Source organism: Pseudomonas sp. GW821-FHT02A11 (assembly GCF_059421985.1).
The window spans coordinates 57672-114831 of sequence record NZ_JBWKWB010000005.1 but is presented as its reverse complement, the minus strand read 5'-3'; the positions used below and the strand labels follow the sequence as shown (position 1 = coordinate 114831).

54 protein-coding genes (1 of these 54 running past the window's edge) are annotated in these 57160 nt (G+C 60.7%); 20 read left to right on the top strand and 34 right to left on the bottom strand.

Annotated features, from left to right (window positions below):
- Nucleotides 1-37: 37 nt before the first annotated feature.
- Complete coding sequence (locus AC07V9_RS09845) at nt 38-781, bottom strand: SDR family oxidoreductase (RefSeq protein WP_495015531.1); 744 nt, start codon at nt 779-781, stop codon at nt 38-40.
- Between the two features lie 135 nt (nt 782-916).
- On the opposite strand from AC07V9_RS09845, the gene AC07V9_RS09840 reads away from it, so the two are divergent.
- The 5 genes from AC07V9_RS09840 (at nt 917) to AC07V9_RS09820 (ending at nt 5264) form a co-directional block, all read left to right on the top strand.
- Entirely contained in the window at nt 917-1834 is a 918-nt protein-coding gene (locus AC07V9_RS09840; RefSeq protein ID WP_495015530.1) for a LysR family transcriptional regulator, read from the top strand.
- A gap of 124 nt (nt 1835-1958) precedes the next feature.
- Complete coding sequence (locus AC07V9_RS09835; protein WP_495015529.1) at nt 1959-2621, top strand: hypothetical protein; 663 nt, start codon at nt 1959-1961, stop codon at nt 2619-2621.
- Between the two features lie 117 nt (nt 2622-2738).
- Nucleotides 2739-3329, top strand: coding sequence for a DedA family protein (locus AC07V9_RS09830; RefSeq protein ID WP_495015528.1), 591 nt, complete (start codon nt 2739-2741; stop codon nt 3327-3329).
- A 92-nt stretch (nt 3330-3421) separates the two neighbouring features.
- Complete coding sequence (locus AC07V9_RS09825; RefSeq protein WP_495015527.1) at nt 3422-4207, top strand: transporter substrate-binding domain-containing protein; 786 nt, start codon at nt 3422-3424, stop codon at nt 4205-4207.
- An 82-nt stretch (nt 4208-4289) separates the two neighbouring features.
- A complete protein-coding gene (locus AC07V9_RS09820; RefSeq protein WP_495015526.1) occupies nt 4290-5264 on the top strand; it encodes an ATPase in 975 nt (324 codons plus the stop codon).
- Between the two features lie 14 nt (nt 5265-5278).
- Here the strand turns inward: AC07V9_RS09820 and AC07V9_RS09815 are convergent, their stop codons facing one another.
- The 9 genes from AC07V9_RS09815 to hmpA form a co-directional block, all read right to left on the bottom strand.
- Nucleotides 5279-5902, bottom strand: coding sequence for a CatB-related O-acetyltransferase (locus AC07V9_RS09815; RefSeq protein ID WP_495015525.1), 624 nt, complete (start codon nt 5900-5902; stop codon nt 5279-5281).
- A 40-nt stretch (nt 5903-5942) separates the two neighbouring features.
- Nucleotides 5943-6845, bottom strand: coding sequence for a glycosyltransferase family 2 protein (locus AC07V9_RS09810; protein ID WP_495015524.1), 903 nt, complete (start codon nt 6843-6845; stop codon nt 5943-5945).
- Between the two features lie 243 nt (nt 6846-7088).
- A complete protein-coding gene (gene cyoE, locus AC07V9_RS09805; RefSeq protein ID WP_495015523.1) occupies nt 7089-7979 on the bottom strand; it encodes a heme o synthase in 891 nt (296 codons plus the stop codon).
- Nucleotides 7980-7989: 10 nt separating this feature from the next.
- Entirely contained in the window at nt 7990-8322 is a 333-nt protein-coding gene (cyoD, locus tag AC07V9_RS09800) for a cytochrome o ubiquinol oxidase subunit IV (RefSeq protein ID WP_495015522.1), read from the bottom strand.
- Nucleotides 8323-8949, bottom strand: a complete 627-nt coding sequence (locus AC07V9_RS09795) for a cytochrome o ubiquinol oxidase subunit III (protein WP_495015521.1) — start codon at nt 8947-8949, stop codon at nt 8323-8325. It abuts the gene before it with no gap.
- Nucleotides 8950-8952: 3 nt separating this feature from the next.
- Entirely contained in the window at nt 8953-10971 is a 2019-nt protein-coding gene (gene cyoB, locus AC07V9_RS09790; RefSeq protein WP_495015520.1) for a cytochrome o ubiquinol oxidase subunit I, read from the bottom strand.
- 3 nt (nt 10972-10974) lie between these two features.
- Nucleotides 10975-11910, bottom strand: a complete 936-nt coding sequence (gene cyoA, locus AC07V9_RS09785; protein ID WP_495015519.1) for a ubiquinol oxidase subunit II — start codon at nt 11908-11910, stop codon at nt 10975-10977.
- A gap of 468 nt (nt 11911-12378) precedes the next feature.
- A complete protein-coding gene (locus AC07V9_RS09780; protein WP_495015518.1) occupies nt 12379-12888 on the bottom strand; it encodes a disulfide bond formation protein B in 510 nt (169 codons plus the stop codon).
- Between the two features lie 284 nt (nt 12889-13172).
- The gene (gene hmpA / locus AC07V9_RS09775) at nt 13173-14354 is read right to left on the bottom strand and encodes an NO-inducible flavohemoprotein (protein WP_495015517.1); all 1182 of its coding nucleotides are present in this window, start codon (nt 14352-14354) and stop codon (nt 13173-13175) included.
- A 290-nt stretch (nt 14355-14644) separates the two neighbouring features.
- Between hmpA and AC07V9_RS09770 the strand changes: the two genes are divergently transcribed.
- The 5 genes from AC07V9_RS09770 to AC07V9_RS09750 all read left to right on the top strand — a co-directional run bounded on the left by AC07V9_RS09770 (nt 14645) and on the right by AC07V9_RS09750 (nt 18276).
- Nucleotides 14645-15541, top strand: a complete 897-nt coding sequence (locus AC07V9_RS09770) for a chemotaxis protein CheV (RefSeq protein ID WP_495015516.1) — start codon at nt 14645-14647, stop codon at nt 15539-15541.
- 41 nt (nt 15542-15582) lie between these two features.
- The gene (locus tag AC07V9_RS09765; RefSeq protein WP_495015515.1) at nt 15583-16044 is read left to right on the top strand and encodes a GNAT family N-acetyltransferase; all 462 of its coding nucleotides are present in this window, start codon (nt 15583-15585) and stop codon (nt 16042-16044) included.
- A gap of 51 nt (nt 16045-16095) precedes the next feature.
- Complete coding sequence (locus tag AC07V9_RS09760; RefSeq protein WP_495015514.1) at nt 16096-16419, top strand: hypothetical protein; 324 nt, start codon at nt 16096-16098, stop codon at nt 16417-16419.
- Nucleotides 16420-16551: 132 nt separating this feature from the next.
- Nucleotides 16552-17304, top strand: coding sequence for a YkgJ family cysteine cluster protein (locus AC07V9_RS09755; protein WP_495015513.1), 753 nt, complete (start codon nt 16552-16554; stop codon nt 17302-17304).
- Between the two features lie 9 nt (nt 17305-17313).
- The gene (locus AC07V9_RS09750; RefSeq protein WP_495015512.1) at nt 17314-18276 is read left to right on the top strand and encodes a GlxA family transcriptional regulator; all 963 of its coding nucleotides are present in this window, start codon (nt 17314-17316) and stop codon (nt 18274-18276) included.
- A 166-nt stretch (nt 18277-18442) separates the two neighbouring features.
- Here the strand turns inward: AC07V9_RS09750 and AC07V9_RS09745 are convergent, their stop codons facing one another.
- From AC07V9_RS09745 to AC07V9_RS09715, 7 genes are all read right to left on the bottom strand, one after another.
- Nucleotides 18443-18679: a hypothetical protein gene (locus AC07V9_RS09745; RefSeq protein ID WP_495015511.1), complete on the bottom strand. Its 237-nt coding sequence runs from the start codon at nt 18677-18679 to the stop codon at nt 18443-18445.
- A gap of 107 nt (nt 18680-18786) precedes the next feature.
- Nucleotides 18787-19779 (bottom strand): fimbrial protein, encoded by a 993-nt coding sequence (locus AC07V9_RS09740; RefSeq protein ID WP_495015510.1) that lies wholly within the window; start codon nt 19777-19779, stop codon nt 18787-18789.
- Between the two features lie 2 nt (nt 19780-19781).
- Nucleotides 19782-20507 (bottom strand): fimbrial biogenesis chaperone, encoded by a 726-nt coding sequence (locus AC07V9_RS09735; protein WP_495015509.1) that lies wholly within the window; start codon nt 20505-20507, stop codon nt 19782-19784.
- Complete coding sequence (locus AC07V9_RS09730; RefSeq protein ID WP_495015508.1) at nt 20504-23065, bottom strand: fimbria/pilus outer membrane usher protein; 2562 nt, start codon at nt 23063-23065, stop codon at nt 20504-20506. Before AC07V9_RS09730 ends, AC07V9_RS09735 begins: the two co-directional genes overlap by 4 nt.
- Nucleotides 23066-23198: 133 nt before the next feature.
- Entirely contained in the window at nt 23199-23951 is a 753-nt protein-coding gene (locus AC07V9_RS09725) for a fimbrial biogenesis chaperone (RefSeq protein ID WP_495015789.1), read from the bottom strand.
- A gap of 61 nt (nt 23952-24012) precedes the next feature.
- The gene (locus tag AC07V9_RS09720; protein ID WP_495015507.1) at nt 24013-24597 is read right to left on the bottom strand and encodes a fimbrial protein; all 585 of its coding nucleotides are present in this window, start codon (nt 24595-24597) and stop codon (nt 24013-24015) included.
- Between the two features lie 327 nt (nt 24598-24924).
- On the bottom strand, nt 24925-25155 hold the full coding sequence (locus tag AC07V9_RS09715; protein ID WP_495015506.1) for a hypothetical protein: 231 nt from the start codon (nt 25153-25155) through the stop codon (nt 24925-24927).
- 362 nt (nt 25156-25517) lie between these two features.
- Here AC07V9_RS09715 and AC07V9_RS09710 point away from each other — a divergent pair, with 362 nt between their 5' ends.
- Genes AC07V9_RS09710 through AC07V9_RS09695 form a run of 4 tightly spaced genes read left to right on the top strand, consistent with a single transcriptional unit; the run spans nt 25518 to nt 31886 of the window.
- Nucleotides 25518-26684 carry an efflux RND transporter periplasmic adaptor subunit gene (locus tag AC07V9_RS09710; protein ID WP_495015505.1) on the top strand — a complete coding sequence of 389 codons (1167 nt, stop codon included), beginning with the start codon at nt 25518-25520 and terminating at the stop codon, nt 26682-26684.
- Entirely contained in the window at nt 26681-29815 is a 3135-nt protein-coding gene (locus AC07V9_RS09705; protein ID WP_495015504.1) for a multidrug efflux RND transporter permease subunit, read from the top strand. Before AC07V9_RS09710 ends, AC07V9_RS09705 begins: the two co-directional genes overlap by 4 nt.
- A gap of 24 nt (nt 29816-29839) precedes the next feature.
- A complete protein-coding gene (locus AC07V9_RS09700) occupies nt 29840-30532 on the top strand; it encodes a heavy metal response regulator transcription factor (RefSeq protein WP_495015503.1) in 693 nt (230 codons plus the stop codon).
- Nucleotides 30522-31886, top strand: a complete 1365-nt coding sequence (locus AC07V9_RS09695; protein WP_495015502.1) for a heavy metal sensor histidine kinase — start codon at nt 30522-30524, stop codon at nt 31884-31886. The genes AC07V9_RS09700 and AC07V9_RS09695 overlap by 11 nt, the downstream gene beginning before the upstream one ends.
- A 138-nt stretch (nt 31887-32024) precedes the next feature.
- Here AC07V9_RS09695 and AC07V9_RS09690 read toward each other — a convergent pair whose 3' ends face one another.
- The 7 genes from AC07V9_RS09690 to pmbA all read right to left on the bottom strand — a co-directional run bounded on the left by AC07V9_RS09690 (nt 32025) and on the right by pmbA (nt 38074).
- Nucleotides 32025-32363, bottom strand: a complete 339-nt coding sequence (locus AC07V9_RS09690; RefSeq protein ID WP_495015501.1) for a zinc ribbon domain-containing protein YjdM — start codon at nt 32361-32363, stop codon at nt 32025-32027.
- A 262-nt stretch (nt 32364-32625) separates the two neighbouring features.
- Nucleotides 32626-33513 carry a ZIP family metal transporter gene (locus tag AC07V9_RS09685; protein ID WP_495015500.1) on the bottom strand — a complete coding sequence of 296 codons (888 nt, stop codon included), beginning with the start codon at nt 33511-33513 and terminating at the stop codon, nt 32626-32628.
- Nucleotides 33514-33539: 26 nt separating this feature from the next.
- Complete coding sequence (locus tag AC07V9_RS09680; RefSeq protein ID WP_495015499.1) at nt 33540-34151, bottom strand: superoxide dismutase; 612 nt, start codon at nt 34149-34151, stop codon at nt 33540-33542.
- A gap of 1 nt (nt 34152) precedes the next feature.
- Nucleotides 34153-34614 carry a DUF2753 family protein gene (locus tag AC07V9_RS09675; RefSeq protein ID WP_495015498.1) on the bottom strand — a complete coding sequence of 154 codons (462 nt, stop codon included), beginning with the start codon at nt 34612-34614 and terminating at the stop codon, nt 34153-34155.
- A gap of 38 nt (nt 34615-34652) precedes the next feature.
- Nucleotides 34653-36029, bottom strand: a complete 1377-nt coding sequence (locus AC07V9_RS09670; RefSeq protein ID WP_495015497.1) for a class II fumarate hydratase — start codon at nt 36027-36029, stop codon at nt 34653-34655.
- On the bottom strand, nt 36022-36417 hold the full coding sequence (locus AC07V9_RS09665) for a FagA protein (protein ID WP_495015496.1): 396 nt from the start codon (nt 36415-36417) through the stop codon (nt 36022-36024). The genes AC07V9_RS09670 and AC07V9_RS09665 overlap by 8 nt, the downstream gene beginning before the upstream one ends.
- 310 nt (nt 36418-36727) lie before the next feature.
- Nucleotides 36728-38074: a metalloprotease PmbA gene (gene pmbA / locus AC07V9_RS09660; protein WP_495015495.1), complete on the bottom strand. Its 1347-nt coding sequence runs from the start codon at nt 38072-38074 to the stop codon at nt 36728-36730.
- 94 nt (nt 38075-38168) lie between these two features.
- Here pmbA and yjgA point away from each other — a divergent pair, with 94 nt between their 5' ends.
- Complete coding sequence (yjgA, locus tag AC07V9_RS09655; protein WP_495015494.1) at nt 38169-38690, top strand: ribosome biogenesis factor YjgA; 522 nt, start codon at nt 38169-38171, stop codon at nt 38688-38690.
- Between the two features lie 101 nt (nt 38691-38791).
- Here yjgA and tldD read toward each other — a convergent pair whose 3' ends face one another.
- From tldD to mreB, 8 genes are all read right to left on the bottom strand, one after another.
- Nucleotides 38792-40231, bottom strand: a complete 1440-nt coding sequence (gene tldD, locus AC07V9_RS09650) for a metalloprotease TldD (RefSeq protein ID WP_495015493.1) — start codon at nt 40229-40231, stop codon at nt 38792-38794.
- 2 nt (nt 40232-40233) lie between these two features.
- Complete coding sequence (locus AC07V9_RS09645; RefSeq protein ID WP_495015492.1) at nt 40234-41085, bottom strand: carbon-nitrogen hydrolase family protein; 852 nt, start codon at nt 41083-41085, stop codon at nt 40234-40236.
- Nucleotides 41086-41260: 175 nt separating this feature from the next.
- The gene (locus AC07V9_RS09640; RefSeq protein WP_495015491.1) at nt 41261-45076 is read right to left on the bottom strand and encodes a YhdP family protein; all 3816 of its coding nucleotides are present in this window, start codon (nt 45074-45076) and stop codon (nt 41261-41263) included.
- A 197-nt stretch (nt 45077-45273) separates the two neighbouring features.
- Nucleotides 45274-46731 (bottom strand): ribonuclease G, encoded by a 1458-nt coding sequence (gene rng / locus AC07V9_RS09635; RefSeq protein WP_495015490.1) that lies wholly within the window; start codon nt 46729-46731, stop codon nt 45274-45276.
- Nucleotides 46728-47339: a Maf family protein gene (locus AC07V9_RS09630; protein ID WP_495015489.1), complete on the bottom strand. Its 612-nt coding sequence runs from the start codon at nt 47337-47339 to the stop codon at nt 46728-46730. Before AC07V9_RS09630 ends, rng begins: the two co-directional genes overlap by 4 nt.
- A gap of 174 nt (nt 47340-47513) precedes the next feature.
- Nucleotides 47514-48005, bottom strand: coding sequence for a rod shape-determining protein MreD (gene mreD, locus AC07V9_RS09625; protein ID WP_065990112.1), 492 nt, complete (start codon nt 48003-48005; stop codon nt 47514-47516).
- Nucleotides 48005-49162 carry a rod shape-determining protein MreC gene (mreC, locus tag AC07V9_RS09620; RefSeq protein WP_495015788.1) on the bottom strand — a complete coding sequence of 386 codons (1158 nt, stop codon included), beginning with the start codon at nt 49160-49162 and terminating at the stop codon, nt 48005-48007. Before mreC ends, mreD begins: the two co-directional genes overlap by 1 nt.
- Before the next feature lie 189 nt (nt 49163-49351).
- Nucleotides 49352-50389: a rod shape-determining protein MreB gene (mreB, locus tag AC07V9_RS09615; RefSeq protein ID WP_020292894.1), complete on the bottom strand. Its 1038-nt coding sequence runs from the start codon at nt 50387-50389 to the stop codon at nt 49352-49354.
- A gap of 208 nt (nt 50390-50597) precedes the next feature.
- Here mreB and gatC point away from each other — a divergent pair, with 208 nt between their 5' ends.
- The 5 genes from gatC (at nt 50598) to AC07V9_RS09590 (ending at nt 55608) form a co-directional block, all read left to right on the top strand.
- A complete protein-coding gene (gene gatC / locus AC07V9_RS09610) occupies nt 50598-50885 on the top strand; it encodes an Asp-tRNA(Asn)/Glu-tRNA(Gln) amidotransferase subunit GatC (protein ID WP_404637184.1) in 288 nt (95 codons plus the stop codon).
- Nucleotides 50886-50900: 15 nt separating this feature from the next.
- Nucleotides 50901-52352, top strand: a complete 1452-nt coding sequence (gene gatA, locus AC07V9_RS09605) for an Asp-tRNA(Asn)/Glu-tRNA(Gln) amidotransferase subunit GatA (RefSeq protein WP_495015488.1) — start codon at nt 50901-50903, stop codon at nt 52350-52352.
- Between the two features lie 11 nt (nt 52353-52363).
- Nucleotides 52364-53809: an Asp-tRNA(Asn)/Glu-tRNA(Gln) amidotransferase subunit GatB gene (gene gatB, locus AC07V9_RS09600; protein ID WP_495015487.1), complete on the top strand. Its 1446-nt coding sequence runs from the start codon at nt 52364-52366 to the stop codon at nt 53807-53809.
- 309 nt (nt 53810-54118) lie between these two features.
- The gene (locus AC07V9_RS09595) at nt 54119-54493 is read left to right on the top strand and encodes a septal ring lytic transglycosylase RlpA family protein (RefSeq protein ID WP_495015486.1); all 375 of its coding nucleotides are present in this window, start codon (nt 54119-54121) and stop codon (nt 54491-54493) included.
- A gap of 62 nt (nt 54494-54555) precedes the next feature.
- Entirely contained in the window at nt 54556-55608 is a 1053-nt protein-coding gene (locus AC07V9_RS09590) for a calcium/sodium antiporter (protein WP_495015787.1), read from the top strand.
- A gap of 126 nt (nt 55609-55734) precedes the next feature.
- On the opposite strand, the gene AC07V9_RS09585 is transcribed toward AC07V9_RS09590, so the two are convergent.
- Both AC07V9_RS09585 and AC07V9_RS09580 read right to left on the bottom strand, forming a co-directional pair.
- Nucleotides 55735-56676 (bottom strand): AEC family transporter, encoded by a 942-nt coding sequence (locus tag AC07V9_RS09585; protein ID WP_495015485.1) that lies wholly within the window; start codon nt 56674-56676, stop codon nt 55735-55737.
- 238 nt (nt 56677-56914) lie between these two features.
- On the bottom strand, nt 56915-57160 hold the 3' portion of the coding sequence (locus AC07V9_RS09580; RefSeq protein WP_495015484.1) for an alkaline phosphatase D family protein. The gene runs 1314 nt beyond the window's last position; the window shows 246 of its 1560 coding nt (coding positions 1315-1560); its start codon lies beyond the right edge, outside the window; it ends in the stop codon at nt 56915-56917.

Sequence of the window (57160 nt, the reverse complement as noted above, 5' to 3'; positions counted from 1 at the left end):
GGGCTTGGCTCTACCCAACGCAACACCTCTCATTACCTTAGAAATCCTGCGAAGTCGGCCGCAGTACGATCTCATTGATATCCACATCCCCCGGCTGTTCGATGGCGAAGGCAATCGCGCGCGCGACGGATTCAGCCGGGATGGCCTGCTTGTAGAACTCGTTCACGACATCGGCACTGGGCTGGTGGCCACTGCCCAGTTTCAGCTCTGAATCCACAGCCCCCGGCTCGATGGTGGTGGTGCGGATCTTGCCGCCGACTTCGTGGCGCAGGCCGTCGGAGATGGCGCGCACGGCGTATTTGGTGCCGCTGTAGACCGAGCCGCCCGGGCTGAACACTTTGATGCCAGCCACCGATGAGATGTTGATGAAGTGGCCGAAACCTTGAGCTTCGAACTTGGGCAGTGCAGCGGCGATGCCGTAGAGGACGCCTTTGACGTTGATGTCGATCATGCGGTCCCACTCGTCGACGCGCAGTTCGGAGAAAGGGGCGATGGCCATGAAACCTGCGTTGTTGACCATGACATCGACTTTGCCGAAGTCCTGGATGGCGTTTGCGACCAGTGCCTCGAGGTCTGCACGACGGGTGACGTCGACGGTGTAGGCCGTTGCTTCGCCGCCTGTAGCTTTGATGTCCTGGACGATGACGTCCATGCGTTCCTGGCGACGTGCGCCTAGGACGACTTTGGCGCCGAGTTTTGCCAGGTGGCGGGCGGTGGATTCGCCCAGGCCGCTGCTTGCGCCGGTGATGACGACGACTTTGCCTTGGATGCCATTGCTCATGATCAATCTTCTACACATTTAAGAGGGTGGTTACGTGTTGAGAGCAAGTTTGCAGTGGATATCTGCATCAGAAAATGGAAGAGTTTGGCTTTGAGAATTCCACTTTCTGGAACACGCTTTCGAGAGGACTGATCAGTGCTCAATCGCATGGAAATGCTGCGGGTCTTTTTGGTGGCCGTGGAGGCGCCGAGCTTTCGTGAGGCGGCAAACCGCTTGGGCACATCGCCACAGAAGGTCACGCGGGCGATTCAGGAACTGGAGCGGATGTTCGCCGAGCCACTGTTTCATCGCAGCACGCGACAGGCCCAGGTCACGGCCTTCGGGGCGCAGATCGCGCAGGAGGCGCGGGAGACGTTGAATCAGTTTGACCGCCTGTTCGTCGCTCATGCCAAGCAACAGAGCAGCGGGGTCACCGGGCGGGTGGGAATCACGGCGCCCCATGCCATCGGCAAGCTGTATCTGGCGAGGTTTCTCAAGCCCTTGATGCAGGCCAATCCGGGCTTACGCATCGAACTGAGCCTGGATGACGAACTGACCGATGCCGTGGCTTCGCGGATCGACATCGGCATTCGCGTTGGTATGGTGCGAGACCGGCGTTATATCGCGCGGGCGGTGTGTCCGGTGCCGTTGATGGTCGTGGCGGCGCCCTCGCTGGTCCAATCCACCGGCGTGCCCAAAAACCTTGAGGATCTGAAGCAACTGCCGCTGTCGGTGCTGATCGACCGCAACAATGGCAGGCCCTGGCCATGGTTCTTCGCCGCCAGCCAGACATATCTGCCGCCCTCCCCTGCATTCTGCTGCGACGACCCGGAAACCGAGCTGGAGTTTGTACTGGCAGGGCTTGCCTTCGCGCAGATGCCGCTGTATCTGGCCGAACCCTGTTTGAGCGAAGGGGCGCTGGTGGAGGTGCTGCCCGAGATCGCGCCGCCATCGATCGATCTGATGATTTACCGCACGCAGTCAGGCCCTGTACCGCCGCGTGTACGAATGGTCTACGACCACCTGATGAAATGTCTGGGGGATTCGCAGATGTTTCCAGCGCGTAAGCCTTGAGCAACACCGCGCTTGTATTGGGTCCCTTCCTCTACAAACCCGCAGTTCTCAACTAGCCTGAACAGTGACTGATCCAAAGCGAATGGACCAAATGTTTAACCTCGCTGATCGGATAAAAACAACAATGAAAGATCCCTACGCGTTCGGTTTCTATTGCGCCCTTTTCGCGCTTGCCGCGATGACCGGGTCTGTCTTTTACGAGTCTTACACAAGTGCCGGTGTTTCAGGTGCGGCACGGGCCTACGACGTTATCAATTCCTGTTCGGCCCTTGTGCAGGCCCTGGCGGCAATCGGCCTGGTGGGGCTTGCGTTCAAGGCGTACCGAGCCTGGAAGAACGAGATCATTCACAACAAGGCGCTGGGCATTATCTGGGACGCCAATGTGGCGTTTCGCGAGATCGAGCTGAGCTTCAACGAATGGTTCTTCGGGCCCAATGCCGTGGAAAAAGCCAACAGTGAGGGGGCGCGAATCACGTCGTTACTGGCCGCCAGCCCATTCGGGGCGAGCCTGCGCAGCTTCAAGAAGCAGTGCATCCTCATCGACAAGGTGGTGATCAAGGACGACTGGCAGTGGGTCAACCACGCCACCGAGCTGGACATGCTCGCCCGCGTGCTGAGCATGGACGCCTTTCGCCCCACCACCAAGGCCAAGGAAACCGCCAACATCATCGACTTTCTGTACTCGCGCGAAGGTGAGGCGCTGAAACGGACTCAGGCCGAGTGGGAAATGTTGATGAAGGTGATCGAGAAAGATCTCGCAGCGCTGGAGGCCGAGTACAGCGAATGAGCTTCACGGCGGCGCGCGAAACAGGATAGAACTGTTGGCGCGCCGATCAGGTCCAAGGGCATGCCTTCCGCTGGATGTCCTGGCGGCTGACCCCTTGCCTTGAGGCCGCTGTTGCCCATGTTTGAACACGTCGACATCCATTATCTGCTGGTCAATTACGGCTATTGGGCGGTGTTCATCGGTTGCTTGCTGGAAGGCGAAACCATCCTGATTCTTGGTGGCCTGGCAGCGCATCAGACGTCTTTGCGCTTGGTCGACGTTATCCTCATTGCCACGCTGGGCGGCATGCTCGGCGACCAGATCCTGTTCTGGACCGGGCGCTATTTCGGCCCGCGCATCCTACCCCGCCTGCACCGTCAGAAAGCCACGATCGACCGGGTGTCCGCGCTGATCAAACGTTACCCCACGATGTCGGTGTTCTCGGTGCGCTTTCTCTACGGCATGCGCCTGGTGGGGCCGCTGGTGATTGGGGCGAGCCGCCTGTCACCGATCCGTTTCTCGCTGATCAACCTGCTGGGCGCCGCGGTCTGGGCCACGCTGTTCGTCATGGGTGGCTACTGGGCGGGCGAGGCGCTGGAGAATCTGCTGGGCAACCTCAAGCCCTATCGCCTGCCGATTTTCATCGGCGTGGTGGTGCTGGCGGCGGGGGTGGCGTTGTATCGGCATCATCGGGCCAAGGTTCGAGCGGGTCGGGTCGCCGAAAAGTAACTCACGCCGGGAATCGCTTACTGCACCCTTCCCATCCAGCCTTCCCACCCTCTATAACGGCAAACCGGAACGTTGATTACAGGGTTGCCACCATGAACACACGCATTACCTCCTCACTGTTGCTCGGCCTGCTGGGTGTTGTTCAGGCACAAGCGGCGGAGCCGGTTTCGCATCTGGATTCCGTGCTGCAGAAAGGCACGCTGGCCGTCTGTACCACCGGGGATTACAAGCCGTACACCTTCCACACCGCCGATGGGCAATACGAGGGGATCGACATCGAGATGGCCCAGGCGCTCGCGCAGAGCCTGGGGGTCAAGCTTGAGTGGGTGCCGACGACGTGGAAAACCCTGATGCCTGACTTCACCGCGGGCAAATGCGACATCGCCATGGGCGGGATTTCAGTGACGCTGGAGCGGCAGAAGAAAGCGTTTTTCAGCAACACCCTGGATGTCGACGGCAAGGTTCCGCTGGTGCGCTGCGACGATGAATCCAAGTACCAAACCGTCGAGCAGATCAACCAGCCAAAGGTGCGTCTGATCGAACCGCAGGGCGGCACCAACGAGGCGTTTGCCCACGCGTATCTGCCCAACGCCTCGCTGGCGTTTCATGACAACAAGACCATTTTCCAGCAGTTGCTGGACAAGCAAGCAGACGTGATGATCACCGACGCCTCGGAGGCGCTGTATCAGCAGAAGCGCCTGCCGGGCCTTTGCGCGGTCAACCCGTCGCGCTACATGCAGTATGGCGAGAAGGCCTACCTGCTGCCTCGCGACGATGCGAGCTGGAAGGCCTATGTCGATCAGTGGCTGCATTTGTCCAAGGCCACGGGCGCGTACCAGAAAATCGTGGGCGAGTGGTTGGCGGTGCCTGGGCAATGAGCCCTGCCTGAGGGCTTGTGCAAGCCTCTGGCGATTGAGCATCATGGCCCTATGATTCTTCGCCAGGGGACCCGGCCACTTCATGAAAACCAGCAGGAGCATCACCCGCGCGTTTTGCATCGAATTGCAGCAGGAGCTGTCGATCGTGGCGGCGCGCCGTGAGTATTTCTCTCAGGAGCCGCCCCGTGCGCGCTTCAGTTTCCTGTGTTCGAGCGAAGCCTGTCGCGCGCAGGGCGTGAGGATCACCGGGGTGCGCTACGACGTCAAACCCCAGGAGAACCCCACCTTCGTTGCCGCGCATTTCCGCGCCAATCCTCATTACGAGCACCACGCTGACTGCGAGTGGGTCGACGAGACCGACGTGGCCAAGCAAATGTCTGCACTCGATGAAACCGAGTCGCAAACAGCGCTGCGCAAGGCCAAGCGCAAACTGGACGACTACATCGACGTGTTCGATCCCGTACTCAAGGAGGGGGCAAAATCAAAGCCTTTCGCAGCCAAGCCTGACGAGGCACTGGACGAAAAGCCTGCGCATATCACGCCTGCATCTGACACCCCGAAAGGCAAACAGACGACAGAAACCCGCACCAACAACCTGGAGCGTCTGGTCGACAGCTTTCGTCAGGCTCAGGCGCAGCTGAGCAAGGAAGAGTTCGCGCTGTTGACCCTGCGCATTCCGGGCCAGGGCGAGGTGTCTCTGCGCTCGTACTTGCGCCACATCAAGTACGCCCAGCCGGGTGAGGACAAGCGCGTCCTGTACGGCGGCGGGCTGGTGGAGCGTTATGGCACGGGCTTCAAGTTCAGGTTCTTTGATCGGCTGCAGGGCAAACGGGTGACGCTGTACGTCTCGCCTGCGCAGATGCAGGCCTATCGCTCCAGCCGCTACATCAGCGAACTGCTGAGCCATGCCGACGAGGTACGCTTCTTTACCGTGTTTGCCTTGGGCACCCTCGCGGTTAGCCCGTCCGGCAAGAGCATCAGCGTTGAAATCGAAGACTTGCGGCACCTGGCGATCGTGCTGGGGCCGGCGAAAGAACAGGCCCCGGAACCGAAATAGCCCTGTATCTGGGCTTACGCCGCGCTGCGCGAACGCACGTATTCGAGAAATGTCTCGAGGTCGGCACCTGAGAGCATACGTGCGACGGACTTCACCTCGTCCATCGGCCAGTCCCACCAGGCGGCCTGCAGAAGTTGGTCACGAATCCCTTCTTCAAAACGCCAGCGAATGAATTTGCAGGGGTTGCCGCCGACCACCGCGAACGGTGGCACATCGCGAGTCACCACCGCTCCCGCCGCAACGATCGCGCCGTGACCGATGGTGACGCCAGACAGGATGGTGGCATCGGCGCAGATCCAGCAATCGCTGCCAATGACCACATCGCCTTTGCTGGGCGCGTAATCCTTGATGTCTTCCAACCCCTTCATCATCGCCGGGAATGGGTAGGTGGTCAGCCAGTCGGTGCGATGCTCGCCGCCCAGCAACACCTTCACCCCGGCGGCGATTGAGGTGTAGGAGCCGACCCGCAAGATGGTGTCGTCGCCGAACTCGAACACTTCAGGAATGCCATAGGTGCCAGTGCCGACGACGTAGTTCGGGTAGCGCAGGCGAATTTTCTCCGGCGCGCGTTCGAGCTTGTCGAGGCTGCGCAGGCGCTTGCGGGTTTTGCGGGTCTTGAGCAGTTCGAGGAATTTCATGCAGGTATCCGGAAACGAAAACAGACGCACCCGCCGCTGATCAACCGTTCTGACGGTGCAGCAACAGGCGCTTGAAGCGACGCAAAGTGGTTTTGTTGAACTGGCGCAGCGGAATGGAGCGCAGCAAGCTCCAGGCGTATTTCTTGTCGCTGACGACAGCGTACTTCAAGGCCTTGTTGATGATGGCTGTCAGGCCTCGGCCATACGCGGGGTGCGAACGATAGGGGGCGATGGTGCGCATGTCGGCGTCGAGCAATACTTTGTAGCGACGCGACAGATTGTTGGGATGACGACGATAGCGGGTCACGGTCACCGGCAACACATGCACTTCATAGCCTTTGCTGGCGATCTTCAGGGTCATCTGAAAATCCTGCACGCGGATGTCGGGGTCATAGAAATCCACGGCGCGCAGCGCGGTCATGCGGTACAGCGACACCGGCGCACCCACCACCACGGCGTCCGCAAGAATCTCCTCGAAACTCAGCTTCTTGATGGCCGAGAGCTTTTGCGTCTTGGTGTCGTTGCCATCCGAATCCATGTAGATGATCAGCGCGCCGACGCAGCCCACTTCAGGGTGCTGATCGAGGTAGTCGGCACGCAGGCGCACCGACGAAGGCAGCATGATGTCATCCAGATCCGGGGTGCAGACGTAGTCGCCGCGCGCGTATGTCAGGCCATGGTTCAGCGCGGCGCTAACCCCCTGGTTGGCCTGAGAATAGAGTTGAAAATCGTAGGTTTGCTGCAGTTTTTCAAGCATTGCGACGCTGTTGTCGCTCGATCCGTCATCAATGATGATGACTTCGAAATTTGGGTAGTCCTGCGCGAAGATGCTGGCGATCGCAACATCCAGATACTTTTCTGCGTTGTAGCAGGGAGCGATGATCGATACGAGGGGCATCGATTCATTTCCTGTCCGGACGGCTGGGGTGGTGTGTTCAGTCATACGCGTGTTTTTTGCTTCTCTACGACGAGATCGTGTGTGTTTCGTAACGATCCTTGTACAAAACCAGCACATGATGCGGCAAAGCGATCACTTTTGTCATGGACAGAATAGGGACTGTGCGGCCAGAAAAGAAGCCACTGCCTGCATCAAGCAGTAATTGCTCTGAAGGGAGCACACTCATCGACCCATAAAAAAACCCGTCGTTCTCGCGAACGACGGGTTTTTTGTGTTGCTTTCGGGCGTCTAAGGCGCTGCGTATGTAATCAGCAGCTCCTTAGTGACCTGAAAATCCAGCGACATCGCCACGCTCAAGGCTGTAATCGTGAAGATGGAGAACACGAACAGCTTGCGCGCCCAAACGGTGTCATCCTTGGCCTTGTAGCCTGTCCAGGCCATGTACAGCCAGTACATGCCCATGGCTGCGGCAACGGCCAGGTAGTTGAGCCCGGCGTAACCGCCGAAGGTCAGCATCAGGGTCGCCAGCAGAAACGCCAGGATGTAGATCAGGATGTGCCGCTTGGCCACCCGGATGCCGCGCTTGACCGGCAAAACCGGAATCGAGGCCGCCAGGTAGTCGTTGAAGCGGAAAATCGCGATGGCATACGAGTGAGGCATCTGCCACAGGCTGAACATGACCAGCAAGGTCAGCGCTGCAAGGTCGAAGCTGTTGCTGACTGCGACGTAACCGATAACCGGTGGCATCGCACCCGACAAACTGCCAACCAGCGTGCCGTGAACGGATTTGCGCTTGAGGTACAGGCTGTAGAAGCCCACGTAAATCACGAATCCGATCACTGCGAACAACGCCGCCAGCGGGTTGGCCTTGAAGTACAACAGGCCGACACCCACCACACCCAGCACCGTGGCGTAGACCAAGGCGAGTTTCACAGAAACCAGGCCCTGAACCAGGACACGGTTTCTGGTGCGCTCCATTTTCAGATCGATATCACGATCGATGCAGTTGTTGAAAACACAACCGGAAGCCACGACCAGCGACGTACCGATCATCGCAATAAGGAACAGGCCAAAATCGACATGCCCCTTGGATGCGAGGAAAAAGCCACCAGCCACCGAAAGCACGTTACCGAAAATGATCCCCGGTTTGGTGATTTGGATAAAGTGCTTCAGTGACATCAGGTTTTCCTCACTTCGCCATCATGAACGTGTGAATGCTGAACATGATCCACACAGACAGACCGACCAGCAGAAGGATGACCAGCGACGCGAACGCGAAAGTGATCACGTTGTTACGCTGGGCTGCCGAACGGTCCAGGTGCAGGAAGTACACCAGGTGAACCAGAACCTGCACGATTGCGAAGATCAGCACGATCCACAGAGTGGCGGCTTTCGAAAGCGTCGGGAACATCACCAGACCGAAAGGAATCGCGGTCAGGATGATCGACAGGACGAAACCGACCATGTACGACTTGAAGCTGCCGTGGCTGGAATCGTCGTGGGAGTGATGCGAATTAGCCATTTAAATGGTCCCCATCAGGTAGACAACGGTGAACACACAGATCCAGACAACGTCCAGGAAGTGCCAGAACAGGCTGAGCATGCTCAGGCGGGTCTGGTTGGTCGAAGTCAGGCCGTTCTTGCTCACCTGATACATCAGGATCGCCATCCAGATCAGACCGCTGGTTACGTGCACACCGTGGGTACCGACCAGCGTGAAGAACGCCGACAGGAAACCGCTGCGGTTAGGGCCGTAGCCTTCTTCGATCAGCAGGTGGAATTCGTTGATTTCCATGCCGATGAAGCCCAGACCGAACAGGAAGGTGATGAACAACCAACCCAGAACGCCAGCCTTGTTGCCTTTGTGCATCGCCAGCATCGCGAAGCCGTAGGTGATCGAGCTGAGCAACAGGCAGGCGGTTTCGCCCAGCACGTATGGCAGCTCGAAGATGTCGTGGCCCGAAGGACCACCGGCGACGTTGTTAACCAGTACTGCATAGATTGCGAAGATCGACGCAAACAGGATGCAGTCGGTCATCAGGTATATCCAGAAGCCGTAGATTTTCATCTCGCCGGCATCGTGGTGATCATGGGCGTGGTCATGATCGTGATCGTGACCTTTCGCCCCATCAAATACTAAGTTCGACATTGTTTATGCCTGCTCCAGCTTGTTGACAGGAGAGTTCGCCTGGGCGTTACGCACCGAGGCCAGGATCTTGTGTTGCTCGCCTTCAATACGTGCCACTTCGGCAGCCGGAACCATGTAGCCCTGATCATCACGCGAAGCGTGGATGACGAAGTAGACGATGGTGCCGATCAGACTGGCAGCGGCCAGCCAGAAGATGTGCCAGATCATCGCGAAGCCGAAGACGGTGAGCAGAGCGCCCATCACCAGGCCAGTCGCGGTGTTGTTCGGCATGTGGATGTCGGAGTACTTGGCCGGAACCTTGTACGCTTCACCATCACGCTTGGCGGCGTAGAACGCATCGATTTCTTCAGCCTTCGGCAGTTCTGCGAAGTTGTAGAACGGCGGCGGCGAGGAAGTGGACCACTCCAGGGTGTGGCCATTCCATGGGTCACCGGTCAGATCGCGGTTCTGCTCGCGGTCACGGATACTTACGTAGATCTGGATCAGCTGACAGGCGATACCGATCATGATCAGCGCGGCGCCCCAGAAGGCAACGTGCAGATAAGGCGTCCAGTCCGGGTTGTCAGTGGTGTTCAGACGACGGGTCATGCCCATGAAGCCCAGAGCGTACAGGGGCATGAATGCCACGTAGAAGCCCGAGATCCAGAACCAGAACGCTGCCTTGCCCCACTTCTCGTTCAGTTTGAAACCGAACGCTTTAGGGAACCAGAACGCGAAACCTGCGATGTAGCCGAATACGGCACCACCGATGATCACGTTGTGGAAGTGCGCGATCACGAACAGGCTGTTGTGCAGAACGAAGTCAGCACCCGGGATGGCCAACAGTACGCCGGTCATACCACCGATGGAGAAGGTGATCATGAAGCCCAGGGTCCAGCACACTGGCGCGGTGAAGCGCAGGCGGCCCTGATAGATCGTGAACAGCCAGTTGAACAGTTTCACACCCGTCGGGATGGAGATCAGCATCGTCGCCAGACCGAAGAAGGCGTTGACGCTTGCACCCGAACCCATGGTGAAGAAGTGGTGCAGCCACACCATGAAGCCCAGCACCGAAATCGCGCCGGAAGCGTAGATCATCGAGTGGTGGCCGAACAGGCGCTTGCCGGTGAAGGTCGAGATGACTTCGGAGAAGACACCGAACGCCGGCAGAATCAGGATGTAAACCTCAGGGTGACCCCACGCCCAGAACAGGTTCACGTACATCATCGGGTTACCACCCAATTCGTTCGTGAAGATGTGGAAGTCCAGGTAACGGTCCAGGGTCAGGAACGCCAGGGTGCCAGTCAGGATCGGGAACGAAGCCACGATCAGGACGTTTGCCCAAGTGCAGGTCCAGGTGAAGATCGGCATGTCCATCAGTTTCATGCCTGGGGTGCGCATCTTCAGCACGGTAACCAGGAAGTTGACGCCTGTTAGCGTTGTCCCCAGACCCGATAGCTGCAGTGCCCAGATGTAGTAGTCCACACCCACGCCCGGGCTGTAGCCCAGCTCGGAAAGCGGCGGATAGGCAACCCAACCGGTACGTGCGAATTCGCCGACGCCCAGAGACACGTTCACCAGAACCACGCCAGAGATCAGCAGGTACAGGGACAGGGAGTTCAGGAATGGGAAGGCAACGTCGCGAGCGCCGATCTGCAGAGGCAGAACGATGTTCATCAGACCGGTGAAGAACGGCATCGCCATGAAGATGATCATGATCACACCGTGAGCGGTGAAGATCTGGTCATAGTGTTCAGGCGGCAGATAGCCAGGCGAACCTTCAGTGGCCAGGGCCAGCTGGGAACGCATCATGATGGCGTCGGCAAAACCACGCAGCAGCATGACCATGGCGATGATGATGTACATCACGCCGATTTTCTTGTGGTCGACCGACGTCAGCCACTCGGTCCACAGGTAGGTCCACTTCTTGAAATACGTGATCAGACCGAAAACCGCCGCACCGCCGATAGCGATCATGGCGAGCGTGATCATGACTATCGGTTCGTGGAACGGTATCGCGTCCAGACTTAATTTACCAAACATCGTTTACTCCTCTGCCTGCGCAGCTGAATTCTTGCCCATGTCCATCCCTTCCATACCGGCCACTTCTTTCTTCTCGTGGACAATCTTGCCCGGCTTCATACCCTCATACTTGTCGATGATGATCTGGAACAGGTTCGGAGTGACCGAGGAGTAGAGTTCAACGGGGTTACGCTCGCTAGGCTTGGCCAGAGCGGTGTATTCGTCGTTTGCCAGTTTTTTCGGAGAATTCTTGACCTCGGCGACCCAGGCGTCGAAACCAGCCTGATCGGTAGCCGTTGCCTTGAACTTCATGCCGGTGAAGCCTGCGCCGCTGTAGTTGGCGGAGATACCGTCAAACTCGCCATTTTCGTTGGCGATCAGGTGCAGCTTGGTCTGCATGCCGGCCATCGCGTAGATCTGGCCACCCAGTGCAGGGATGAAGAACGAGTTCATGACCGAATCGGAAGTGATGCGGAAATTGATCGGGGTGTGAGCCGGGAAGACGATCTTGTTGACGGTGGCGATACCCTGTTCCGGGTAGATGAACAGCCATTTCCAGTCAAGCGCGACCACTTCGATGGTCAGAGGCTTCACGTCGGATTCCAGCGGACGGTATGGGTCCAGCGCGTGGGTGGACTTGTAGGTCACATAGCCCAGCACGATGATGATCGCCAGAGGAACCAGCCACACCACTAGTTCGATCCTGGTCGAATGGGCCCAGTCAGGCGTGTAGGTTGCGCTCTTGTTCGAGGCGCGGTATTTCCAGGCGAAGATGATGGTCATGAAGATGACCGGCACCACAACCAGCAGCATCAGCAAGGTTGCCGTGATGATCAGATCACGCTCTTGCATGCCGATGTGGCCCTTGGGATCCAGCAGGGTGTAATCGCACCCGCTGAGCAGGAGCATGCTGAAAAGGGCCAAGAAGCCAAAAAACCTGGGGTACCTTTTTTTACTCATCTCACGACCTCTAAAAGCAGCTTTCGCATCGCAGTTGGGTTTCGACCGCCAACACTTCACCCTGCCAGGTGCTGGCAAATTTTTGGGATTGAACAGGGGCCTGTCAGGAAGCTTATGGCCTCGTAACAATTCCGGTTTTGCTGTGGTTTCTTATTCGAATGGTGGCAACCGCCAATGCGGTCCAGATCCCTTGGCGCAGACATTCAGAATTTGACGCAAGAGGCCATCCAAACGGTGTCTACAAGGCGTAAAAACGCTTTCTGGCCTCGATTTCCGCCGCCTATCAAGTGATGGGGGCGTTAAGTGGGGGCGATTGTAGATACGTAAAGTTTTATTGACTATGAGTTTCTGCGCAACAGTTAATTTCCGGATCTGTAAGAATGCGCGCATATGCCGCACCTCGAAAACCCTGGAAGGCCCCAAAAAACCTAAGGCATTCGGGGCGGTTTTTTACGCAAGACTTTGTAATCAACGCGCTTTCATTCTGTTACGAATGATGCCAGTCGGTACCAGAATTACAGTGAGAACAAAAGCGATGAGTGCCCATTGCGCAAGCGACAGTCCGAACACTGGCGGATATGGCGTCTCACAGAAGCCCGCGACCTGAAAACCGAGAGGAAACAGGTTCGCCAGTGGCAGCCCGTCGACGATGGGTTGCAGGACGTCAATCCCGCAGCTCTCGGTGGGATGGCTCTGAATCCAAACGTGACGCCCCGCTGCAACAATCCCGCCCACGGCACTCAAGGTCACCAGCGCCTCGCAGATGGTCAGACTCAAACGGCCCGGCATGGCTGCGCCGATGAAGGCGAAGATGGCGATGAACAGCAACGCGTACCGCTGCAGGATGCACAGCGGGCAAGGCGCCTCGCCCAGTACGACCTGCATGTACAGCGCCCCGCCGATCAACGCCAGGCTGATGATGCCCAGCAGGACCAGGAACTGCTTTTCGCGCCGCAGGTAAATCATCTCGTCAGTCATTCACATACCCTTTGAATGTGGTGTCCGTCAGATCGACAGATCTGTCTTGTCACGTGCCCCGGCTGTCGGGAAAGCCGGCAATTCTACCATTGTCGCGGCAGCACGCCGGTGCAGATGGTGAACAGGTCCGCATTACCCGAACATTAAGCAAAACACGTAACAATCGACCCCCACTCCCCCGTCTCCTTCTATATATATAGAAGCGTGCGACGCTTTGCCGCAGGGACGAATCGCCACACCCTTCCTTATATATAGAAGGATGCGGCTTTATGTCGCAGGTCGGCTCACTCCAGCGCAGACGCCGGGCCGAAGAACTCGTAGCGCGCCTGCTTGTCCGGCACACCCGCGGCCTTCAGCTGACGCTTGACCGCGGCCATGAATCCTTTGGGCCCCAGGAAATATGCATCCAGATCGCGGTCTTCCGGCAGCCACTGCTCCAGACGCGCCTGATCCAGCAGCCCGACACCGTGGGCCGCAGGGCTGACGCCGTCGTCCTCGCTGTACAGGTAGAAGCGCTTGAGCTGCGGATGCTTGCCCGCCAGATCTTCGATCCAGTCGCGAAAGGCGTGAACCGAACCGTTGCGTGCGCAGTGGATGAAGTGCACCGGGCGAGAGGTGTCCAGCGCTGCCTGCAGCATCGCCAGCGTCGGAGTAATGCCAACGCCACCACTGATCAGCACCAGCGGTTTATCGCTGTGGGCCAGAGTGAACTCACCCGACGGCGCGAACAGGCTGATACTGTCGCCCACATTCAGCTTGTCGTGCAGGTAATTGGACGCCCGCCCGCCAGGCTCGCGCTTCACGCTGATACGGTACTGGTTGTTGCCGGCGAGCGCCGACAGCGAGTAGTTGCGACGGATCTCCTCGCCGTCCACGAACAACTGCATGCCGATGTACTGGCCGGGGGTGAAGTCGAGGATCGGCTGACCATCGGCCGGCGCGAAGTAGAACGACGTGATTTCCGCGCTTTCCGCCACTTTGGCCACGACCTTGAACTCACGCGCGCCGCGCCAGCCGCCCGGAGCGAGAGCCTTCTCTTCGTAGATCTGTTCTTCAGCGCCGATCAGAATGTCTGCCAGTTGCTGATAGGCATTGCCCCAGGCTGCGATGACTTCGTCAGTGGCGATTTCGGCACCGAGCACTTCGCGGATGGCTTCCAGCAAGCACTCGCCCACCAGCGGGTAGTGCTCGGGCAGGATCTGCAGGGCGACGTGCTTGTTGATGATCTTGGCCACCAGATCGCCCAGTTGTTCAAGCTGGTCAATGTGGCGCGCATACATCAACACGCCATTGGCCAGGGCGCGAGGCTGATCGCCACTGGCCTGATGGGCCTGGTTGAACAGCGGGCGAACCTGCGGGTAGCGGCTGAGCAGCTTCTTGTAGAAATATGTGGTCAGGGCTTCACCGCCGCTTTCGAGCAGTGGGACAGTGGATTTGACGATGGCACGATCCGAAGCATTCAACATGATTGACCCCTGCGACTCGGTAAGTAATGGACTACCTTGCCTGTATCAGGAAACGTGCCACAATTAATTTCTATATTTTTCAATGGGTTATCTAATAATTGTCATTTTGACTCATAGCGCATCGAAGTCATAAAGACAAACCACAGGTCATTTCGACAACATTCCCGGGTGCTCGAAACGTCGTACAGGCCAAAAGCGCTAAAGCCTGCCTGCGCGGAGTCGATAAACCGACATCGAAAGCTGTTTGCTGGCATCGGCTGCAAACAGATACCGCATCACAGAAGGTTCATATGTCCAAAAACGTCCGCGCAGATTCACTCTCGCTTCTGCTGTTCACGTTACGCAGCGGAAAGCTGATGGCGATCAACCTGCTCAAGGTCAGCGAAATCATTCCCTGCCCTCCTCTCACGCGCCTGCCCGAATCGCACCCGCACGTTAAAGGTGTGGCGACACTGCGCGGCAACTCGCTCTCAGTCATCGACCTGAGTCGCGCCATTGGCGAGCGACCGTTGCTCGACCCCGACGGCGGCTGCCTGATCGTCACTGACGTCAGCCGCTCCAAGCAGGGTTTGCATGTGCAGGCGGTCAGCAAGATCGTCCACTGCCTGACCACCGACATTCGCCCGCCGCCCTTCGGTTCGGGCAATAAATCGTTCATCACGGGCGTGACGCAGGTCGACGGCACGCTGGTCCAGGTGCTGGATATCGAGAAAGTCATTCACGGGATTTCCCCTGCGCAGATCGCGGCGCAACCTGCCGAGCTCAGCCCCGAAGAGGTGGAAGTCTTGACCAAGGCGCGGATCCTGGTAGTCGATGACAGCCAGGTCGCGCTGCAACAATCGGTCATCACCCTGCGCAATCTGGGCATCGAATGCCACACCGCGCGCAGTGCTCGGGAAGCGATCGATCATCTGCTCGACCTGCAAGGCACCGCGCAGCAGATCAACGTGGTGGTATCCGACATCGAGATGTCGGAAATGGACGGCTACGCATTCACGCGAACCCTGCGCGAAACGCCTGACTTCCAGCAGCTTTACGTGTTGTTGCACACTTCGCTGGACAGCGCGATGAACGCCGAAAAAGCCAAGGCTGCAGGCGCCAACGCGGTGTTGACCAAGTTTTCCTCACCCGAGCTGACACGATGCTTGATCGAAGCTGCGCGCACAGTCGAGACCCAAGGGATCTGAGGCCCGCTCCCGGCGACGTATCCACCGGCCATTACTGGCTGATGCGTCGCGACCTTGACCAGCCGCCTCACGAGGTAATCTGGCCAGCAGATCTGCGCCTGACAGATTTCACCCTCCAGAATGCAGCCGCCGTGCACCAGCTGTTGATGCTCGGCACCAAGCTGGGTGGCGGTCGCGTGGCGGATTTCAAGACCTGGCTGGACGCATTCGAAAGCGACCCGGAGTTCGATCCACAACTGTGCTTTGTTGTGCAGGACCCGCTGGGGGTGGTCGCTGTCGCGCAATGCTGGACCAGCTCATTCATCCGCAATCTGGTGGTTCATCCACGCATGCAAGCTCGCGGCGTGGGCCAGACGTTGCTGGGGCACGTGTTTCAGGCTTTTGCCGAGCGTCGCGAAGGGCGTGTGGATCTGAAGGTCATGGAAGACAATCTTAAGGCGCGGCGCCTGTATGAGCGCGCTGAAATGTACTACGTGCGGCGCCACGAACTAGAACCCCGTTGAGCCAGTCAAAGTCGTTGTCATTCTGCTGATAACGACAACGATGGAGCCCCCATGAAAAGGACCACCCTGCTGTTTCTCGCGCTTACTGCCATCGCAGGTCAGGCCAGCGCTTCCAGCCCGGACGCCTGGAAAGCCTTCGACAAGACCCTGGTCGACAGCTGCGTCGCCGCCAGCTCCTTGAAAAACGCTAAGCCCGCCGGCGCTTCTGCGATGTTCGATGACAGCGTCGGCTACAGCGCACTGCTGATCAAAGGCCAGTACAAGCAGGCCTTCATGAAGAATAGGACGGGCACCGAACTGTGCCTCTACGACCGCAAGAACAAGAAAGCGCTGATGACTGAGTGGGACAACGTCACCACGCTGCCGAAGAAATAGGCCTGAGCTGCCCCAGACGCTGGCGCATAACTTGCTGCAAATGCCGCCATTTCCAAAACCCTGCTTTGCGCTGACAGATTTTCAACGCAGGGTCTGGATACATTTTTTCTGGTTTGGCGGCGTTTTGTTTCGATGAAAACCCAGTTCTCCTGCGTCGGTTGTGGCAAATGCTGCACCGATCATCATGTTCCGCTGACACTGTCGGAAGCCGCGCAGTGGGCGGCTGATGGTGGTTCGGTGATCGTCTTGACCGAAGCCTTTCTGGCCGACGGCTTTGGCGTTCCCCCTGAGCAGATCACCCACGCCACACGTCGCTCGCAGCCCATCAGCAGTGGCTCGGCCCAGGCCAGAGTTGCCATCACCTTTGCGGCCTACAACGCGGGGCGCTGCCGAAATCTTGACGCCGACAACCGCTGCCGTATCTATGAAAGGCGGCCGTTGGTATGCCGTATCTACCCCATGGAGATCAATCCGCACATCCCGCTGCGCCCCGAGACCAAGAACTGCCCGCCTGAATCCTGGACCCAGGGGCCGGACCTGATCGTCGGCGGGCAACTGGTCGATCGACAGCTGATGGCGCTGATTGAGCAGTCCCGCCAGGCGGACCGCGACGACATCGCCCGTAAGCAGGCCATCTGCATGGCGCTGGGCATCAATACCACGGCGCTCAAGGGCGACGGTTTTGTGGCGTACCTGCCGGACATGGACGCTTTCGCTACTGCTGTCGCGCGTTTCAGCACCGGGGAATTGCCTGCAATTACCGATAACGGCTGGGGCTTTCGCGTCGCAGGCCACGACGCTAGCCACACCCTGCTCCAGGCAGGCGCTCGCGTGGAGACAACAGAGGCAATGAGCTATATGTTCATCCCTTTGCAAAGCGCCTGAGACCCTTCGATGAAAAGCGTTGCGATTGTGCTCTTTCCCCATGTTCAGTCGCTGGACGTGGCCGGCCCGCTGGATGTGTTCGCCGAAGCCAATCGCTTCGTGGCCGAGGGCGACGGCTACACGATCACCACCATTGGTGCCGCGCCCTATCCGATCAATGCCTCGAACGGCATGCCCCTGGGCGCGCAATACCCGCTGGCAGAGGCACCAAAAGCATTCGATATTCTGCTGGTGCCGGGCGGCCCGCTGCTGCCCGAAAGTGAAGAGATGCCGCACCTTACCGCGTGGTTGCATGAAGCAACGCCACTGGCCGGGCGCTATGGCTCGATCTGCACCGGGGCGTTCATTCTCGGCCATGCCGGGCTGCTCGATGACAAACAGGCCGCGACCCACTGGAGCCATGCGCAGCAGTTGGCGGACCTGTTCCCGAGAGCGCGGGTCGAGCCGGACCGGATCTATGTGCGTGATGGCAAACTCATGACCTCGGCGGGTGTCACGGCGGGGATCGACATGGCACTGGCGCTGGTGGCCGAGGACCACGGCCCGGCGATTGCACTGGCCGTCGCCAAGCGCTTGCTGGTGGTGGCTCAGCGTCAGGGCGGGCAGTCGCAATTCAGCCCCTACCTCAATGCCTCGGTGGACGATGACTCGCCGGTGGCGAAGATTCAGCGCTACGTCATGGAGCACATCAGCGAGCCGTTTTCAGTAGAGCGCCTGGCGCAAGTGGTGTCGATGAGCCCGCGCAGCTTTGCCCGGGTGTTCGCCCGCGACGCCAAGGTCACGCCCGCCGAGTTCGTACAGCGGGCCCGAATCGACGCTGCCCGGCGTTTGCTGGAGGGCAGCGAGATGGTGATCAAGGCAGTGGCGTATCACTGTGGCTTCGGCAGCGCGGCGCGCATGCGGCTTATTTTCAGCCAGCGCCTGGGCGTCACGCCGACGCAGTATCGGGACAGTTTTCGCAAGGAAGGGTGAAGACGCTGCAGATGCCTGGATGGAAAGCAGAACTGTGGGAGCGAATTCATTCGCGAGAGGCCAGTACTGGCAGCAAATCTTCATCGCCAGAACTATTTTTCGCGAATGAATTCGCTCCCACAGAGGCTAGCAACAAACCCGCACGATTCGGGCGTTCAGCTACCGATCAGCGCTTGCCCATCGAACGCCGGGTGCCGGACGGTGCGGCGCCCGGGCGTTTGTCGTGATTCGATTTGCCCGCGCCTTTGTAAGGGGTCGTCTGCTTCTTGGCGTGCAGCAACTCGCCCGGTTTGAAGGGGAAGCTGAACGCCGGAATCGCCGGTTTTTTCTCGCCGGATTCGGCGTGGGTATCAGCAGGTTCGACAGCCAGGTCGGGAGCTGATGGGTGTTCGAGGGTGGTCATGAAAGCTCCGTAATCGCTAGACGGTCGAGGGATGAGCAGGCGCTGCCCGCAAGCCGCGCAGCATACCTCAATCCCCTCCCGGCCGCCCGTGACAGCCGAGCAACGGCCTATTTGTAGAACAGATCCACCAGCACTTCGGCGGAAAACGCGCCGGGTGTCGGGGTGTTGGTCTGCCACACCAGCTCGGCGTTGAAATCAGCGGTGGCCGAATAGGTGCCGTCCGGCAGATCAATAATGTGAAACGGCTCGTTGAAACGGATCGGCCGATGAGCAGGCGCATGGGTGATGCGGATGCCGATGCTGTCGTTATTGCTCGGCACCAGCACGTCCCCCGACAGCGTGCCGGACACCGGCGTGAATCTGGCATTGAGGCTGAAGGGCGAATCGCAGATGCGGCTGGCGGCCAATGCAAAACGCTGAAAGGTCGCCACCTCGCCCACCCGAACATTCCTGATCGGCACGATGCCAAATTCAACGGTTTCCGGCAGCACACGCAGCTCAGCGTTACAGGCCACAAAGCGCAACCCCATGAGGTTGTTGATGACGTAGTTGAGGTTGTTGTCGGGCAGTGGATTCATGCCATCAACGCTGTCTACCTGAAACATGCGGTAGTCGGTAACGCCACTGGCCACACCTGAGGGCGGCGTCGGGCCGTACTTCTGGATGAACACCGAAAACGGCAGGTTGAAGCGGGCCTTCGGGCAAGCCGTGACGTTACCGGCGCCCTCGGTGCAGGCAGGCAGCACCTGCTGCGTGGGAATTCGCCCGTTGCTTTGCACGTAATCGATACCGTTGAGTGTCAGGCCTGCCCGAATACCTTCGCCGATCTGAACGTTGTCCGGGTTCAGGTACAACACCACTTCTTCGGCAGGCCCGGATTGCTCACGCGAACACTCCACGGCCACATTCAGCCGGTCTGAACGCCAGACCACACTTGCGTCTGGCAACGTCGCAGGGATGGCGACGCTGCTGTTCAGGTCGGCGCGAATCACGGTCTCGCCCGAGCCTTGGGTTTTGCAGGTCATGGCCATGCCGGTGGCCGGCATCAGCAACGCCAACAGAAACGCCGGACACCTGCGTGAAAAAGAAAAGGTCGTCATGGTCAGCATTGCTCTGTCGTTGAAGGAAACGAAAGTACCTGCACGCAAAACTCGCGCTGCCCGCCGTAATCGGTCAGGGCCTTGAAGCGCAGACGCCCCTCCCCGACCGGCCCGGAAAGCCCAAGTGCATGTGCGGAGAAAGGTTCGAGCATCAGGTCTTCACGAATCGCGCGACCGTTGAGCGCAATGTTCAGCAGCGAGACATGGAAGGGTGTCGGGTTACGCACGTGAAGCACGTCGGAGTTCTGAGCGTCCCGTTGCCAGACGAGGCGCATAGGCACGTCGGACGGATCCCCGGCAAGGCCCGGCGGGCGATAGAACACGTTGATGCGCTGGCGCACCGCAATGTTCAACTGCTGCGGCGCGGCGCTACGACGAGGCACTTCCAGCACGTACAGGTGCAGCAGCGACTCGCGATCGGTTGGCATCCCGATACCTTCATAAAGCACCCGCAGTGTTTGTCTGCCCTGGGCCGCAAGTTGCGCCAGCGGCGGCGTGAGCACGAACGGCAAGTCTTGCGAGGTGGGCTGATCCGCCTTGGCATCGGCGATCCAGGCCTGAATCAGCACCTGCGCGGTGCCCGGATTACTGACCTCGATCGTCGCCTCACGAAAACGCCCGTCGAACACCAGGCGTGTTCCGGCCAGCGATACCACGGCGTGAGCATCGAGGCAGAACAGCATCGCCAGGACGCATTTCACGATGGTGCCCTTCAGCGAGGCCTTCATCGGCAGACCACCTTGACCCGATCGTAGGTCCGCTGCGGGTCCCGCGCAGGCAGCTCGAATGGCGCCTGACACTGTTGATCCGACCATTTCACCACCAGCGCGCCACTGTCCTGCTCGCTCAATACCAACGCGCGGCCAGTGGGATCGACGGCTGCCAGCAGCTTGCCGTGCTCGTCCTCCACCATGGCGCCAAGGGGTAAATGGCTGGCGTCTTCGCGCACCAGCTCAAACTGCACACGTCGCCCCACCTGGGCCTTGAAATTCACCACAGGCACCGCACCGCGACGCGGGATGACCTGAGTGACGGCGTTTGCCAACTCGACATCGGCGCCCAGTTGGCGGGTGTCGAGGCTGACCCAGTTGGCTCGATAAGGTTGGGCGTAAGGCAGGATCGCGTAACCGTTACTCGCGGTTTCGATGTTGCTGTAATTGCTCAGGCGAGCCCCCGGAACATCCTTGACCCGCACCAGCGCGAAGGTTTCGCCCAGAGGCTGGCCAAAATTCACGCCCCCCGCATGAGCAACCACTGACCCGGCCGCGCCCATGCTGAAAGCCTTGAAGTCGCGGCCCTGACCGTAGCCAGCGTCGAAGCGGCCAAAGCCAGTGGTCGTGTTGAGCTTGCCGAACCCCGATGAGCCCGAGCGGCTGTCGCGCCCAGCCTGCAGCGAATAGAAGGTGTTGCGATCATCGAAGACCTGACCGTTCAGGCCCGCCTGCAGATCCTGATCACCCGAGCCGTCGCGCACGGCATTGAAAAACGCCCGCGACGAGGACGGACTGTCGCCCAGCGGCAGGCTCAAGGTGAGCGCGATGCGGTTGTCCGACTGGCGTTGCCCGTCGCGCAGAAACGTCTGGTTACGCTCCAGCGACACGCCATAGCTGAGGCTGCGCCACGCCGCGTTCCACGACAGGTACAGCTGCCGAGTCTTGCCGGTGGCATCCCAGTAACGCTGCTCGGATCCGGTAAAGCTCAACGACGCAGACTGCTCGGGTAGCGCCTGGGTCAGGTTGAATTCGATGCGGTCCCTGGCGCGCGCAACGCTGTTGCCCTCGATGGCGCGGCGCTCTTCGACATGCTCATCGAAGGTGCGGTACTGGTCGGTGGAATAGCGATAACCGGCGACGGCCAGGGTGGTGTTGGTCGGGGCCAGGGTGTTGGCATAACGTACGCGCAGGCTGTGCCCGGCGTGGCTTTCACGCACCTGCTGGCTGCTCGATTGAGTCAGGTCCACAGACACCGCGCCCAACCCGGTATTGGCCCCCGCACCGATATTGACCGCGCGAAAATCCTCGGCCATCTGTGCGCCGCCGGACAGCGTGACCCGCTCCGTCAGACCGTAGATCAATGTCGCACTGGAGAACGACGGCGAATCGCCCCCGTCATCAAAGCTGTCGTACTGACCCGCAGCGACGCTATAGCGCAACGTGCCTTTGGGCACCATGATTGGCAATGACGCGTAGGCCTGTACGAAAACGCGCTTGCGCCCGTCAGCCTCAGTGACAGTCACCTCCAGATCACCGTTCGAGCCGCTGGGGTAAATGTCCGAGATCTCGAATGGCCCCGGCGACACGTTGCCGCTGTAGAGCACGAAATCGTTCTGGCGCACCTCCACAGTGGCGTTGGTTTCGGCGATGCCCCGAATGACTGGCGCGTAAACCCGTTCGCTGTCGGGCAGCATGCCGTCGTCGGACGCCAGCATTGCACCTGTGAACCGCACGCTGTCGAAGACCTGCGAATCGGTGAAGGTTTCGCCCAGGGTCAGCTGGCTCTTGAGGGCGGTCACGTCGCGCTGCAGGAAAGTCCTGTTGCTGCGAAATCGATAAGGCTGAGCATCGCCGTAGACCACCGAGGACTCGTTGCGCAGTCGCCATGCCCCAAGATTCAGACCGTTGCGCAGGCCGAGGTAATACTGGTCCTGAGTCTGATCGCGGCGCACGCGACGCGCGCCGCTGAAGCTGTAATTGACGAACCCGGCTGTCTCGCCCTCGTCCCACAACTCGGGCGCCACATAGCCGCGAACACTGCGCAGCATCAGGGCCTGAGGAATACTGATGTTCAGTCGCAAGCTGGTGGGCTGGTATTCCACATGAGCGAATTCGACTCTGGCCTGCAAGTCGAAACAATGATTCGAAGCCTCATCGGCAGTGCTCAATGCCGAGGTGTCCATACCGAACTGAGCAAGCATCTCCAAGGTCAGGCAGGCCTCGATCGCGCCATTGACGGGGTTGGCCAGAAAGTGGATATCACGTCGCCCACTCAAGGCGCGGTTAACGTAGATATCGACGCGGTAAGTGCCAGGGACCACGCTGTTGCCCTGCAGAAAGGTTTCCAGGTCTGCTGGCTGATCGGTTCCTTGGATGAAAGCCGTGTTGAACTTCACCCCCGAAGGGGCCGCAGAGGGGGGTGTGCTGTCACCGTTGCCGTCAGTCATTGCCATCGCGCTGGAGCCCATCGTCCATGCAATCGCCGCAGCGACACAGGTGGCTAATCGATTACGTACCCATGGCAGACCGGTGCGCGTACTGCGTCGATGGGTGTTTTTGTTTCGCCGTTCCATTAGCTCATTTCACTCGTACGCTGAGTGTCGACACGCCAGGAATTCCTTTCCCGACGGCATGCGACTCAGGAGCCGGACGTGCATCCGGCTCGAAAATTGGGGTCACGAAAAATTCCGGCCAGCGTGGCGGTGGCTAGTCGGAGCTCGGTTCGGCCTTGCTGGCCTGGATTGACCGGTCGCCGGACACCTTCGCGCGGTAAGGCTCCTGGGCGCCAAAATCGTTGATGCTGATGAACGCCAGATCCACCGACGCGTTACGGCCAAGCGGCTTTAATGGCAGTTGCACGCGGGCCTTGGGCGGCAACATCCGGCTGTTTTCCTGAAAGACCACTTGCCCTTGATACGTCGCCGCCAACTTGATCATCGATACGTGGTAAGGCCCGGGATTGAAGACTTCCAGCTGTCCGTCGCGCAGTTGCCACTGCAGGGTCTGCGCAGCCTTGAGCGGGTCTTCGGTCAGGCTCTGCGGCCGATAGAACAGCTTGATGCGCTGACGGATGGCGATCTGCAGCTCATTCTCGCGAGCTGTCTGGGGAATTTCCTGAACGTTAAGCCACAGTACTGATTCGCGGTCGCTCGCCAGGCCCTCGCCGGAATAGATGATGCGGATCAACTGCCGGGCATTGCCGGGCATCCGCGCCAGCGACGGGGTAATCGCGAACAGCGGACTCGCCGCCGGGGTTTCGCTGTCGGCCTCGAGCCAGGACTGCGCCAGAATCTCAGACGTCCCGGTGTTATGGACTTGCAGGCTGACTTCCTTGTCCGTCGCCGGGTAGATGACTCGCGTGGTGCTCAACACGATACCGGCCTGAGCCTGGGCAGCCAGCGTCATCGCCAGCACCACCCACAGCCCTGCCGCCGAATACCGGAGAAGATGGGAAAACATCATGGGAGCGTCTCTCGACCAGAGGGTGGCGGAGCCAGCAACGCTCGCTCCGCCGGTGACATCACTGATAATCCATCACGAATGGCAGGAAGGCATCCGCGTTGCCCGGATTGGTGCTCGCACCGTTGAGCACGTACACCGCACCAAAGTTGAGTTCGGCCGTAGCGCCGCCAGCGCCGTCCTTGACGAGTGCTGCGTCGATGGTTTCGTTGCCGCTGAGGTCCATCAGTTGATAGGAGGAGTTCAGCAGGCCGATACCCACACCGTCAGCCGCGCCGGTGGTGCGCAGCAGACGCTGGTCGAGGTTATCCAGGCCGCTGCCCTGACGCGCCACGAAACGCATGTTCACGGTGTTGTACAGCGCGGCGCCGCCGGTGCAATTGACCAGCAATTGAATCGGCGAAGCGGTTTCCAGCCGGTTGTCGGCGAAGCGGCCGATCTCGGCGAACGAAACATTGCCCAGGTCGACGTTGATCTCGCCAGGGTTCGTACCGGCACTGGCGCCAGTCCCCGCGCCGATGTCGCACGTGATGTCGGTCAGCGTGCCATTGAGCACCAGCCTGCCGTTGTTTGCCGCGTTGGCAGTGCCCATCGCGCTCAAGCCCATAGCAGCCACGATAGCCAGAGAAAGAGAGATCTTTTTCATGTTAACGACGTTCCTTGTGTCAATTCGTGTGTGCCCCAAGAGGACGACGAGGACTATAAGCGGGCGCTTCAAGGACGGCTGTCAGGCTATCTACCTAGAACTTGCAGAAATGACAGTGGAGCGTGCCAGACGTTTCTGTAGGACTTATCAGATCGTGCTTACACGCCTGTGTTTGCTAGGGCTTGCGGGGCGAGCACGGAAAAAATCGTGGGGCACCTTTGCTCACCGTCTGTAGGGATGGCCCGCCATTGGCAACGCCCGGACATAAAAAAACCGCCCAAATCGGATTGACCGGGGCGGCTGTTTGCGCTCGAAACGCGTCGTGCGTTACTGGTAGGTGAGGGTCACGATGCCACTGTGGGTGCCCAGGGTGACGGAAGTGCGCTCGACATAGGCCATGGACACAGGCACCGAGGCGCCTTGGCAGGCGTCATCATGCTCGACCAGGCTCAGTGTCAGGCTGGCATTCACTTTCAGGGAGTTGAGCCCGTGCAATGGATTAGGAGTGCTGAGGACTCGCGCCTCGCACCCCGCATTGACCAGTTGGCCGTGGAACATCAGTGCTCTGTCTGTCGCCGAGGCAGAGGGGCCGAACAGTAGGGAAGCCCCGATACACGCGATCGAAAAAAAAGCCGAAAGTGTCTTTTTACTTTTCATCGCCATACTCCGGGTGGATACCCACCTGTAACAGTTAAGTCGACTCAGGGACAATCGACCAGAATTCACGATTTTACTTGTAGGAATTTTCACGCCCCTCTCTTAGGTATCGCCGTCTGGCGTTCTTTCTTTAAGTTCATCCTCCGCCCTTCTCCAACTGACAATATTGACAGGTAGCAGTCATTTTGCTGACCGGGTCCAAGGGTTATAAAGGAGGCTGTCGATTCTGTGCCCTCCACCTTTTTCGCTGGCGTTATCCCTGTATGCACAAACAGAAAAAATCTGTAATAGCCGTTGCCGTACTTGCCGTGCTGATTGCAGTCGGTGTCTGGACGTTCAATCGCCCCACCGAGAGAAAAGTCAGTGCGCCTGCTGCGGTGCCGGTCCAAGTGATCAACGTGGTCGAAGCGGACGTGCCGCGCTACGTCACGGGCATCGGCTCGGTGCTGTCGCTGCAAAGCGTGGTGATCCGTCCACAGGTCGACGGCATCCTCACCCGGCTGCTGGTAAAAGAGGGCCAACAGGTCAAGACCGGCGATCTGCTGGCGACCATCGACGACCGATCCATTCGCGCCGCCCTCGAACAGGCCAAGGCGCAACTGAGCCAAAGCCAGGCGCAACTGGATGTCGCAGAAGTCGATTTGAAGCGCTACAAGTTGCTCACCGTCGACAACAGTATTTCCAAACAGCAATACGATCAGCAGCAAGCGCTGGTCAATCAGCTCAAGGCCACGGTGCTGGGCAACCAGGCGTCGATCAACGCCTCGCAAGTGCAACTTTCCTACACTCAGATTCGCTCCCCGGTGACAGGGCGTGTCGGCATTCGCAACGTCGATGAGGGTAATTTCCTGCGCGTCAGCGACGCCATCGGGTTGTTCTCGGTGACCCAGATTGATCCGGTGTCGGTGGAGTTTTCCCTGCCTCAGCAAATGCTTCCCACCCTGCACGACCTGCTGGCTTCCCCGGAGCCTGCCAAGGTCAATGCCTACATGGGCGACGGCGTCACCGGCACCCTGCTGGGCGAAGGCAAGCTGACCCTGATCGACAATCAGGTCGCCGCCACCACGGGCACGATTCGCGCCAAGGCGACCTTCGATAATGCCGCTGAAAAACTCTGGCCCGGCCAATTGGTCAGCGTGCGCATCCAGACCGCCATCGACCGTAATGCCCTGAGAGTCCCGCCGCAGGTGGTGCTGCGCGGCATCGACCAGCATTACGTCTATCGGGTCAAGGGCGACCAGGTTGAAGTGGTGCCGGTCAAGGTGCTGTATCAGAGCAGCGACCTGATCCTGATCAGCGGCGTGAACGTCAACGATGTGCTGGTCAGCGATGGCCAGTCGCGCCTGAAGAACGGCTCGCATATCGAAGTGGTCAAGGCTGATCCAGTCGACACCCTGGCCGATGCCACGTCCAGCGGAGCCGTCAAATGAAGGGGCATGGTTCGATTTCCGCGTGGTGCGTGAATCACCCGATCGCCACTGTACTGCTGACCTTCGCCCTGATTCTGCTCGGTTGCATCGCCTTCCCGCGACTGCCCGTGGCGCCGCTGCCGGAAGCTGAATTCCCGACCATTCAGGTTTCAGCCACGCTGCCCGGCGCCAGCCCGGAAACCATGGCCTCGTCGGTGGCAACGCCGTTGGAAGTGCAGTTCAGCGCCATCCCCGGCATGACCCAGATGACCTCCAGCAGCGCCTTGGGCTCGACCAACCTGACCCTGCAATTCGTCCTCAACAAGAGCATCGACACCGCAGCACAAGAGGTTCAGGCCGCGATCAACACCGCATCGGGCCGACTGCCCGCGGACTTGCCCACCGCGCCGACCTGGCGCAAGGTCAACCCGGCGGACAGCCCGGTGCTGATCCTCAGTGTCAGCTCCAACCTGATGCCCAGCACCGAGCTGAGCGATGTCACCGAATCCCTGCTGGCCCGTCAGCTGAGTCAGATCAACGGCGTAGGCCAGGTCGCGATCACCGGTCAGCGTCGTCCGGCCATTCGCGTGCAAGCGGCGCCGGAGAAACTCGCCTCCATCGGCCTGACCCTCGCCGACCTGCGCGGCACGCTGCAACAAACCAGCCTCAATCTCGCCAAGGGCGCGTTGTACGGCAAGGACAGCGTTTCGACATTGGCCTCCAACGACCAGCTGTTTCAGGCCAAGGACTACGATCAGTTGATCGTTTCCTACAAGGACGGTGCTCCTGTTCATCTGCGCGATGTCGCCAAAGTCATCGACGGTTCGGAAAACGCCTACGTCAACGCTTGGTCTGGGGATCAGCAAGGCGTGAACATCGTCGTGTTCCGCCAGCCCGGCGCCAACATCGTCGAGACCGTCGACCGTGTGTTGGGCGAGCTGCCGCGCTTGCAGGAAATGCTCCCGGCGTCAGTGGACGTCACGGTCCTCAGCGACCGCACCAAGACCATCCGCGCCTCGCTGCATGAAGTGGAAATGACCCTGCTGATCGCCATCGTGCTGGTCATCGCAGTCATGGCCCTGTTCCTGCGTCAGTTGTCGGCAACGTTGATCGTGACGGCTGTGCTCGGTGTGTCGCTGGTGGCCAGTTTTGCCCTGATGTACGTGCTCGGCTTCAGCCTCAACAACCTGACGCTGGTGGCGATCGTGGTGGCCGTGGGCTTTGTCGTCGACGACGCTATCGTCGTGGTGGAGAACATTCACCGACACTTGGAAGCCGGCGAAAGCATGCGCGACGCGGCGATCAAGGGCGCGGGGGAAATAGGGTTTACCGTGGTGTCGATCAGCTTCTCGCTGATTGCCGCGTTTATTCCATTGTTGTTCATGGGTGGCGTGGTCGGGCGGCTGTTCAAGGAGTTCGCGCTAACGGCGACGTCGACCATTCTGATTTCGGTGATGGTCTCTCTGACCCTGGCGCCGACGCTGGCAGCGCTGTTCATGCGCGCGCCCAAACACGACCCTGATGCCAAACCCGGATTCGGCGAGCGCCTGCTGGCCAATTACGCCCGTGGCGTGCGTTACGCCCTCGCCCATCAGCGGCTGATGCTGGGGATTTTCGGCCTGACGCTGGTGCTGGCGGTGGCTGGCTACGTGCTCATTCCCAAGGGTTTCTTCCCGGTTCAGGACACCGGCATGGTGCTGGGCACCAGTGAAGCTGCTGCGGATATTTCCTACCCGGACATGGTCGAGAAGCACAAACAGCTGGCGAAGATCATCGGCGAAGACCCGGCGGTCAAAGCGTTCTCGCACTCGGTGGGCGTCAGCGGCAGCAACCAGACCATCGCCAACGGCCGGGTGTGGATCGCCCTGAAAGACCGCGAAGACCGCGACGTTTCCGCCAGCCAGTTCATTGACCGCATCCGTCCGAAACTGGCAAAGATTCCCGGCATCGTCCTGTACTTGCGGGCAGGCCAGGACATCAACCTCAGTTCCGGCCCGAGCCGTGCGCAGTATCAATACGTGCTCAAGAGCAACAACGGCGCGCTGCTCAATGAGTGGACGCAAAAGCTCACGGAAAAACTCAAGTCGATCCCGGCCTTTCGCGACCTGTCCAACGACCTGCAACTGGGCGGCAGCGTCACCCATCTGGACATCGACCGCAGCGCCGCCGCGCGTTTTGGCCTGACCACCGCCGACGTCGATCAGGCGCTGTACGACGCCTTTGGCCAGCGGCAGATCAACGAATACCAGACCGACATCAACCAGTACAAAGTCATTCTCGAACTCGATCCGTCGCAACGCGGCAAGGCCGAGAGCCTGAATTACTTCTACCTGCGCTCGCCGCTGACCAACGAGATGGTGCCGCTGTCGGCACTGGCCAAGGTCGGCGCGCCGAAGATGGGGCCGCTGTCGATCAGTCACGACGGCATGTTCCCGGCGGCCAACCTGTCGTTCAACCTGTCGGCGGGCGTGGCTTTGGGCGACGCGGTGCAGTTGCTCGATCAGGCCAAGAACGAGATCGGCATGCCGGCCTCGATCATCGGCAATTTCCAGGGCGCGGCCCAGGCATTCCAGAGCTCGCTGGCCAACCAGCCGTGGCTGATTCTGGCGGCGCTGGTGGCGGTGTACATCATCCTCGGCGTGCTGTACGAAAGCTTCGTGCACCCGCTGACGATCATTTCCACCCTGCCCTCAGCGGGCATCGGCGCGCTGTTGCTGCTGTGGCTGATGGGCCAGGATTTCTCGATCATGGGCCTGATCGGTATCGTGCTGCTGATCGGCATCGTCAAGAAGAACGGTATCCTGCTGGTGGACTTTGCCCTCGAAGGCCAACGCCATCGCGGGCTGTCGCCGCAAGAGGCGATTTACGAGGCGTGTATCACGCGTTTTCGCCCGATCATCATGACCACGCTGGCCGCCTTGCTCGGTGCCTTGCCGCTGATGCTCGGCTACGGTGTCGGTGCGGAGCTGCGTCAGCCATTGGGCATCGCGGTGGTCGGCGGCCTGTTGGTAAGCCAGGCGCTGACGCTGTTCACCACGCCCGTGATCTACCTGCAACTGGAACGGATTTTCCATCGCAGGCAACCGACCGCCACACCGACCACGCCTTCAACGGCCAAGAAACCTGCGGCAATACTCGCTACTGAAAAGTAAGCATGGAAAAGTGAGAGTGGACCGATGCGTGTCCTGATTATCGAAGACGAAGAGAAAACCGCTGATTACCTGCACCGCGGTCTGACCGAACAGGGTTACACCACGGATGTCGCCCGGGAAGGCATCGAAGGGCTGCACATGGCGCTGGAAAACGAGTACGGGGTGATCATCCTGGACGTCATGCTGCCAGGCCTGGATGGCTACGGCGTATTGCGCGCCTTGCGTGCGCGCAAGCAGACGCCGGTGATCATGCTCACGGCCCGGGAGAACGTCGACGATCGCATTCGCGGCCTGCGTGAGGGCGCCGACGATTACCTGGGCAAGCCGTTTTCCTTTCTGGAACTGGTAGCACGCCTGCAGGCGCTGACCCGTCGCAGCGGCGGTCATGAGCCGGTGCAGATCAGCATCGCCGATTTGTGGATCGACCTGATCAGCCGCAAGGCCACCCGCGCAGGCAGTCGTCTGGATCTGACCGCCAAGGAGTTTTCATTGCTCAGCGTGCTGGCCCGTCGGCATGGGGAGATCCTCTCCAAGACCTCGATTGCCGAGATGGTCTGGGACATCAATTTCGACAGTGACGCCAACGTCGTTGAAGTCGCGATCAAACGCCTGCGCGCCAAGCTCGACGGGCCATTCGAACAGAAACTGCTGCACACCATTCGTGGCATGGGTTATGTGCTCGAAAGCCGTGTACTGGAGCACCGTCGTGGCGAGTAATTCCATCGCCCTGCGCCTGAGCGGCATGTTCGCTCTCGTGGCGCTGCTGGTGTTCCTGCTGATTGGCTGGGCTCTTTACCTGCAAGTGGACAAGGGCCTGGGCCTGCTGCCGGAAGCCGAGGTGGATGCGCGGTACAGCGTGCTCGAATCGGCGGTGCAGCGCTACGGCACGCCCGAGCACTGGGTGAAGATCAACGCCAAACTCAGGCTGCTCAGCGAAGAAGACAAGCGGCTGCGTTTCTGGGTAGTCAGCGACAATCCCAACTATGAGTTCGGTAATCCCGATGCGCAAATTCGTGCATTCGCCAACGGCCCGCTGGGCATGCGCGACCTGAACCTCAATGGTCACGATTACCCGTTCAAAGTGCTGGTCAGTCAGTTCCCGGCCAAAGATCAACGTCCGCCGCTGCGCTTCCTGACCGCCATCGACACCGAAACATTCTGGGAGACTCAGCACTCGCTGCTGATCGCGTTGATCAGCCTTGCCGCCATCGGCATCGTACTGGCGTCCGCGCTGGGCTACTGGGTGGCGCGCATCGGTCTCAAACCGTTGCACGATTTGTCGCTCGAAGCCCGGAAACTGGCGCCGCCACGTCTATCCGGACGCTTGCGGCTATCGCCGCTGCCGCCTGAACTCGATCAGTTCGTGACCTCGTTCAACTCGACGCTGGAACGGGTGGAGCAGGCCTATTCGCGGCTGGAATCTTTCAACGCCGACGTCGCCCATGAACTGCGTTCGCCGCTGACCAACCTCATCGGCCAGACGCAAGTGGCGCTGACACGAGGTCGTTCCGCCGAGCATTATTTCGAGGTGTTGCAATCGAATCTGGAAGAGCTGGAGCGGCTGCGCTCGATCATCAATGACATGCTGTTTCTGGCCAGCGCCGATCAGGGCAGCAAGGCCACGGAGCTGACGCAATCGTCCCTTGCCGAAGAAGTGGCGACGACCCTGGATTATCTGGACTTCATTCTCGAAGACGCCCAGGTGCAGGTTCAGGTCCGGGGCGACGCCCATGTGCCGTTCGAAAAAGCCCACCTGCGCCGGGCGTTGATCAACCTGCTGCACAACGCCGTGCAGCACACCTCGGCGGGGCAGGTCATTCATGTGGACATCCTGGATGAGGGCGATCACGTCAGCATCGGAGTGACCAACCCCGGCGCGCAGATCTCCGGCGAGCACCTGCCCAAGCTGTTCGAGCGTTTTTATCGGGTCGATGCGTCACGCAGCAACAGCGGCGCCAATCATGGCTTGGGGCTGGCGATCGTCAAGGCGATTGCGCTGATGCACGGCGGCACGGTGTTCGCGCGCAGTGAGCATGGGGAGAATACGTTCGGGATCAATTTGCCGAGTTGAGCAATAACACGGCCTGAGGTGTGCCTCTGTGGGAGCGAATTCATTCGCGATACGGTGGGTCAATCGATACATCCGTATCGCCCGAACCATTTTTCGCGAATGAATTCGCTCCCACAGGGTTTGGAATCAGCCGAGAAATCAGCCTTTCTTGACGAATTCGGACTTCAGCTTCATCGCGCCGATGCCGTCAATCTTGCAGTCGATGTCGTGATCGCCATCCACCAAACGGATGTTCTTGACCTTGGTGCCGACCTTGACCACCAGGGACGAACCTTTGACTTTCAGGTCCTTGATCACGGTCACGGTGTCGCCATCCTGCAGCGTATTGCCGACTGCATCCTTGATGACCTTCACATCATCGTCACTGTCAGCCGCGCCATTGGCGGACCACTCATGGGCGCATTCCGGGCAGACGAGCTGGGTGCCGTCTTCGTAGGTGTATTCGGAATTGCATTTTGGGCACGGCGGTAAGCTCACGACGGATCTCGCATCAGGGAAATAGGCGCGCGATTATAAGGGTTTTTATCGTCAGATGGGCGGGCACCACGTTTTTGATTCTGGCCGAAGGCCGTAGCAACGACTTGTCGGCGATCGGCTGCGCAGCAGTCGTGAAATCTGCCAACCCGTTTTACCTGACACACCGCGTCGTCAGGTTTTACTGCCGCTTCGCGCCAGATCGCGAGCAAGGTGGGACGCCACCCCGGAGCTCCTACGCCCTCCGGCCGGAAGCAAACAGGCGCTAAGCCAACGCCGTATCCATCACCATCATCAGACAAAACCCGAGCAACAGCCCCAAGCTTGCGATCTTGTCGTGTCCGTTGCGGCGTGATTCAGGAATGATTTCATGGGTCACCACCAGCAGCATCGCCCCCGCCGCCAACGCCAGACCCACCGGCAACAGCAGCGCAGCGATTTCCACCAGCCAGGCGCACAGCACCGCAAACACCGGCTCAACCAGCCCTGATGCCGCACCGATCAGAAAGGCATTGAGCCTCGACATGCCCGCTGCCGCGAGCACCAGGGCAATGACCAGACCTTCCGGCACGTCCTGCAAGGCGATGCCCATGGCCAGGCTGTCCGCGTGAGCCAGACCGCCTCCCGCCGAGACGCCCACTGCCATGCCTTCGGGAATGTTGTGGGCGATGATGGCGATGACGAACAGCCAGATATTCGATGGGATCGCCGGTGTGTCCGTGACATCCGACAGGTGCGGCCCTTGCGACACCAAGGTGTCGACAAGGACCAGCCCCATCGCCCCCGCCAAGATGCCGGCACTGACCAGCGCGCCCGCGCCCCATGGCGAAAAGCCCAGGCTTTGTGCAGCGCCCAGGCCCGGAACGATCAGGGAAAAGGCCGTGGCGGCGAGCATGATGCCCGCGCCAAAACCCAGTAACCCATCGGACACCGCCACCGGCATGCCGCGAATCACCAGCACCGGCACCGCACCGAGCGCCGTCCCCAGCGCGCACAGCGCCCCGCCTTCCAGCGCCCTCAGCATGCGCGGTTCAAGACTCAACCAGGTCAATCCCTGATTGATGAGCAACCCTGTGCCGACCAGCAGCAAAATCGAGCCGATGGCCAGACGAAACAGACGTCCGCTACTGAGGGTGAGCAAATCCGAAGGCATAGATCGTCTACTTCTCGTTGTGGGCGTTAAGCAATTGCAGCCTGATAGCGCTTGGCGACTTCTTCCCAGTTCACGACGTTGTAGAACGCTGCGATGTATTCCGGGCGACGGTTCTGATAGCGCAGGTAGTAGGCGTGCTCCCAGACGTCCAGGCCGAGGATCGGCGTATTGCCGTTCATCAACGGGCTGTCCTGGTTGCCGCTGCTTTCAACGACCAGTTGCTTGGCCGGGGTGACGCTCAGCCAGGCCCAGCCGCTGCCGAAACGGGTCAGTGCGGCTTTGGTGAAGGCCTCTTTGAAGGCGTCGATGCCGCCCAATTGTTCGTCGATGGCCTTGGCCAATGCGCCGCTTGGCAGACCGCCGCCGTTAGGGCTCATGACCTCCCAGAACAGCGAGTGGTTGGCGTGGCCGCCGCCTTGGTTGATCACCGCCGGGCGCAGTTTTTCCGGCAGTTGAGCGACGCTGGACACCAGTTTTTCGATCGGCCACTCAGCGTATTCGGTGCCGTCGACGGCAGCGTTGAGGTTGTTGATGTAGGTCTGGTGGTGCTTGGTGTAGTGGATTTCCATGGTCTGCGCATCGATGTGCGGCTCAAGGGCATCGTAGGCGTATGGCAAGGCAGGCAAGGTATACGGCATATCAATGGACTCCAAAGGACAAGGTGCCGGCGGCAGCGGCGTTGCGCTGTAGCGCCGAGCGTGAGTGTTCGCCGCTGCTGTTGAGCAGTCGGTGGGTGCGTGGGTATTCACCGTATTCGCCGATGAAGCCCAACAGTTCGCTGTAGGTCTTGTTGCTGTGACGGAACGCGGCCTGACGCAGTGCCGGGTTCAGGCTCACATTCGAAATCACCTGCAGCAGGCGTTGATGGGCCGAGCACAGGTACTCGGCGCTTTCTTCCGGCTGGTTCAGGCTCAGGTGCAGATCGGCCAGGTTGTGATGAGAGATCACGAACGCAGCGACCGCCTCGTCAGGGTCTTTCCAGCGCTCCAGCAGCACTTGCGCCAGGGCCAGGGCTTGCAGGTAGAGTTCGCGGGCGTCGACCAGATCGCCACGGTTGAAGCAGCTATTGCCTTTCAGAATGGTGCTTTTCCAATGCTCCATGGCGCGTCTCCTCGATCGCTGACGTGGGTGGTCGCAGGTCAGATGCCGCCTGCGGTGAGTTTTTCCGGGTTGAGCAGGGTTTGCAGCTGCGTGCGATCCAGATCAGTGTGCTCAAGCGCCACATCGATGATCGGGCGGCCTTCCTTGTAGGCGGTCTTGGCGATTTCAGCGGCCTTCTGATAACCGATGATCGGATTCAGCGCGGTGACCAGAATCGGGTTGCGCGACAGGGCCTCCTTGAGCTTGGCCTCGTTGACCTTGAAGGTGGCGATGGCCTTGTCGGCCAGCAGGCGGCTGGAGTTGGCCAGCAGCTCGATGCTTTCGAGCAGGTTGTGGGCAATGATCGGCAGCATCACGTTGAGCTCGAAGTTGCCCGACTGGCCGGCGACGGTGATCGCCGCGTCGTTGCCGATTACTTGCGCGGCGACCATCGCGGTGGCTTCCGGAATCACCGGGTTGACCTTGCCCGGCATGATCGAGGAGCCCGGCTGCAGGCCTTCCAGTTCGATCTCGCCCAAGCCTGCCAAGGGGCCGGAGTTCATCCAGCGCAGGTCGTTGGCGATCTTCATCAGCGACACGGCGGTGGCCTTGAGCTGACCGGAAACAGCCACGGCGGTGTCTTGAGAGCCGATCAGGGCGAACAAGTCCTTGCCCGGCACGAAGCCGACGTGGCTCAACTGGCTCAACTGCGTAGCGAAACGCGAGGCGAACTCTGGGTGTGCGTTGATCCCGGTGCCCACTGCCGTGCCGCCCTGGGCCAGCGCTTGCAGGCTCGGCAGCAGGTTTTCGATGTGCTCGACGTTGGCCTTGATCTGCTGCGACCAGCCGTTGAGTACCTGACTCAGGCGTACTGGCATGGCGTCCATCAAGTGGGTGCGGCCGGTTTTGACGAACGGGTGAACCTGTACCGCCTTCTGCTCGGTGACTTCGACCAGATGCGCCAGCGCAGGCAGCAGTTGCTCATGAATGGCCAGCGCGGCGCTGACGTGGATCGTGGTGGGGATGATGTCATTGCTGCTTTGGCCGCAGTTGACGTGGTCGTTGGCGTTCACCGGTTCGCCCAGCACGCGACTGGCGAGGGTCGCGATGACTTCGTTGGCGTTCATGTTGGTGCTGGTGCCCGAGCCGGTCTGGAACACGTCCACCGGAAAGTGCGCCATGAAGTCGCCCGCCAGCAGCTCTTTGCAGGCGGTGACGATGGCCTTGCTCTGCCCTTCGGAAATCTGCCCGAGTTCGAGGTTGGCCTGAGCGGCAGCGGCCTTGGCCAGCAGCAGTGCACGAACGAACTGGCGAGGCATGCGCAACTGGCTGATCGGGAAGTTGTTCACCGCACGCTGGGTCTGCGCGCCATACAGGGCCTCGGACGGGACCTGCAGTTCGCCCATGCTGTCGCGTTCAATACGAGTATTACTCATCAAGAGATCCTTGCATCAGTTCAGCGAGAGAAATCGAGGGTTGCAACACGCAGGTCGCCAGCTGATGGGCGAAGCGCTGCCAGCGTTGGCGTTGAATGGGAGAATGAGCGAGGGCCTGCAGGTCGCGCAGCGGGCGCCAAGCCTGATCAAGACACAGGCAGCGCCAGTGCCAGGGCAAGGCAGTGTCGCGGGCGGTGTCGATCAGCAGGCGAAAGGTGCTTTCGGCGATCAGCACCTGCGGCGTGGCGGTGAAGCGCCCCAGATAGCGGCCCTCGGCCAGGTAATGTTCGATGACACGAGGCTCGTCAGGATCGAGCGCGCAGCGAATTCGCAGACTCAGCGCACGCCAGTTTTCCAGATGAGGCGACTCGTGCAGAACAGTACCCATGGGACAGGCTCATTTGGCAAATGATACTCATTATTAAATGAGTTTAAGAATCAAAACAACCCCGACACTTGAAGAAGCGTGCTTCGTGAAGAGCCATTGATGGATGCAAAGGAAGGATTGACGCAGCACCTGTGGGAGCGAATTCATTCGCGAAAAGTGCGCCAGACAACAGAGATGGATTGCCTGTCATGGCCTCTCGCGAATGAATTCGCTCCCACAGGGATTTGGGGTGTTTCGGGGATTGCGGGCAACAAAAAAGCCTGCACCGAAACCGGGACAGGCCTTTGGGTGCTGCTATGGAATCGGGAAATCAGCTCCCCGCGACAGTCATCTTCTCGATCAGCACCGAACCTGTGCGGATGTTGCTACGCATCTCCAGATCGCTGCCAACGGCGACAATTTGCTTGAACATGTCGCGCATGTTGCCGGCAATGGTCACTTCCTGGACCGCGAACTGAATCTCGCCGTTCTCGATCCAGAACCCCGCCGCGCCACGGGAGTAGTCGCCGGTGACCATGTTCAGGCCGCTGCCCATCAGCTCGGTGACCAACAGCCCGCGCCCCATGCGACGGATCAGCGCGGCCTGATCCTCAGTGCCGTGGGAGACGAACAGGTTGTGCACGCCCCCCGCGTTGGCGGTGCTCGGCAGGCCCAGCTTGCGGCCCGAGTAGGTGCTCAGTACATAAGACACCAGATCGCCCTTTTCGACGAACGGTTTGGCGTAGGTCGCCAGGCCATCGCCATCGAACGCCGAACTGCCCATGGCGCGCATCAGGTGCGGACGCTCGTCGATGGTCATCCACTCCGGGAACAGCCGCTGACCGATGGCGCCTTCCAGGAAGGACGACTTGCGGTACAGGTTGCCGCCGGAAATCGCCCCTAGGAAGCTGCCGAACAGGCCACCCGCCAGTTCAGCAGAAAACAGCACCGGCACTTCGCAGGTCGGCACCGGGCGTGCGCCCAGGCGGCTGGCGGCGCGCTCGGCAGCTTTCTGGCCGATCAGTCTGGCGTCCATCAGCAGCTCGCCCTGACGATTGACGTCGTACCAGTAATCGCGCTGCATCTGGCCGTCTTTTTCGGCGATCATCACGCAGCTCAGGCTGTGCCGGGTCGAGGCGTAGCCACCGATGAAACCGTGGCTGTTGCCGTACACGCGGCAGCCCTGATGCACGTTGAGGGTCGTGCCATCGGCGTTCTTGATCAGCGGGTTGGCGTCGAACGCAGCGGCTTCACAGGTGAGCGCGCGTTCGATGGCCTGTTCCGGGGTGATGTCCCACGGGTGGAACAGATCGAAATCCGGCTGATCCTTGGCCATCAGCGCAGCGTCAGCCAGGCCCGAGCATTCATCTTCGGAAGTGTGTTTGGCGATTGCCAGCGCTGCGGCGACGGTTTCGCGGATCGCATCCGGGCCGCTGGCCGAAGTGCTGGCCGAGCCTTTGCGTTGGCCAACGTACAGGGTGATACCGAAACCCTGGTCGCGGTTGAACTCGACGGTCTCGACTTCGCGCTGACGAACGGACGTCGACAGGCCCTGATCCACCGACACAGCGACTTCACAAGCGGTCGCGCCCTGACGCTTGGCTTCGGCGACGATTTGCTCGACTTGCTGTTGCAGCGCTGGCAAGGCCTGTGGGCCGACGCTTTCTGATGCACTCATGACTTACTCCATCAAATTCCGATTTCGGCAGCCCGGGCCGGACAATTGGCCCCTGACTGGTTATCATGGCGGCGTTTATTTGCGGACTGCCCCCATGGTTGATTCTTACGACGACTCCTTCGACGGAGAGAAAAGCAAAACCCAGGTCAAAAAAGAGCTTCACGCTCTGGTGGATCTGGGCGAGCGCTTGACGACATTCAAGCCCGACGTGCTGGCCAAGCTGCCGTTGACCGACGAGTTGCGTCGGGCACTGGCCGATGCTCCCAAGCACACCGCGCACATTGCGCGCAAACGCCACATTTCGTTCATTGGCCGACTGATGCGCGACCAGAACCTGGACGAGATCCTGGTGCTGCTCGATCAGCTCGACGCTTCCACGCGTCAGTACAACGAGCGCTTTCATAACCTGGAACGCTGGCGCGATCGCCTGGTGGGCGGCACTGACGAGGTGCTCGAACAGTTCGTCAACGAGTACCCCGAGGCCGACCGTCAGCAACTGCGTTCGCTGATCCGTCAGGCCCAGCACGAAGCCAAGCAGAACAAGGCGCCGACTGCGACCCGCAAAATCTTCAAATACATCCGCGAACTGGACGAAACCAAGCGCGGCCTTCGCTAAGCCGTAGGAGCGCGCTTGCCCGCAAATGCGATCTGTCTGTGACAGATGTGGTGGCTGACACGCCACAATCGCGGGCAAGCGCGCTCCTACAGTTCTAATCCTTATCCGCCTGTGCCGCCCACCGTGATCGCATCGATCTTCAGCGTTGGCTGGCCGACGCCCACCGGCACCGACTGCCCATCCTTGCCACAGGTGCCCACGCCGCTGTCCAGCGACAGGTCGTTGCCGACCATCGACACCCGGCTCATGCATTCCGGGCCGTTGCCGATCAGCGTCGCGCCCTTGACCGGGGCGGTGATCTTGCCGTCTTCGATCAAGTAAGCCTCGCTGGTGGAGAACACGAACTTGCCGCTGGTGATGTCGACCTGACCGCCGCCTAGGTTGGCGCAGTAGATCCCCTTTTTCACCGAGGCAATGATTTCCGCCGGATCGCTCTGGCCGCCCAGCATGTAGGTATTGGTCATGCGCGGCATCGGCAGATGCGCATAGGACTCGCGACGACCGTTGCCGGTGCGCGCCACGCCCATCAGGCGGGCGTTGAGCTTGTCCTGCATGTAGCCCTTGAGCACGCCGTTCTCGATCAGCGTGGTGCATTCGGTCTGGGTGCCCTCGTCGTCCACGCTCAGCGAGCCGCGACGACCGGCCAACGTGCCGTCATCGACGATGGTGCAAAGCTTGGAGGCAACCATCTCGCCCATGCGACCGCTGTAGGCCGAGCTGCCCTTGCGGTTGAAGTCGCCTTCCAGGCCGTGCCCGACCGCTTCGTGCAGCAGCACGCCGGACCAGCCCGAACCCAATACGACAGGCAGGGTGCCAGCCGGCGCGGGAATGGCTTCCAGATTGACCAGCGCCTGACGCAGCGCCTCGCGGGCATAGCCCATGGCCCGGTCTTCCTGGAGGAAATAACGGTAATCGGTACGCCCGCCGCCGCCATGACCACCGCGCTCACGACGGCCGTTCTGCTCGACGATCACGCTGACGTTGAAGCGCACCAGAGGACGCACATCAGCGGCCAGACCACCGTCGGTGGAAGCCACCAGAATGCGTTCCCAGACCCCGGCCATGCTCACGGTAACCTGCTGAATGCGAGGGTCCAAGGCGCGGGTGGCAGCATCGACACGCTTGAGCAGCTCGACCTTTTCGGCGCGGGTCATGACTTCCAGGGGGTTATCCGGCGCATAGAGCTGGGCGACGTCCTGGGTGGTGAACGCCTGCACGCGGCCGTTCTGGCCGGCGCGGGAGATCGAGCGAGCCGCGCGGGCCGCCTGGCTAAGGGCCTCGGGGGTGATTGCGTTGCTGTAGGCAAAACCGGTCTTTTCACCAGACTGCGCACGCACGCCCACACCTTGGTCCAGGTTAAAGCTGCCTTCCTTGACGATTCCGTCTTCCAAGGCCCAGGACTCGGAAATCTGACCCTGAAAATACAGGTCGGCGGCATCGATCCCAGGACCGGCAAGCTCCCCCAGCACCGATTGCAGGCTGTCGATACTCAGGCCGCCTGGCGCCAGAAGGTGTTCGCTGACAGAGGACAAGTCGCTCATATTCACTCCGGGGTGTTGGCAGGCCGCAAGGCGTCCTGCGAAAAAAATCGCCGGTGGTGGGTAACCGGCATTCGCGCCCGTATGGACGCTTGTTCGTCAATGTCTCGTTCGGCCAGCAACACGGCTTCACCCTGTGCCTGCTCGGCCAACACGCGGCCCCATGGATCGATGATCGCCGCATGCCCAAACGTCTCTCTGGGCCCCGGATGCACCCCACCTTGCGCGGCCGCCAGCACGTAACACTGGGTTTCGATGGCTCGTGCGCGCAGCAGGACTTCCCAGTGCGCCGCGCCGGTCACGGCGGTAAAGGCCGACGGCGCGGTGATCAATTCTGCGCCAGCTTCACGCAACGCGGTGTACAGCTCGGGAAAGCGCAGGTCGTAACACACGCTCAGACCGAGTTTCCCGACGGGGGTGTCCGCCACCACCACGTTATTGCCATGAGCATAGTCGTCGGATTCGCGATAACGCCCGCGGGCATCAGCGACATCGACGTCGAACAGGTGCAGCTTGTCGTAACGCGCCACCTGCTCGCCCTGATCGTCGACCAACAGCGAGCAGGCCGTGACCTTGCCGTTGGGTCGGTCTTTGGGCGGCAGGGGCAATGTTCCGGCAACAATCCATAACCTGAGGTCGCGAGCGGCCAGTTTCAACCATGGCAGGATCTGACCTTCGCCCAACGCTTCGGCGCGGCCGATGTCAGCGATGTCGCGACGGCCCATGGCAGCGAAGTTTTCCGGCAGCACGGCAAGCCTCGCGCCCGATGCCGCAGCCTGTTCCAACAACGCACGGGCCTGCGCCAGATTGCCTTGGACATCGCTCTGGCTGACCATCTGAATCACAGCGAAGGACATGAAGCGCTCCTCAATCGATAGAACTGCACTGTACTCCAACGCATCACCACCTGCTTCTGGCCGAAGGCCGGAGCGCGCTTGCCCCGCGAAGGCGTGGTGTCAGACAACACATGAGTGAGGCACATACCCCAATCGCGGGCAAGCGCGCTCCTACATGAAGCCACGCGCCAGCCTGTTACTGCGGCTTCTCAAACGGCTTGTCGAAGGTGATTTTAGGTTCTTTCCACGGGCCTTCGACCTTGTACTGCACGCTGGCGAAACGCGCGACGCGATCGCCCAGCAGCTTGTCGACCAGAAACAGCGCCCCCCCAATGGCCGGCGCGCCAACAATCAAGGCCGCGATCGGCAGGTTGTTGGTCACAGGCAAGGTCACCAGCAGCTTGGCGTCGACCCGGTCGCGGACCATGTCCAGCGTGCCATTGAGTTCCAGGTTGCTCGAGGGGCCGACCATGGTGATCGGATCACGGGTGACATACACGCCATCACTGGCCACCAGAAGCCCTTTGACCCGGTCATAGCTCAGGCCTTTGCTCAGCAGGTCGGAGAAGTCCAGGCGCAGGCGGCGGCCGATGGAGTTGAAGTTGAGCAGGCCGAACACCCGCAACGCCTGAGCGCCGCCTTCCACTTCAACGAACTGGCCGTTTTTCAGCGTCGCGTCCAGGCTGCCGGAATAGCGCTTCAGACCCACCCATGCAGGCGAACCCGGCCAGCGACCATCGGCGTTCAACTCGAATGCCTGGCTCGTCACCGTCGGCGCAAAACCCCAGGCTTTGAGCACATCGGCCAGATTCTTGCCCTGCACCTGGCCTTTGAACCAGCTGCTGGTCGCGCCTGGCGTGCCCTCCCAGCCGCCATTGCCCAGCAGGGTGATGCCTTTGAGGCCCAGATTCAGATCCGACAATTGCAAGCCGCTGGGGGTCGGCCGTGCCTTGAGCGACCAGGCGCCGACCAGTTGATCGCCCTGAAACAGCTGGGTGATCTTGATGTTCATCGCCGGGATGTTGTGCGGGTCGACATCGGCCAGCGGATCCGGAGCGTTTTCCACCACGGCGGCATTGGGGTCTGGCGCAGGCAGGCGTACGTAAAGCAGATTGATGTCCGCCGGCGTGGCCTTGTTGTCCGGCAGGGTCGCGGTGCCTTTGATCTTCTCGCTGTCCAGCGACAGGGCCCAGCTGGCCTCGTTGCGCTTGAGCTGCACGCTGGCCTGATCCAGCGTCGTGCCCTTGGCGGTCAGCTTGCCGATCTGCAGGTCGACGCCGCTGAGCAACTGCTTGGCACTGCCGCCCGGATCGTTGCCCGCGTATCGTTCGGCCATCGACTGCCAGGGCGCAATGTCGAGTTCAGACAGCGAACCCCGGACCCGCAGGCCCTTGCTGTCCGGCACGATCGCCCCGCCTTCGCCGAGGAACAGCTCGCCACGGCCGTCGGCGAACTTGCCCGCAGGCGCCGCGAAGGCCAGGTTGGCAAGGTTGCCGTAGCCCACGCTGATGCGCCGCTCAGGGCCCTGCAGGTTCATGCGAAAGTCGGTGTCACGGGTTTCCTCGGCGCCCTTGCCGAATGGCGCGGGCAGGTCGACCGTCACGCCTTTGAGGTTGGAATTGATCAGCAACGGGCTGTCGGCGCCGTTGAGGGTCAACTGCAGCTGATACGGCAGATCGCCCGACACCGGCAGCGGCTGGGTGACGTTGAGCCAGTCGGTCAGGCGCTTGGTGGCGATCTGGCTACTGGCGGTGATGCGCGTCACCGGCGCGCCCGGCTTGCCCTCGGCGAAAATCTCGGCACTGACCGGCTTATCGAACGCCACCGCCTTGATGCCCTTGCCGCTCAGACCCTTGGCATAGTCGAAGCGGAAGTTGCCCTTGAGCTGGGTCAGGTCAAGCACGGGATCGGCCAGTTTGAGGTGCGCGCTGTCGGTATTGAAATCCACCGCCACCTTGGCGTCCTGCCCCTTGACCAGCGGCACGTCCAGATTGATATGCCCTTGCAGCGGCCCCTCGGCCTGCCAGCCGGCAAAGGTCTGCGCGGTGCCGATGGGCGCTTCCTGCAGAATCTTCATGCCGTCCTGAAGGCTGCCGTCGAAGTCGCCGTCCACCAGCAGATGGCTCGGCTGGCCCGACGGCACGTGAGGCACGTCCACGGCCACATTGCTCACCTGAGTGCCGAGCAACTGGCCCTTGGTGGCACGAATGCGCACACCGCTGTTCTCGACAAAGACATTGCCGTCCACACCGGTCAGCGGCGGCCAACCCGGCTGGAAGGCGAGAGTGGCGTTGCGCACCTTGAAGAACAGGCTGATCACCCGCGCCACATCCGGTGCGTCGTGGTTGAGCGAGCCCTGATACTGGAAGAAGCTCTGGTTGACGTTGCCGCTGACAATGGCCGTGCGCAGCCAGTTATCCAGCGCCGGGCTCAGCACCGCCGGCAGGTATTTGGAGGTATAGCGGCCGTCGGCGTCCACCAGACCCACGCGCAGGTCCATGTAGTCTTCCTGGCTGTGGTCGAAGTGCAAACGGATCAGGAAGTCGCTGGCGATCTTGCCCTCATCCCCCAACACCTTGATATAGGGGGCGATCAGCGTGAAGCCCTGATCGTCCAACGCCCAGGTCAGGCGCGCATCGGCGTGGCGGTATTTCCATTCGTTCTTGAAGATCGGGTCCAGGTGCAGCATGAAATCGTCAGTGTTCAGGCGCAGCTCACCCTGCCCCAGATCGCCGCTGATGGCGCCACTGACGTTCCCGGCAGCCGGCGCACCGTGATAGGCGTCGAAACCGACCTTGTCCAGATTGGCCGCGAAGCTCAAACGCTTCGCGCCTTCGGCCTGGGGGCGGTAATCGAGCAGCACGTTGCGCAGACCGCCGGTGACTTTCAGGTGATCGAGCACCACCATGAGTTTGTCGGGCAGCGGTACGAGAGAATCGAGTAATGGCGTGACAGGGGTCAGATCCAGCCGGTCAGCCTGTATGTGCCAGAGCTCTTCACTGTCAGACGTTGCCGCGGTCTGCTTGAGCTGCAGGTGGCTTTCCCAGCGCTTGCTGGCGATGTCCATGGCCAGCGAGCTCAGCGACACTGTGAAACCCGTGTCATCGCGCTGGAACCAGGCGTTGAGCGCCAGGTTGTCGATGTTCGACGCTTTGCGATCAGCGTAGGCGCCCTTGAATTGCGGGGCATTGAGACGCGCAACTGCCGTTTGCAGGTTGCCCTTGCCCCAGGTCATCCAGAATTCGCCACCCGCCTTGAGGTTCTTGATGTTCCAGTCGCGTGTCAGGCTCTTGGGCAGCCATTTGGCCCAGTCGCTCTGCGGCAGGCTCAGGTACGCCTCAGCCTCGCCATCGCGCCAGGCGCTGGCGCGGATTTTCGAACGGACATTGAGTGACAGGGGTTGGCCGTCGGGCAGGGTCAAGCGGGCATCGAGGCGCTGATGAAACCGCCCGGTCTTGAGTGTCATGCTGACGTAAGTGAGGGTCAGAGGCGCCTGTTCGTAGGGTTGCAGGGTGATCTGGCTGTCGAACAGCGAAAGCTGCGAGATCATCTGCATCTGCGTCAGCACCTGTTCAGGATCGAACGGCTTGTCATCCTGCACCGGCAGGCCCTGGAGCGCCCAATGGCCGTCCTTGTCTTCCTTGAGTCCAAGCTGCAGGCCATCGAGTTCAAGGTGAGCGATGCGTACCTGTCGGGCCTTGAGGCTGGCCCAGAGATCAGGCACTGCGCGCACGTGATCCAGGCGAACCGTACCTGCGCCCTGCCCGACCATCACGTCCCGCGCGACGAAGACTGGCGCGAAGCCGCTCCAGCTGCCCTCCAGGCGACCGATGCTGACCGGCATGCCCACGGCGTTCTGAACCTTGAGTTCCACGTCAGCACGGTATTCGGCGACCATCGGCACCAGCTCGCGGCCAACACTGACGTACAGCGCGATCAGCACCAGAACCAGCGCGCACAGACTCAGGCCCCAACGTGTCAGAGCGGCGAGGAATCGCGTCAAACGCTCCATGTCGCCGAGCCTCCGTGCCACGCACCGGCGAACAGGGTACGGGTCAACCGAGTGGCCGACAGGTCAGGGAATTGCTCATTTGCCACACATCATTCTCTTTGAAGGGCATCCTTGCCGTCGGCCTGCGCAGGCTCGATTTGTCTGGGGGTCGACGACCGCGCGATGCTCTGCGCGGCGCTTCAAGCCGTTGAGCTGAATCAGAGCAGCACAACGTCATATTGTTCCTGTGAATACATGGTTTCGACCTGAAAGCGAATGGTCCGACCGATAAACACCTCAAGTTCCGCCACGTTACCCGACTCTTCATCGAGCAGACGATCGACCACCTTCTGGTTGGCCAGCACGCGATAGCCCAGCGCCTGATAGGCCCGCGCCTCGCGCAGGATCTCGCGGAAGATCTCGTAACAGATGGTTTCCGCCGTTTTTAGCTTGCCACGGCCCTGACAGCTGCTGCACGGCTCGCACAGCACTTGCTCAAGACTTTCACGGGTGCGTTTGCGGGTCATCTGCACCAGGCCCAGCTCAGTGATACCGATGATGTTGGTCTTGGCGTGGTCGCGTTCCAGCTGCTTCTCCAGCGTCCGCAGGACCTGGCGCTGATGCTCGCCGTCCTCCATGTCGATGAAGTCGATGATGATGATCCCGCCGATGTTGCGCAGGCGCAGTTGACGGGCAATGGCGGTCGCCGCTTCGAGATTGGTCTTGAAGATGGTTTCTTCGAGATTGCGATGGCCGACGAATGCCCCGGTGTTGACGTCGATGGTGGTCATCGCTTCGGCAGGGTCGATCACCAGATAGCCACCGGACTTTAGCGGCACCTTGCGCTCCAGGGCCTTCTGGATTTCGTCCTCGACCCCGTACAGGTCGAAAATCGGCCGCTCGCCGGGGTAATGCTCAAGGCGGTCGGCGATTTCCGGCATCAACTCGGCCACGAACTGGGTAGTCTTCTGAAAGGTTTCTCGTGAATCGATTCGGATCTTCTCGATGCGCGGGCTGACCAGATCGCGAAGGGTGCGCAGGGCCAGGCCGAGGTCCTCGTAGATCACGCTGGCCGGGCTGATGGTCTTGATCTGTTCGCCGATCTGATCCCACAGGCGTCGCAGATAACGGATGTCCATCATGATTTCATCGGCCCCGGCGCCTTCGGCCGCCGTGCGCAGGATGAAACCGCCTTTCTCCTTGATCCCTTCCTTGGCCACGCAGTCGCTGACGACCTGCTTGAGGCGCTCGCGCTCGGTCTCGTCCTCGATCTTCAGGGAAATCCCCACGTGGGCCGTGCGCGGCATGTACACCAGATAGCGCGATGGGATGGACAGTTGAGTGGTCAGACGCGCGCCCTTGCTGCCGATGGGGTCCTTGGTGACTTGCACCACCAGGCTCTGCCCTTCGTGCACCAGCGAGCTGATGGTTTCGACCGCCGGGCCCTCACGCATGGAGATTTCCGAAGCGTGGATGAACGCCGCGCGATCCAGACCGATGTCGATGAATGCCGCTTGCATGCCGGGCAGGACGCGAACGACCTTGCCCTTGTAAATATTGCCGACGATCCCGCGACGCTGGGTCCGCTCGACGTGGACTTCCTGCAAAACCCCGTTCTCAACGACGGCCACGCGCGACTCCATCGGCGTGATGTTGATCAGAATCTCTTCACTCATGGTTTTTCACCTTCCAGGCATTGCCAGCAGGGTATGCCAAAACGCTGGAGGATTTCTGCGGTTTCGCACAACGGCAAGCCGACCACGGCCGAATAGCTGCCCGAGAGGTTTTCAACGAACACAGCGCCCAGCCCCTGAATGCCGTAACTGCCCGCCTTGTCGCGGGGTTCGCCGCTGGCCCAGTAGGCGCGAGCTTCTTCAGGGGATATCGGGCGAAAACGCACGCGACTGCTGACCACGCGGGTTTCGCAGTGCTGCTCGTCGACCACGGCGATGGCGGTCAGGACGTCGTGTTCGCGGTTGGACAGCGCGGCGAGCATGGCCAGCGCATCGGCTTCATCGTCAGGTTTGCCGAGAATACGGCCGTCGAGAACCACCGCCGTGTCAGCGCCAAGAACGCACGCGGTGGGATACGCAGGGTCATTGGCCAGTTGCAGCAGCCCGGCATCGGCCTTGCCACGGGCCAGACGCTCGACATAGGCGGCCGGGGTTTCGTCCGCAAGCGGGGTTTCGTCGATATCGGCGCCAAGGGTCGTGAACGGCACACCGATCTGCGTCAGCAGCTCACGACGGCGCGGGGAGCCGGAGGCGAGAAGAAGTTGGGGCATGGGACGTCTCCGTGTCAGTGATCTTCAGCTTAGCCAGCGCCACTCCTGTGGGAGCGAATTCATTCTGGGCGGCATTCCGACGAAACGCCGGTACAGCCGATAAAGATGTGTCGCCGGACAAACCGCATCGCGAATGAATTCGCTCCCACAAGGTCCTGCCCGCAGCCTGCTATTTCAATTGATCTTCAGACGCAACCGCAACCCGCGCAGACCATAGCTCACCCACGGCCACAGCAATGCGCTGACCAGTGCCGGAAGCACCAGCGCCAAGGTCGGCTGGCGGTTGCCGGTCAATGCGCTGAGCCATAGCTGCACCAGCTGCGCCAGGCCGAAGATCACCAGAATCACCAGGCATTGCTGCCACATCGGGAACATGCGCAGACGTTGTTGCAGCGACAAGACCAGGAAGGTGATCAGGGTCAGGATCAGGGCGTTCTGCCCCAACAGCGTCCCGTAGAGCACGTCTTCGGCCAGACCCAGCATCCACGCGGTGACCATGCCGATTTTGTGTGGCAGGGCCAAGGCCCAGAACGCCAGCAGCAGCGCGAGCCACAGCGGGCGAAAGATTTCCATGAACTGCGGCAGCGGGGACACGCTGAGCAGCAGGCCGATGGCGAAGGTCAACCAGACCACCCAGCCGTTTCGTGCAGGGGCATGACGCGCCATTATTCTTCCCTCTCATGCGTCGCCGCAGGGGCAGCCACCGGTTTGGGCGTAGCGGGCTTGGCTGGCTGATGGGCAGGTGGTTTGCTCGCGGCAGGCTTGGCTGGCGTTGCGGCCGGTGTGGCAGCAGCCGGTGCGGCAGGCGCGGCTGCCGGGGCAGAAGACGTGCTGTGGCCGGTCGCAGGTTTAGGCACAGTGGCCGGGGTCACCGGCTTGTTCGGGGTCGCAGCAGGCGCAGCACCCGGCACGGTCGCCGACGGGACAACTGAAGGATCGGCCGTCTGACGCTCCAGCGACTCCTGCTGTTGCGCGGCATCGGCGGCGCGCTCTTCCGGGGAACGGCCATCCGAGAACACCAGCAACAGGTAACGGCTGCGGTTCAGCGCGGCGGTCGGCACGGCGCGAACGATCGCGAAAGGCTGGCCGGAGTCGTGGATGACTTCCTTGACCGTCGCCACCGGGTAGCCCGCCGGGAAACGCTGGCCCAGCCCGGAACTCACCAGCAGGTCGCCTTCCTTGATGTCGGCTGTATCGGCCACATGGCGCAGTTCCAGACGCTCAGGGTTACCGGTGCCGCTGGCAATCGCGCGCAAGCCGTTGCGGTTCACCTGCACCGGAATGCTGTGGGTGGAGTCGGTCAGCAGCAGCACGCGGGAGGTGTACGGCATCAGCTCGACCACCTGCCCCATCAGGCCGCGGGCATCGAGCACCGGCTGCCCCAATACCACGCCGTCGCGCTCACCCTTGTTGATGATGATGCGATGGGTGAAGGGGTTGGGGTCCATGCCGATCAGCTCGGCGACTTCGACCTTCTCGTTGACCAGCGCGGACGAGTTGAGCAACTCGCGCAGACGCACGTTCTGCTCGGTCAGGGCAGCCAGCTTTTGCAGGCGGCCTTGAAGCAGCAGGTTTTCGGTCTTGAGTTTTTCGTTTTCGGCAGCGAGTTCAGTGCGGCTGCCAAACTGGCTGGCAACGCCTTGATACAAACGTTCGGGCAGGTCGGCAATCCAGTAGGACTGCATCAGCACCAGCGACATCTGGCTGCGAACAGGCTTGAGCAGGGTGAAACGCGCATCCACGACCATGACGGCCACGGACAGGACGACCAGCACCAACAGACGAACGCCCAGCGACGGGCCCTTTGAGAAAAGCGGTTTAATAGGCCGCTCCTTCGAGGGATGCTTGTGGTTGGCTGTGCTTATTCATGGGACATGAAACCGGCCTGGTGCGGGTTGACGGAAAGAAGGTGTGCAAGCCTTGCAACATCAGGAGGAGACGTCAACAGGTCATGCACAAACGGGCAGCGCCATAAGCGCCACCCGTTCGACATCATGGAGCCATCCGGCGACTTACTCGCTGGAGAGCAGGTCCATGGTGTGCTTGTCCATCATTTCCAGCGCACGGCCACCGCCACGAGCAACACAGGTCAGCGGGTCTTCGGCGACGATCACCGGCAGGCCGGTTTCCTGGGCCAGCAGTTTGTCCAGGTCACGCAGCAGCGCACCACCACCGGTCAGCACCAGACCGCGCTCGGCGATGTCCGAAGCCAGTTCCGGAGGCGATTGCTCCAGCGCGCTTTTCACGGCCTGAACGATGGTTGCCAGGGATTCCTGCAACGCTTCCAGCACTTCGTTGGAGTTCAGGGTGAAGGCACGTGGCACGCCTTCGGCCAGGTTGCGGCCGCGCACGTCGACTTCACGCACTTCGCCGCCCGGGTAGGCCGTACCGATTTCCTGCTTGATGCGCTCAGCGGTGGATTCACCGATGAGGCTGCCGTAGTTGCGACGCACATAAGTGATGATCGCTTCGTCGAAACGGTCGCCGCCCACACGGACGGATTCGGCGTAGACCACACCATTGAGCGAGATCAGGGCGATTTCAGTGGTACCACCACCGATATCGACGACCATCGAGCCACGGGCTTCTTCGACCGGCAGGCCGGCACCGATGGCAGCGGCCATGGGTTCTTCGATCAGGAACACTTCACGTGCACCGGCGCCCAGGGCCGACTCGCGAATGGCGCGACGCTCAACCTGGGTGGATTTGCACGGAACGCAGATCAGCACGCGAGGGCTAGGCTGCAGGAAGCTGTTTTCGTGAACTTTGTTGATGAAATACTGGAGCATCTTTTCGCACACGCTGAAATCGGCGATCACGCCGTCTTTCATCGGACGAATGGCAGCGATGTTGCCCGGGGTACGGCCCAGCATTCGCTTGGCTTCCATCCCGACAGCAACGACGCTCTTCTGATTTCCGTGGGTCCGAATGGCCACAACCGATGGCTCGTTCAGGACAATACCGCGCTCACGCACGTAAATAAGGGTGTTGGCAGTGCCCAGGTCAATGGAAAGATCGCTGGAAAACATGCCACGCAGTTTCTTGAACATGGGAAAGGGACCCTAGGGAACGCGTGGGTAAAAAAGTGCGGCAAACTCTAACAACGACAGGGATTTTGGGCAAGGAGCCAATATGCTAAATTGGCTGTTTTTCCGAGCACTACCCTCGACGATCGCGGCCCTTTGACCGTCTGGATCGCGTAGTGTTCCGCAATCTGACGTACGGTCAAGTCCGTACGCATTCCACTGGAGAAACCCCATGGCGCTTGATCGCTCCGACGTGGAAAAAATCGCTCATCTGGCCCGACTGGGCCTCAATGACGCCGATATCCCGCGTACCACCGAAGCACTGAACAGCATTCTCGGGCTGGTCGACCAGATGCAGGCGGTCGACACCACCGGTATCGAACCGCTCGCGCATCCGCTTGAAGCCTCGCAACGCCTACGTGAAGACGTAGTCAGCGAGACCAATCATCGCGATTCCTATCAAGCCATCGCACCAGCGGTCGAAGACGGCCTTTATCTGGTTCCGAAAGTCATCGACTAAGGGAATGAGCCTGCAATGCACCAAATGACTCTGGCAGAGATCGCTCGCGGTCTGGCCGACAAAAAGTTTTCTTCCGAAGAATTGACCCGCTCCCTGCTGGCGCGCATCGCCCAGCTGGACTCGCAGATCAATAGCTTCATCTCCGTCACCGAAGACCTGGCCATCACTCAGGCCCAGGCCGCTGACGCCCGTCGTGCTGCTGGCGAAACCGGCGCGTTGCTCGGCGCTCCGCTGGCGCACAAGGACCTGTTCTGCACCAAAGGCATCCGCACCAGCTGTGCCTCGAAGATGCTCGACAACTTCAAGGCCCCGTACGACGCCACTATCGTCGCCAAGCTCGCCGCTGCCGGCACCGTGACGCTGGGCAAGACCAACATGGACGAATTCGCCATGGGGTCGGCCAACGAGTCCAGCCACTACGGCGCGGTGAAGAACCCGTGGAACCTTGCGCACGTACCCGGCGGCTCGTCCGGCGGTTCGGCGGCCGCGGTGGCCGCGCGTCTGCTGCCTGCCGCGACCGGCACCGACACCGGCGGCTCGATTCGCCAACCGGCTGCACTGACCAACCTCACCGGTCTGAAACCGACCTACGGTCGCGTCTCGCGCTGGGGCATGATCGCCTACGCGTCGAGCTTGGATCAGGCCGGCCCCATGGCGCGCACTGCCGAAGACTGCGCCCTGCTGCTGCAAGGCATGGCCGGTTTCGACATCAATGATTCCACCAGCATCGACGAGCCGGTCCCGGATTACAGCGCCAGCCTCAACGGCTCGCTGCAAGGCCTGCGCATCGGCGTGCCGAAGGAGTACTTCAGCGCGGGTCTGGACCCACGCATCGCCGATCTGGTCATGGCAAGCGTCGAGGAGCTGAAAAAGCTCGGTGCCGTGGTCAAGGAAGTCAGCCTGCCCAACCTGCAACACGCGATCCCTGCTTATTATGTGATCGCGCCGGCAGAAGCCTCCTCCAACCTGTCGCGTTTCGACGGCGTGCGTTTTGGCTATCGCTGCGAAGACCCGAAAGACCTGACCGACCTGTACAAGCGCTCTCGTGGCGAAGGCTTCGGCCCTGAAGTGCAGCGCCGGATCATGGTCGGCGCCTACGCGCTGTCCGCCGGTTACTACGATGCCTATTACCTGCAAGCGCAGAAGATCCGTCGCCTGATCAAGAACGACTTCATGAACGCCTTCAAGGACGTCGATGTGATCCTCGGCCCGACCACGCCGAACCCGGCCTGGAAAATCGGCGCCAAGAACGCCGACCCGATTGCCGCGTACCTGGAAGACTTCTACACCATCACCGCCAACCTCGCGGGCCTGCCGGGCCTGTCGATGCCAGCGGGCTTCGCTGACGGTTTGCCGGTCGGCGTGCAACTGCTGGCGCCCTACTTCCAGGAAGGCCGTTTGCTCAATGTTGCCCATCAGTACCAACAGGTCACTGACTGGCACCTACGTTCGCCGGCCGGCTTCTAAGGAGAAAACACATGCAATGGGAAGTCGTCATCGGGCTGGAGATTCATACCCAGCTCACCACCCAATCGAAGATTTTCTCCGGTAGCGCCACCACGTTCGGCTCCGAGCCCAACACCCAGGCCAGCCTCGTCGACCTGGGCATGCCCGGCACGCTGCCGGTGCTGAACAAGGAAGCCGTGCAGATGGCGGTCAAGTTCGGCCTGGCCATCGACGCCGAAATCGGCCAGCACAACGTGTTCGCCCGCAAGAACTACTTCTACCCGGACCTGCCCAAGGGCTACCAGATCAGCCAGATGGAGCTGCCGATCGTCGGCAAGGGTCACTTGGACATCACGCTGGAAGACGGCACCATCAAGCGCATCGGCGTGACCCGTGCCCACCTTGAAGAGGACGCGGGCAAAAGCCTGCACGAAGACTTCAGCGGCATGACCGGCATCGACCTGAACCGCGCTGGCACCCCGCTGCTGGAAATCGTTTCCGAACCGGACATGCGTTCGGCCAAGGAAGCGGTGGCCTACGTCAAGGCGATGCACGCGCTGGTCCGCTACCTGGGCATCTGCGACGGCAACATGGCCGAAGGCTCGCTGCGTTGCGACTGCAACGTGTCGGTTCGCCCCAAAGGCCAGGTCGAGTTCGGCACCCGCTGCGAGATCAAGAACGTCAACTCGTTCCGTTTCATCGAGAAGGCGATCAACAGCGAGATCCAGCGCCAGATCGACCTGATCGAAGACGGCGGCAAGGTCATTCAGCAAACCCGCCTGTATGACCCGAACACCAACGAGACCCGCGCCATGCGCAGCAAGGAAGAAGCCAACGACTACCGTTACTTCCCCGACCCTGACCTGCTGCCGGTGATCATCGAGGATTCGTTCCTCGAACAGACCCGCGCCACCCTGCCGGAGCTGCCGCCGCAGAAACGCGAGCGCTTCCAGTCGCAGTTCGGCCTGTCGCTGTACGACGCCAGCGTGCTGGCTTCCAGCCGCGAGCAGGCGGACTACTTCGAGAAAGTGGTGAGCATCGCGGGCGACGCCAAGCTGGCCGCCAACTGGGTCATGGTCGAGCTGGGTTCGCTGCTCAACAAACAAGGCGCGGAGATCGACGAATCGCCGGTCAGCGCCGAGCAACTGGGCGGCATGCTGCAGCGCATCACCGACAACACCATCTCGGGCAAGATCGCCAAGATGGTCTTCGAGGCGATGGCCAATGGTGAAGGCAGCGCGGACGAGATCATCGAGAAGCGCGGCCTCAAGCAAGTGACCGACAGCGGCGCCATCGAGTCGATTCTCGATGACATGCTCAAGGCCAACGCCGAGCAGGTCGAGCAGTACCGCGCCGCCGATGAAGCCAAGCGCGGCAAGATGTTCGGCTTCTTCGTCGGGCAGGCCATGAAAGCCTCCAAAGGCAAGGCCAACCCGGGGCAGGTCAACGAACTCCTCAAGCGCAAGCTGGAAGGTTGATGCAAAGGCCCTGATCCGGAACTTTCGTCATCAGGGCCGGCCCTTTCGTGAGCAAGCTTACTCCCACAGACTGTATGGATCCTGTGGGAGTGAGCTTGCTCACGAAAGCGGATTTATTCGCGATTGGATATGTCTGACGCATCGCCATCGCGAATGAATTCGCTCCCACAGGGGTTCATGCTGCAGTTGATGTCGAATCCTGGCTTTTGACTTCTGTGGGAGCGAATTCATTCTGGGCGGCACCCCGACGAGGCGCCATCCCAGGCGACATAGAATCGCCGGGCAATAACCACCAAAGGACTGAACCTCATGTGGCGGCTCCTCGGCGCTTGCGCCTTGATCTCCCTGCTGGCCGGCTGCGCCAGCGACGCAATCATCGATCCACACGGCTACAACGCCACCGGCGGTGCCTCGTATTACGGCGCAGCGCATCAAGGCAAGCGCACCGCCAGCGGTGAACGCTTCGACCAGAATTCCCTGACTGCCGCCCATCGCCAGCTGCCCTTCGGTACCCGGGTGCAAGTCACCAACCTGGACAACGACCGCAAGGTGATCGTCCGCATCAACGATCGCGGCCCGCATACCCGCTCCCGGATCATCGACGTATCCCGCCAGGCCGCCGAACAATTGGGTATGCTGCGTAGCGGAACCGCCCAAGTGCGGGTGCAAGCCCTCGACGATTGATTGCCCCTGACGGCTCTAAGGAGCGCTGAATTCTCGCCCTCTCCACCCTCCCGCTGCCCACGCTGATCGAGCTGGTCTGTGGCCTGCTGCTGATGATCCTCGGTGCCGAACTCTCGGTGCGTGCCGCCGTGGCGCTGGCTGCCCTGCTGAAAACCCGCCCGCTGTTCCTCGGCCTGACCGTCGTCGCGCTGGGCAGCAGCGCCCCGCAAATGGCCGTCGGCCTGCAAGCGGCGCTGACCGACAGCCCCGACATCGCTGTGGGCAGCGTCATCGGCAGCAACATCTTCAACATCCTGGTCACCCTCGGCCTGTCCGCGCTGATCATTCCGCTGCGCGTGGCCCGACAACTGGTGCGCGTCGACTTACCGCTGATGATCGGCGCCACCGCGCTGGTCGCAGGCCTTGCCTGGAACGGTGTGCTGAGCGGGGTCGATGGCGTGATTCTGCTGATTGCCATGGCCGCTTACCTGGCTGTGGTGGTGCGTCAGTTCGCCCATGGCGCGCGACATTTCGACACTACAGACGAAACACCGCGCCGCAAATTCTGGCCGATTCTTGGACGCCTGGCGTTGATGTCCTGCGGGTTGGCCTTGCTGATTCTCGGCAGTCATTTGCTGGTGGGTGCGGCGGTGGTGGTCGCTCAGGATCTGGGCCTGTCGGAACGGGTCATCGGCCTGACCGTGATTGCCGTCGCCACGTCTCTCCCTGCCTTGATGACCTCGCTGATTGCCGCCCTGCGTGGCGAGCGGGATATCGCCGTGGGCAACATCATCGGCAGCAACCTGTTCAACCTGCTCGGCGTGTTGGGGGTGACTTCGCTGATCGCCTCGTCGCCATTGTCGATCTCACCCAACGCGCTGGATTTCGACCTGCCGGTGATGCTCGGCGTCGCCGCGTTGTGCCTGCCGCTGTTCTATTCCGGCTATCGCATCACCCGATTGGAAGGCTTGCTGCTGTTGGGACTGTACGCGGTGTATGGGCTGCACATCGTCTCGTTCACCACCGGCATGCCCCTGGCGGACCGGCTGGAACGGTTGATGATTCATTACGCGTTGCCGGTCTTGGGCCTGGGGGTGTTGATCAGCACGGTCAGGGCCTGGCGCAGACAGCACTGACCCGCCACGAGCCGAATCCTGTAGGCGTGAGCTTGCCCGCGATTGCGTAGTGCCAGCCAATATCCAGGCGCCTGAAGGAACGCCATCGCGGGCAAGCGCGCTCCTACGGGTAGGCGCGCGGGCGATCTAGATCCACCCGCCCCACTGCAAAATGAAAATCCCGATGTTCGTCGTCACGGCCGCTGCGAGGGTGGTCATGACGATGATCGACGCGGCGAGCTCATGATTGCCCTCGGCCGCACGGGCCATGACGAAACTGGCCGATGCCGTCGGCGCGCCGAAGTACAGGAACAGAATCCCCAGCTCCGCATGCCGAAAACCCAGCAGCCAGGCCCCAAGGGTGCAGATCAGCGGCAGCCAGACCATCTTCATCAGGCTTGCGCTGATCGCCAGCCCACCGCTTTCGCGCAGTGATTTGAGCGACAACGTGCCGCCGATGCACATCAGGGCCAGTGGCAGGGTCATCTGCGCCAGGTAGCTGCCGGAGGTATCGAGCCACTTCGGCAGACCGATGCCGAAGTAGGCGAAAGGGGTCGCAGCGATGATGCTGATGATCAGCGGGTTGGCGAAAACGCTTTTGCAGATACTCCACGGGTCGGATTTGATCACCGGGCTGTACACCGCGAGCACCACGGTGGAGAGGGTGTTGTAGAACAGGATCACCAGGGCGGCGAGGATCGCGCCGAGGGAGATCCCGTAGTCGCCGTACATGCTCGCCGCCAGCGCGAGGCCGATGACGCCGTTGTTGCCGCGGAATGCCCCTTGCACATAGATGCCGCGCTCGATGAAGGGCACGCGATAGATCGCCCAGCCCCAGACCAGCGCAAACCCCACCAGCGTGGCAATGATGAAGTAGATCAGCACACCCGGTTGCAGCGCTGCGTGGAGGTCGGCGTGGATGATGCCGAGGAACAGCAGCGCCGGCATCGTGCAGTTGAACACCAGCGAGGATGCGGTGTGAATGAAACCGTCGTTGATCCAGCCGACGCGCTTGAGCACCACGCCGAGAAACAGCATGGCGAAGACCGGAGCCGTGATGTTCAGGGTTTCCAGAAAAATTGCCAGCATGCACACCAAACCCTGATCCGTCGTTAGGTGGCTAATGATAGGCCAGCACGGCAGAGAGTGTTACCGGGAATTGCGCAGTGATCGTACAACCGCAGTCATTGAAGGTGACCAGCTTCTCTGTGGGAGCGAATTCATTCGCGATGCGGTGGTACATCCAACACAGATGTGGCGCATGCGCGGGCCAATCGCGAGTGAATTCGCTCACCGGATTATTCGGTGCTGTTCAATCGGTTATTGATCAAACCTGAGCAGGCGCCAGCTTCTTCTCGAACACCGACACCCCGTCCAGATCCCGCAGCGTCACGGTCATCTCGCCGCTCTGCCCTTCGATGTTCACCTCGCCGAAAAACTGAAAGCCGGCAAAAGGCGAGGTGTTCTGCGCGGGCGGGGCTTTCTGGAAGACCAGTTCCGGGCCAAAGGTTTTGTCCAGCGTGTTAGGCCCGAAACTGCCCGCATTCAAGGGGCCCGCGACGAATTCCCAGAA

What these genes read in the sequence shown, in the direction of transcription:
- AC07V9_RS09835 (WP_495015529.1), top strand. Translation starts at nt 1,959, where the DNA reads ATGAAAGATCCCTACGCGTTCGGTTTCTATTGCGCCCTTTTCGCGCTT.
- AC07V9_RS09725 (WP_495015789.1), bottom strand. Translation starts at nt 23,951, where the DNA reads ATGTTTTCCCATCTTCTCCGGTATTCGGCGGCAGGGCTGTGGGTGGTG.
- AC07V9_RS09700 (WP_495015503.1), top strand. Translation starts at nt 29,840, where the DNA reads ATGCGTGTCCTGATTATCGAAGACGAAGAGAAAACCGCTGATTACCTG.
- cyoA (WP_495015519.1), bottom strand. Translation starts at nt 11,910, where the DNA reads ATGAGTAAAAAAAGGTACCCCAGGTTTTTTGGCTTCTTGGCCCTTTTC.
- AC07V9_RS09720 (WP_495015507.1), bottom strand. Translation starts at nt 24,597, where the DNA reads ATGAAAAAGATCTCTCTTTCTCTGGCTATCGTGGCTGCTATGGGCTTG.
- AC07V9_RS09640 (WP_495015491.1), bottom strand. Translation starts at nt 45,076, where the DNA reads ATGGAGCGTTTGACGCGATTCCTCGCCGCTCTGACACGTTGGGGCCTG.
- AC07V9_RS09760 (WP_495015514.1), top strand. Translation starts at nt 16,096, where the DNA reads ATGAAAAGGACCACCCTGCTGTTTCTCGCGCTTACTGCCATCGCAGGT.
- AC07V9_RS09830 (WP_495015528.1), top strand. Translation starts at nt 2,739, where the DNA reads ATGTTTGAACACGTCGACATCCATTATCTGCTGGTCAATTACGGCTAT.
- mreD (WP_065990112.1), bottom strand. Translation starts at nt 48,005, where the DNA reads ATGGCGCGTCATGCCCCTGCACGAAACGGCTGGGTGGTCTGGTTGACC.
- AC07V9_RS09595 (WP_495015486.1), top strand. Translation starts at nt 54,119, where the DNA reads ATGTGGCGGCTCCTCGGCGCTTGCGCCTTGATCTCCCTGCTGGCCGGC.
- AC07V9_RS09845 (WP_495015531.1), bottom strand. Translation starts at nt 781, where the DNA reads ATGAGCAATGGCATCCAAGGCAAAGTCGTCGTCATCACCGGCGCAAGC.
- gatA (WP_495015488.1), top strand. Translation starts at nt 50,901, where the DNA reads ATGCACCAAATGACTCTGGCAGAGATCGCTCGCGGTCTGGCCGACAAA.
- yjgA (WP_495015494.1), top strand. Translation starts at nt 38,169, where the DNA reads ATGGTTGATTCTTACGACGACTCCTTCGACGGAGAGAAAAGCAAAACC.
- cyoE (WP_495015523.1), bottom strand. Translation starts at nt 7,979, where the DNA reads ATGTCACTGAAGCACTTTATCCAAATCACCAAACCGGGGATCATTTTC.
- hmpA (WP_495015517.1), bottom strand. Translation starts at nt 14,354, where the DNA reads ATGTTGAATGCTTCGGATCGTGCCATCGTCAAATCCACTGTCCCACTG.
- AC07V9_RS09670 (WP_495015497.1), bottom strand. Translation starts at nt 36,029, where the DNA reads ATGAGTAATACTCGTATTGAACGCGACAGCATGGGCGAACTGCAGGTC.
- AC07V9_RS09815 (WP_495015525.1), bottom strand. Translation starts at nt 5,902, where the DNA reads ATGAAATTCCTCGAACTGCTCAAGACCCGCAAAACCCGCAAGCGCCTG.
- tldD (WP_495015493.1), bottom strand. Translation starts at nt 40,231, where the DNA reads ATGAGCGACTTGTCCTCTGTCAGCGAACACCTTCTGGCGCCAGGCGGC.
- gatC (WP_404637184.1), top strand. Translation starts at nt 50,598, where the DNA reads ATGGCGCTTGATCGCTCCGACGTGGAAAAAATCGCTCATCTGGCCCGA.
- AC07V9_RS09755 (WP_495015513.1), top strand. Translation starts at nt 16,552, where the DNA reads ATGAAAACCCAGTTCTCCTGCGTCGGTTGTGGCAAATGCTGCACCGAT.
- AC07V9_RS09750 (WP_495015512.1), top strand. Translation starts at nt 17,314, where the DNA reads ATGAAAAGCGTTGCGATTGTGCTCTTTCCCCATGTTCAGTCGCTGGAC.
- AC07V9_RS09745 (WP_495015511.1), bottom strand. Translation starts at nt 18,679, where the DNA reads ATGACCACCCTCGAACACCCATCAGCTCCCGACCTGGCTGTCGAACCT.
- AC07V9_RS09685 (WP_495015500.1), bottom strand. Translation starts at nt 33,513, where the DNA reads ATGCCTTCGGATTTGCTCACCCTCAGTAGCGGACGTCTGTTTCGTCTG.
- AC07V9_RS09735 (WP_495015509.1), bottom strand. Translation starts at nt 20,507, where the DNA reads ATGAAGGCCTCGCTGAAGGGCACCATCGTGAAATGCGTCCTGGCGATG.
- AC07V9_RS09810 (WP_495015524.1), bottom strand. Translation starts at nt 6,845, where the DNA reads ATGACTGAACACACCACCCCAGCCGTCCGGACAGGAAATGAATCGATG.
- AC07V9_RS09645 (WP_495015492.1), bottom strand. Translation starts at nt 41,085, where the DNA reads ATGTCCTTCGCTGTGATTCAGATGGTCAGCCAGAGCGATGTCCAAGGC.
- cyoD (WP_495015522.1), bottom strand. Translation starts at nt 8,322, where the DNA reads ATGGCTAATTCGCATCACTCCCACGACGATTCCAGCCACGGCAGCTTC.
- AC07V9_RS09715 (WP_495015506.1), bottom strand. Translation starts at nt 25,155, where the DNA reads ATGTTCCACGGCCAACTGGTCAATGCGGGGTGCGAGGCGCGAGTCCTC.
- gatB (WP_495015487.1), top strand. Translation starts at nt 52,364, where the DNA reads ATGCAATGGGAAGTCGTCATCGGGCTGGAGATTCATACCCAGCTCACC.
- AC07V9_RS09825 (WP_495015527.1), top strand. Translation starts at nt 3,422, where the DNA reads ATGAACACACGCATTACCTCCTCACTGTTGCTCGGCCTGCTGGGTGTT.
- AC07V9_RS09820 (WP_495015526.1), top strand. Translation starts at nt 4,290, where the DNA reads ATGAAAACCAGCAGGAGCATCACCCGCGCGTTTTGCATCGAATTGCAG.
- AC07V9_RS09665 (WP_495015496.1), bottom strand. Translation starts at nt 36,417, where the DNA reads ATGGGTACTGTTCTGCACGAGTCGCCTCATCTGGAAAACTGGCGTGCG.
- mreB (WP_020292894.1), bottom strand. Translation starts at nt 50,389, where the DNA reads ATGTTCAAGAAACTGCGTGGCATGTTTTCCAGCGATCTTTCCATTGAC.
- AC07V9_RS09730 (WP_495015508.1), bottom strand. Translation starts at nt 23,065, where the DNA reads ATGGAACGGCGAAACAAAAACACCCATCGACGCAGTACGCGCACCGGT.
- AC07V9_RS09680 (WP_495015499.1), bottom strand. Translation starts at nt 34,151, where the DNA reads ATGCCGTATACCTTGCCTGCCTTGCCATACGCCTACGATGCCCTTGAG.
- AC07V9_RS09770 (WP_495015516.1), top strand. Translation starts at nt 14,645, where the DNA reads ATGTCCAAAAACGTCCGCGCAGATTCACTCTCGCTTCTGCTGTTCACG.
- AC07V9_RS09585 (WP_495015485.1), bottom strand. Translation starts at nt 56,676, where the DNA reads ATGCTGGCAATTTTTCTGGAAACCCTGAACATCACGGCTCCGGTCTTC.
- pmbA (WP_495015495.1), bottom strand. Translation starts at nt 38,074, where the DNA reads ATGAGTGCATCAGAAAGCGTCGGCCCACAGGCCTTGCCAGCGCTGCAA.
- AC07V9_RS09675 (WP_495015498.1), bottom strand. Translation starts at nt 34,614, where the DNA reads ATGGAGCATTGGAAAAGCACCATTCTGAAAGGCAATAGCTGCTTCAAC.
- AC07V9_RS09765 (WP_495015515.1), top strand. Translation starts at nt 15,583, where the DNA reads ATGCGTCGCGACCTTGACCAGCCGCCTCACGAGGTAATCTGGCCAGCA.
- rng (WP_495015490.1), bottom strand. Translation starts at nt 46,731, where the DNA reads ATGAGTGAAGAGATTCTGATCAACATCACGCCGATGGAGTCGCGCGTG.
- cyoB (WP_495015520.1), bottom strand. Translation starts at nt 10,971, where the DNA reads ATGTTTGGTAAATTAAGTCTGGACGCGATACCGTTCCACGAACCGATA.
- AC07V9_RS09705 (WP_495015504.1), top strand. Translation starts at nt 26,681, where the DNA reads ATGAAGGGGCATGGTTCGATTTCCGCGTGGTGCGTGAATCACCCGATC.
- AC07V9_RS09740 (WP_495015510.1), bottom strand. Translation starts at nt 19,779, where the DNA reads ATGACGACCTTTTCTTTTTCACGCAGGTGTCCGGCGTTTCTGTTGGCG.
- AC07V9_RS09780 (WP_495015518.1), bottom strand. Translation starts at nt 12,888, where the DNA reads ATGACTGACGAGATGATTTACCTGCGGCGCGAAAAGCAGTTCCTGGTC.
- AC07V9_RS09795 (WP_495015521.1), bottom strand. Translation starts at nt 8,949, where the DNA reads ATGTCGAACTTAGTATTTGATGGGGCGAAAGGTCACGATCACGATCAT.
- AC07V9_RS09710 (WP_495015505.1), top strand. Translation starts at nt 25,518, where the DNA reads ATGCACAAACAGAAAAAATCTGTAATAGCCGTTGCCGTACTTGCCGTG.
- AC07V9_RS09630 (WP_495015489.1), bottom strand. Translation starts at nt 47,339, where the DNA reads ATGCCCCAACTTCTTCTCGCCTCCGGCTCCCCGCGCCGTCGTGAGCTG.